General features: G+C 52.2%; 57 protein-coding genes and 1 pseudogene (1 of these 58 cut by a window edge). 38 read left to right on the plus strand and 20 right to left on the minus strand.

What is annotated here, in order from left to right; all coding sequences use genetic code 11:
* Positions 1 to 585: 585 nt before the first annotated feature.
* The 16 genes from ONV78_RS26185 (at position 586) to ONV78_RS26260 (ending at position 10,780) form a co-directional block, all read left to right on the plus strand.
* Complete coding sequence (locus ONV78_RS26185; protein ID WP_279507411.1) at positions 586 to 948, plus strand: hypothetical protein; 363 nt, start codon at positions 586 to 588, stop codon at positions 946 to 948.
* A gap of 425 nt (positions 949 to 1,373) precedes the next feature.
* Positions 1,374 to 2,108 carry an SMI1/KNR4 family protein gene (locus ONV78_RS26190; protein WP_279507413.1) on the plus strand — a complete coding sequence of 245 codons (735 nt, stop codon included), beginning with the start codon at positions 1,374 to 1,376 and terminating at the stop codon, positions 2,106 to 2,108.
* 416 nt (positions 2,109 to 2,524) lie between these two features.
* A complete protein-coding gene (locus tag ONV78_RS26195; protein ID WP_279507414.1) occupies positions 2,525 to 2,968 on the plus strand; it encodes a hypothetical protein in 444 nt (147 codons plus the stop codon).
* A gap of 327 nt (positions 2,969 to 3,295) precedes the next feature.
* Positions 3,296 to 3,877, plus strand: a complete 582-nt coding sequence (locus ONV78_RS26200) for a hypothetical protein (protein WP_279507416.1) — start codon at positions 3,296 to 3,298, stop codon at positions 3,875 to 3,877.
* Positions 3,878 to 4,089: 212 nt separating this feature from the next.
* Positions 4,090 to 4,356 (plus strand): hypothetical protein, encoded by a 267-nt coding sequence (locus tag ONV78_RS26205; RefSeq protein WP_279507418.1) that lies wholly within the window; start codon positions 4,090 to 4,092, stop codon positions 4,354 to 4,356.
* A gap of 111 nt (positions 4,357 to 4,467) precedes the next feature.
* Entirely contained in the window at positions 4,468 to 4,917 is a 450-nt protein-coding gene (locus tag ONV78_RS26210; RefSeq protein WP_279507421.1) for a hypothetical protein, read from the plus strand.
* 81 nt (positions 4,918 to 4,998) lie between these two features.
* Positions 4,999 to 5,289, plus strand: a complete 291-nt coding sequence (locus ONV78_RS26215; protein ID WP_279507422.1) for a hypothetical protein — start codon at positions 4,999 to 5,001, stop codon at positions 5,287 to 5,289.
* A gap of 142 nt (positions 5,290 to 5,431) precedes the next feature.
* Positions 5,432 to 5,728: a hypothetical protein gene (locus ONV78_RS26220; protein ID WP_279507423.1), complete on the plus strand. Its 297-nt coding sequence runs from the start codon at positions 5,432 to 5,434 to the stop codon at positions 5,726 to 5,728.
* Between the two features lie 83 nt (positions 5,729 to 5,811).
* Positions 5,812 to 6,165 (plus strand): hypothetical protein, encoded by a 354-nt coding sequence (locus tag ONV78_RS26225; protein ID WP_279507425.1) that lies wholly within the window; start codon positions 5,812 to 5,814, stop codon positions 6,163 to 6,165.
* 87 nt (positions 6,166 to 6,252) lie between these two features.
* Complete coding sequence (locus ONV78_RS26230) at positions 6,253 to 6,573, plus strand: barstar family protein (protein WP_279507427.1); 321 nt, start codon at positions 6,253 to 6,255, stop codon at positions 6,571 to 6,573.
* A 31-nt stretch (positions 6,574 to 6,604) separates the two neighbouring features.
* Positions 6,605 to 6,976, plus strand: a complete 372-nt coding sequence (locus ONV78_RS26235) for a hypothetical protein (RefSeq protein WP_279507428.1) — start codon at positions 6,605 to 6,607, stop codon at positions 6,974 to 6,976.
* A gap of 92 nt (positions 6,977 to 7,068) precedes the next feature.
* Complete coding sequence (locus tag ONV78_RS26240; protein ID WP_279507429.1) at positions 7,069 to 7,368, plus strand: hypothetical protein; 300 nt, start codon at positions 7,069 to 7,071, stop codon at positions 7,366 to 7,368.
* Between the two features lie 1,012 nt (positions 7,369 to 8,380).
* Positions 8,381 to 9,040, plus strand: a complete 660-nt coding sequence (locus ONV78_RS26245) for a hypothetical protein (RefSeq protein WP_279507431.1) — start codon at positions 8,381 to 8,383, stop codon at positions 9,038 to 9,040.
* A 372-nt stretch (positions 9,041 to 9,412) separates the two neighbouring features.
* Entirely contained in the window at positions 9,413 to 9,616 is a 204-nt protein-coding gene (locus ONV78_RS26250) for a transposase (RefSeq protein WP_279507432.1), read from the plus strand.
* Between the two features lie 667 nt (positions 9,617 to 10,283).
* Positions 10,284 to 10,526, plus strand: a complete 243-nt coding sequence (locus tag ONV78_RS26255; protein ID WP_216739405.1) for a hypothetical protein — start codon at positions 10,284 to 10,286, stop codon at positions 10,524 to 10,526.
* A gap of 65 nt (positions 10,527 to 10,591) precedes the next feature.
* Entirely contained in the window at positions 10,592 to 10,780 is a 189-nt protein-coding gene (locus ONV78_RS26260; protein WP_279507434.1) for a hypothetical protein, read from the plus strand.
* A 140-nt stretch (positions 10,781 to 10,920) separates the two neighbouring features.
* On the opposite strand, the gene ONV78_RS26265 is transcribed toward ONV78_RS26260, so the two are convergent.
* From ONV78_RS26265 to ONV78_RS26275, 3 genes are all read right to left on the minus strand, one after another.
* Positions 10,921 to 12,207, minus strand: a complete 1,287-nt coding sequence (locus tag ONV78_RS26265; RefSeq protein WP_279507435.1) for a HAMP domain-containing sensor histidine kinase — start codon at positions 12,205 to 12,207, stop codon at positions 10,921 to 10,923.
* Between the two features lie 180 nt (positions 12,208 to 12,387).
* Entirely contained in the window at positions 12,388 to 12,822 is a 435-nt protein-coding gene (locus ONV78_RS26270; protein ID WP_279507436.1) for a group III truncated hemoglobin, read from the minus strand.
* A gap of 27 nt (positions 12,823 to 12,849) precedes the next feature.
* Positions 12,850 to 14,046, minus strand: coding sequence for a multidrug effflux MFS transporter (locus ONV78_RS26275; RefSeq protein WP_279507437.1), 1,197 nt, complete (start codon positions 14,044 to 14,046; stop codon positions 12,850 to 12,852).
* 253 nt (positions 14,047 to 14,299) lie between these two features.
* On the opposite strand from ONV78_RS26275, the gene ONV78_RS26280 reads away from it, so the two are divergent.
* Together ONV78_RS26280 and ONV78_RS26285 are read left to right on the plus strand one after the other, a co-directional pair.
* The gene (locus ONV78_RS26280; RefSeq protein WP_279507439.1) at positions 14,300 to 14,770 is read left to right on the plus strand and encodes a hypothetical protein; all 471 of its coding nucleotides are present in this window, start codon (positions 14,300 to 14,302) and stop codon (positions 14,768 to 14,770) included.
* Positions 14,771 to 14,833: 63 nt separating this feature from the next.
* A complete protein-coding gene (locus ONV78_RS26285; RefSeq protein ID WP_216739411.1) occupies positions 14,834 to 15,475 on the plus strand; it encodes a glutaredoxin domain-containing protein in 642 nt (213 codons plus the stop codon).
* 48 nt (positions 15,476 to 15,523) lie between these two features.
* On the opposite strand, the gene ONV78_RS26290 is transcribed toward ONV78_RS26285, so the two are convergent.
* Entirely contained in the window at positions 15,524 to 16,081 is a 558-nt protein-coding gene (locus ONV78_RS26290; RefSeq protein ID WP_279507440.1) for an exonuclease, read from the minus strand.
* Between the two features lie 41 nt (positions 16,082 to 16,122).
* Positions 16,123 to 18,927 carry a hypothetical protein gene (locus ONV78_RS26295; protein WP_279507441.1) on the minus strand — a complete coding sequence of 935 codons (2,805 nt, stop codon included), beginning with the start codon at positions 18,925 to 18,927 and terminating at the stop codon, positions 16,123 to 16,125.
* 288 nt (positions 18,928 to 19,215) lie between these two features.
* Here ONV78_RS26295 and ONV78_RS26300 point away from each other — a divergent pair, with 288 nt between their 5' ends.
* The 4 genes and pseudogenes from ONV78_RS26300 to ONV78_RS26315 form a co-directional block, all read left to right on the plus strand.
* Positions 19,216 to 19,881 (plus strand): class I SAM-dependent methyltransferase, encoded by a 666-nt coding sequence (locus ONV78_RS26300; protein WP_216739414.1) that lies wholly within the window; start codon positions 19,216 to 19,218, stop codon positions 19,879 to 19,881.
* 46 nt (positions 19,882 to 19,927) lie between these two features.
* A complete protein-coding gene (locus tag ONV78_RS26305; RefSeq protein WP_279507442.1) occupies positions 19,928 to 21,136 on the plus strand; it encodes a hypothetical protein in 1,209 nt (402 codons plus the stop codon).
* A 124-nt stretch (positions 21,137 to 21,260) separates the two neighbouring features.
* Positions 21,261 to 21,641 (plus strand): hypothetical protein, encoded by a 381-nt coding sequence (locus ONV78_RS26310; RefSeq protein WP_279507444.1) that lies wholly within the window; start codon positions 21,261 to 21,263, stop codon positions 21,639 to 21,641.
* 12 nt (positions 21,642 to 21,653) lie between these two features.
* Positions 21,654 to 23,117, plus strand: a pseudogene (locus tag ONV78_RS26315) (di-heme-cytochrome C peroxidase); the annotation flags it as partial.
* Positions 23,118 to 23,193: 76 nt separating this feature from the next.
* Here the strand turns inward: ONV78_RS26315 and ONV78_RS26320 are convergent.
* Positions 23,194 to 23,451: a hypothetical protein gene (locus tag ONV78_RS26320; RefSeq protein WP_279507446.1), complete on the minus strand. Its 258-nt coding sequence runs from the start codon at positions 23,449 to 23,451 to the stop codon at positions 23,194 to 23,196.
* A 127-nt stretch (positions 23,452 to 23,578) separates the two neighbouring features.
* On the opposite strand from ONV78_RS26320, the gene ONV78_RS26325 reads away from it, so the two are divergent.
* The 6 genes from ONV78_RS26325 (at position 23,579) to ONV78_RS26350 (ending at position 29,022) form a co-directional block, all read left to right on the plus strand.
* Positions 23,579 to 24,346 carry a helix-turn-helix transcriptional regulator gene (locus tag ONV78_RS26325; RefSeq protein ID WP_279507448.1) on the plus strand — a complete coding sequence of 256 codons (768 nt, stop codon included), beginning with the start codon at positions 23,579 to 23,581 and terminating at the stop codon, positions 24,344 to 24,346.
* Between the two features lie 143 nt (positions 24,347 to 24,489).
* Positions 24,490 to 25,581 carry a YHYH protein gene (locus tag ONV78_RS26330; protein ID WP_279507449.1) on the plus strand — a complete coding sequence of 364 codons (1,092 nt, stop codon included), beginning with the start codon at positions 24,490 to 24,492 and terminating at the stop codon, positions 25,579 to 25,581.
* Between the two features lie 13 nt (positions 25,582 to 25,594).
* Positions 25,595 to 26,695, plus strand: coding sequence for a HupE/UreJ family protein (locus ONV78_RS26335; RefSeq protein ID WP_279507451.1), 1,101 nt, complete (start codon positions 25,595 to 25,597; stop codon positions 26,693 to 26,695).
* 137 nt (positions 26,696 to 26,832) lie between these two features.
* Positions 26,833 to 27,414: a hypothetical protein gene (locus tag ONV78_RS26340; RefSeq protein ID WP_279507452.1), complete on the plus strand. Its 582-nt coding sequence runs from the start codon at positions 26,833 to 26,835 to the stop codon at positions 27,412 to 27,414.
* A 163-nt stretch (positions 27,415 to 27,577) separates the two neighbouring features.
* On the plus strand, positions 27,578 to 28,192 hold the full coding sequence (locus ONV78_RS26345; RefSeq protein WP_279507455.1) for a LysE family translocator: 615 nt from the start codon (positions 27,578 to 27,580) through the stop codon (positions 28,190 to 28,192).
* Positions 28,193 to 28,230: 38 nt separating this feature from the next.
* Positions 28,231 to 29,022, plus strand: coding sequence for a suppressor of fused domain protein (locus ONV78_RS26350; RefSeq protein ID WP_279507457.1), 792 nt, complete (start codon positions 28,231 to 28,233; stop codon positions 29,020 to 29,022).
* 8 nt (positions 29,023 to 29,030) lie between these two features.
* Here the strand turns inward: ONV78_RS26350 and ONV78_RS26355 are convergent, their stop codons facing one another.
* Positions 29,031 to 29,534, minus strand: coding sequence for a GNAT family N-acetyltransferase (locus tag ONV78_RS26355; protein WP_279507460.1), 504 nt, complete (start codon positions 29,532 to 29,534; stop codon positions 29,031 to 29,033).
* A 279-nt stretch (positions 29,535 to 29,813) separates the two neighbouring features.
* On the opposite strand from ONV78_RS26355, the gene ONV78_RS26360 reads away from it, so the two are divergent.
* Entirely contained in the window at positions 29,814 to 31,544 is a 1,731-nt protein-coding gene (locus ONV78_RS26360; protein WP_279507462.1) for an ABC transporter substrate-binding protein, read from the plus strand.
* A 22-nt stretch (positions 31,545 to 31,566) separates the two neighbouring features.
* On the opposite strand, the gene ONV78_RS26365 is transcribed toward ONV78_RS26360, so the two are convergent.
* A complete protein-coding gene (locus tag ONV78_RS26365; RefSeq protein ID WP_216739424.1) occupies positions 31,567 to 31,995 on the minus strand; it encodes a hypothetical protein in 429 nt (142 codons plus the stop codon).
* 174 nt (positions 31,996 to 32,169) lie between these two features.
* On the opposite strand from ONV78_RS26365, the gene ONV78_RS26370 reads away from it, so the two are divergent.
* Positions 32,170 to 32,766: a hypothetical protein gene (locus ONV78_RS26370; RefSeq protein WP_216739425.1), complete on the plus strand. Its 597-nt coding sequence runs from the start codon at positions 32,170 to 32,172 to the stop codon at positions 32,764 to 32,766.
* Positions 32,767 to 32,789: 23 nt separating this feature from the next.
* On the opposite strand, the gene ONV78_RS26375 is transcribed toward ONV78_RS26370, so the two are convergent.
* The 3 genes from ONV78_RS26375 to ONV78_RS26385 form a co-directional block, all read right to left on the minus strand.
* The gene (locus ONV78_RS26375; RefSeq protein ID WP_279507464.1) at positions 32,790 to 33,116 is read right to left on the minus strand and encodes a sulfur transferase domain-containing protein; all 327 of its coding nucleotides are present in this window, start codon (positions 33,114 to 33,116) and stop codon (positions 32,790 to 32,792) included.
* A gap of 103 nt (positions 33,117 to 33,219) precedes the next feature.
* Positions 33,220 to 34,620, minus strand: a complete 1,401-nt coding sequence (locus tag ONV78_RS26380; RefSeq protein ID WP_279507465.1) for a DUF5666 domain-containing protein — start codon at positions 34,618 to 34,620, stop codon at positions 33,220 to 33,222.
* Positions 34,617 to 35,462 (minus strand): DUF6502 family protein, encoded by an 846-nt coding sequence (locus ONV78_RS26385; RefSeq protein ID WP_279507466.1) that lies wholly within the window; start codon positions 35,460 to 35,462, stop codon positions 34,617 to 34,619. The genes ONV78_RS26380 and ONV78_RS26385 overlap by 4 nt, the downstream gene beginning before the upstream one ends.
* Before the next feature lie 116 nt (positions 35,463 to 35,578).
* Here ONV78_RS26385 and ONV78_RS26390 point away from each other — a divergent pair, with 116 nt between their 5' ends.
* Complete coding sequence (locus ONV78_RS26390) at positions 35,579 to 37,117, plus strand: DUF4382 domain-containing protein (RefSeq protein ID WP_279507468.1); 1,539 nt, start codon at positions 35,579 to 35,581, stop codon at positions 37,115 to 37,117.
* Positions 37,118 to 37,211: 94 nt separating this feature from the next.
* Here the strand turns inward: ONV78_RS26390 and ONV78_RS26395 are convergent, their stop codons facing one another.
* The 4 genes from ONV78_RS26395 to ONV78_RS26410 form a co-directional block, all read right to left on the minus strand.
* The gene (locus ONV78_RS26395) at positions 37,212 to 37,961 is read right to left on the minus strand and encodes an MBL fold metallo-hydrolase (protein WP_279507469.1); all 750 of its coding nucleotides are present in this window, start codon (positions 37,959 to 37,961) and stop codon (positions 37,212 to 37,214) included.
* A 241-nt stretch (positions 37,962 to 38,202) separates the two neighbouring features.
* Positions 38,203 to 39,423 (minus strand): 1-acyl-sn-glycerol-3-phosphate acyltransferase, encoded by a 1,221-nt coding sequence (locus ONV78_RS26400; protein WP_216739431.1) that lies wholly within the window; start codon positions 39,421 to 39,423, stop codon positions 38,203 to 38,205.
* Between the two features lie 100 nt (positions 39,424 to 39,523).
* A complete protein-coding gene (locus ONV78_RS26405) occupies positions 39,524 to 41,134 on the minus strand; it encodes a glycerol-3-phosphate dehydrogenase/oxidase (protein ID WP_279507470.1) in 1,611 nt (536 codons plus the stop codon).
* Between the two features lie 89 nt (positions 41,135 to 41,223).
* Positions 41,224 to 42,126 carry a LysR family transcriptional regulator gene (locus tag ONV78_RS26410; RefSeq protein ID WP_279507471.1) on the minus strand — a complete coding sequence of 301 codons (903 nt, stop codon included), beginning with the start codon at positions 42,124 to 42,126 and terminating at the stop codon, positions 41,224 to 41,226.
* Positions 42,127 to 42,255: 129 nt separating this feature from the next.
* Between ONV78_RS26410 and ONV78_RS26415 the strand changes: the two genes are divergently transcribed.
* Together ONV78_RS26415 and ONV78_RS26420 are read left to right on the plus strand one after the other, a co-directional pair.
* Positions 42,256 to 43,248 carry an NADP-dependent oxidoreductase gene (locus tag ONV78_RS26415; protein ID WP_279507473.1) on the plus strand — a complete coding sequence of 331 codons (993 nt, stop codon included), beginning with the start codon at positions 42,256 to 42,258 and terminating at the stop codon, positions 43,246 to 43,248.
* A gap of 180 nt (positions 43,249 to 43,428) precedes the next feature.
* A complete protein-coding gene (locus tag ONV78_RS26420) occupies positions 43,429 to 44,670 on the plus strand; it encodes a VWA domain-containing protein (RefSeq protein ID WP_279507475.1) in 1,242 nt (413 codons plus the stop codon).
* A gap of 75 nt (positions 44,671 to 44,745) precedes the next feature.
* Here ONV78_RS26420 and ONV78_RS26425 read toward each other — a convergent pair whose 3' ends face one another.
* Complete coding sequence (locus ONV78_RS26425) at positions 44,746 to 45,915, minus strand: autotransporter outer membrane beta-barrel domain-containing protein (RefSeq protein ID WP_279507476.1); 1,170 nt, start codon at positions 45,913 to 45,915, stop codon at positions 44,746 to 44,748.
* Positions 45,916 to 46,508: 593 nt separating this feature from the next.
* Here ONV78_RS26425 and ONV78_RS26430 point away from each other — a divergent pair.
* Positions 46,509 to 47,708, plus strand: coding sequence for a glycosyltransferase (locus ONV78_RS26430; protein ID WP_279507478.1), 1,200 nt, complete (start codon positions 46,509 to 46,511; stop codon positions 47,706 to 47,708).
* Positions 47,705 to 48,454: a hypothetical protein gene (locus tag ONV78_RS26435; protein WP_279507480.1), complete on the plus strand. Its 750-nt coding sequence runs from the start codon at positions 47,705 to 47,707 to the stop codon at positions 48,452 to 48,454. The genes ONV78_RS26430 and ONV78_RS26435 overlap by 4 nt, the downstream gene beginning before the upstream one ends.
* Before the next feature lie 49 nt (positions 48,455 to 48,503).
* Here ONV78_RS26435 and ONV78_RS26440 read toward each other — a convergent pair whose 3' ends face one another.
* From ONV78_RS26440 to ONV78_RS26450, 3 genes are all read right to left on the minus strand, one after another.
* On the minus strand, positions 48,504 to 49,994 hold the full coding sequence (locus tag ONV78_RS26440) for a YdgA family protein (RefSeq protein ID WP_216739439.1): 1,491 nt from the start codon (positions 49,992 to 49,994) through the stop codon (positions 48,504 to 48,506).
* Between the two features lie 141 nt (positions 49,995 to 50,135).
* Positions 50,136 to 51,104, minus strand: coding sequence for a hypothetical protein (locus ONV78_RS26445; RefSeq protein WP_279507482.1), 969 nt, complete (start codon positions 51,102 to 51,104; stop codon positions 50,136 to 50,138).
* 43 nt (positions 51,105 to 51,147) lie between these two features.
* Complete coding sequence (locus ONV78_RS26450) at positions 51,148 to 51,978, minus strand: zinc-dependent peptidase (protein WP_279507484.1); 831 nt, start codon at positions 51,976 to 51,978, stop codon at positions 51,148 to 51,150.
* Between the two features lie 347 nt (positions 51,979 to 52,325).
* Here ONV78_RS26450 and ONV78_RS26455 point away from each other — a divergent pair, with 347 nt between their 5' ends.
* Positions 52,326 to 53,423, plus strand: coding sequence for an ADP-ribosylglycohydrolase family protein (locus ONV78_RS26455; protein ID WP_279507485.1), 1,098 nt, complete (start codon positions 52,326 to 52,328; stop codon positions 53,421 to 53,423).
* A 21-nt stretch (positions 53,424 to 53,444) separates the two neighbouring features.
* Here ONV78_RS26455 and ONV78_RS26460 read toward each other — a convergent pair whose 3' ends face one another.
* Entirely contained in the window at positions 53,445 to 54,410 is a 966-nt protein-coding gene (locus ONV78_RS26460; RefSeq protein WP_279507487.1) for a helix-turn-helix domain-containing protein, read from the minus strand.
* A gap of 208 nt (positions 54,411 to 54,618) precedes the next feature.
* Here ONV78_RS26460 and ONV78_RS26465 point away from each other — a divergent pair, with 208 nt between their 5' ends.
* Both ONV78_RS26465 and ONV78_RS26470 read left to right on the plus strand, forming a co-directional pair.
* Entirely contained in the window at positions 54,619 to 55,236 is a 618-nt protein-coding gene (locus ONV78_RS26465) for a DJ-1/PfpI family protein (RefSeq protein ID WP_279507488.1), read from the plus strand.
* 155 nt (positions 55,237 to 55,391) lie between these two features.
* Positions 55,392 to 56,485, plus strand: the 5' portion of a protein-coding gene (locus ONV78_RS26470; protein ID WP_279507490.1) for a PKD domain-containing protein. It continues 979 nt past the right edge of the window; only the first 1,094 of its 2,073 coding nucleotides appear in the window; its start codon is at positions 55,392 to 55,394; its stop codon lies beyond the right edge, outside the window.

A 56,485-nucleotide genomic window follows, 5' to 3' on the forward strand; every position in this document is an offset into this window, starting at 1 on the left:
GTGTTAAATTTAGATCCGAATTATTTGTAAATGAATTAGAAAAAAGAAAGAATAAATTTGAGAAAATTGGTTGCCCAATTGACGCGGATATTATTTATGCCAAACAATTACTCGGCGACCACACTTAACAAGGTACTACTGGCAGACAATTTCTCCGCTGCGCTACAAAATCGCAGCAGAGTACGACGTTAAGTGTCTTAGAAAATGAGCAACCGAACTTGGGCTTGCATTGAGTGCAAGCAAAAATACAGAAGAGATCAGAATTCAGAGAAAGCAGTCAAGTGCGCAATATGCGGCAATGTCTGCGAACAAGTTCATTGGAAAATTAGGGTTCCATCTCCAAAGAAAGATAGAGAATGGAAAAATTTTTGGTCTGTGTATCTAAAAGAAAAAGAACAACTTGATAAGTTCTACAATAATCAGCTAGTTGAAGAGGTGATATTAGATATACACAATATGCGGTTAGTACCAAGGCTCAAAAAATGACACTTAACAAGTTTAGGCATGCTCGCCTTTCGGCTGGACCTTCGCTGCTACGCAGCTCGGCCCATGCTAAAGGCGTTATGCATAATCGAGAGTTTATCTATGGATGCTAAGGCAATAATAGAGGGTATTGAATCTGGGGATATCCTTCCAAAAGACCTAATTTTAAATATTGATATCGATGCATACTTAGATAAACGTGATAGCGATGGAGCATTTGAAAGAAAACTATTGGCGGCCTTTGATGATGTTGCTGATATAGATAACGATCAGATAGATGGTTATCAAGAGTTGCACTTGAAGATATTCAATTTTATCGATTCTTTAGTGGGGGTGTCAGAGTTGTCTTGTTATGTTGCTGAAGACTTTGAAGTAATATTAAAAGGCATTTATAAAGGGCTTAGTAATGAGTTTCTTGAAGATATGTTAAAACAATACTTAAGTGGAAAGCTACCAAATGCATAACAAGTTGTTCAACGTGCCGCCTGGCGGCGCACGTTACCAAGGTGTTATGTAGCAAAAGCTATATGACCGATAAATACAAAAAATATATTAAGGGTATCGATTTCTCGCGAATGCCAGATGTGGCGAGACCAACCATGATTGCACTTGGTCAATCCCAATACGGTGAAGAGCCAGATCAAAATTGTCCACGTTGTGGGTCAAAAATCATTGTTGAGTCAAAAACCTTGAATAATGAAGCCAGGCCGTGTGCGTGGTTTATTTCATGTAACTGCGGGGCTTGTAATGGTTCTTTTCGTGGCTTGTGATCTAAAGTCACATAACAAGGTGGTGTTGTCGCCTGCGGCTGGGATCTCCATTCCGCTGGCGCTCCACTACGGCCCCAAACCACGGCGTTATACCTTTACAGCCGGCTAGCAAAATAATATATGAGAGAAGATATCTATCTAGTTGATGATCGCCTGAATTTGGTTGCAGAGGATGAAATAGATGCTGCGGAGGATCGGCTTGGAATAAATCTTCCTCAGGGATATAGGAATTTCCTGCTTCAATTTGGAAAAGGGACGCTGTGTGGACTTATTGATATACCCTCTCCTGATAAAATTACTCAGGTTTCGCTGAATTGTCTCTGGGCCAGAGGGCGAAATATTCTGGATGAAGCCGAAATAATTGCGTCTTTCGAGATTGCATCAACAATCGATGCTGATTCGATTATATATTGCCCGGATAGCGAGCGAGATATATATGTTTTACCTCGACACGATGACACCATATACTGGATAGATAAATGCTTTAGTGATCCCACTATCTGGTATTCAGATGTTGGGGTGGTTCGCGAGAAAGAGCCTTTCAAGTATTTCGAATCCTTGGTGGATCGCTCTTGTATAGAAGTCATATTTCAAGATGACCACTTTGCTTCTCAAAAAGTTGTATCTTCAATCAAAGCGACGTTTGAAGAAAGCGGTAGTGTATTGCATCATGCATACAAAGAATGTCAGTTGATATTTGTGAGAGAACTTTCTGCGATTATTGAGGTTGGTCAAGCTGGTAATTATATCCGTTTTGATTTTAACCCAATGAATGAAAATAGAATTTTATCACTGATTTCAAGTTTGGAATCTGAGGGTGTGTTCAGTGGCTATAAATTGATTTTTCACATGTAGTCAGCGGTATAACAAGTTGCAGCAAGGGCTCCAGTGCAAAGCGTTATGGGTGATTCAATGAGGAATATACCACTTCTATCACTGACTTTATTTTGCTGCTCTTCTTTTGCAGAAGTTGATTCCGTTATAGTTTTTGATGCTGAGTTCAATAAAATAAACGAGTTAACTAAGCAAAAATATATATAGGCCTTTCACACATTTGGCAAACCAAATCTGGGTCTGAAAAAAAGATAAAAATGAATTGGTCAAAGGGTTTCAAAATAGATATATCAGTGGCTTCATTTTTTTAGTTCGCGCTTAGTAAACTGCTTGTCGCAATGCTCCATAAGCCACTCTTAGGCGTATCAGTGATCTGATTTTCGGTATAGAGAACTGCTGCGATTTCCCTGAGGCTTAGCTCCGATTGTGATCCGGACATGAAAGGCTACTCCCTTTTGCGCTCCGACAGCGGGCCCAAGCCGGGACAAATCCTGGTCTATGGCGGCGTTATCAACCGCCGGGATTTGTCCAACGTTCCGCATGAAGTGCGCCTGTCATCGACGCCGCGGCAGCGTGGTAAAGCGGGCGTGTATGTTTCCGCCACGGTCATTAACCCGGAACACTTTGACATGACGGATGAGGCGTTTGCGGAGCTGGAAGACACGTATACCGCCGGCATTATGAACGCCTTGGGGGAAGGCCAGATCCTGGTTTGTGGCGAAGGCGGAGATATCGAGATCGGCGACTACATTGTCACCTCAAGCCGTCCTGGCGTTGGCATGCGCCAGGATGATGACGTGCTGCGCAGCTACGCCATCGCAGAGGCCCGCGAGGCGGTTAACTGGATAGAGGAGGGAAGCGACGAGAGTGATCTCGTGTAAGTATCTTTGTGGTTGAGGAGGGCGCTCCTCCCCACCTCTGCGCAGTTTGAGTAAATGCCGAGTTTGTGAAATTGGGGTTAGGCTCTCAGCTTCAATGGAAACTGGTTCTGGAAAGTGCTTTGATTCAATAAGTTGGGATCTGGCTTGTTGTGATAACGAGCCCCCCAAGAAAGTGTATATACGCACGCACGGTTTTTAGAAAATGAGATGGTTTTACTTTTCGGGGTCTTTACACTGGAATCAGTGAACTGGAGGGGGTATCTTCGAAGTCTTGAAATTGAAAAACGCACATGCGCGATATACAAATGTTAAGCCTCCAGGAGCGATATGAACGTACCGTCTATTTATAGGTGCATAACTGAAAACCCAGAAGTAGTAGACATTTTGGGCTGGCCATTCGATTTCGAAATCTGTGAGCCATTTTTGCTATCTAATAACTGGCCAATATTACTGTCAAAAGAACTTGTAGTTTTAGCAGAGGACGGTACTGGCGGTGCTTATACCATCCTTGAAAATATTGAACCCGAAAAATCGCCAGTGGTCTTTTTAAGCTCTGAAGGTCAAGCGGGAATGGTAGCAGCTAATTTAGCAGAATTTATTGCTGTCATGGTTGCATTGCCATACTGGCGTGATTTATTAAAATTTTCTGCCAGCGGAAAGCTTAGTGAAATGTACAAAGCTGTTCCATTTCTAAAAAGGGAAGAGCTAGAGGATGAGCCAGATATCTTTAGTAAAAAAGATGTCATTTACCAAGCTCTTATTTTACCGCATCTCGCCGATCCAGTTCAGACGCTTTTTGATTCGGTAATGTCAGGTATAAACATTGAAATAAACGCAACTGATGGTACTCCTTATGAAGGTTTATTCAATACTTTTAGTGTCAGTGATAATAAATCGTGGAAACGTTGATTTTGGCATGGCTTAACAAGTCAAAGCACTCGGACTTGGTAAAGCTGTCACCTTTTTTGTCCCAAAAAACACCAAGCCGGTGTTTGAGGCGTTAAATTTCTACAGGTATCGAGATGAAGTGTTATAAACACCAAGACATAGATGCAATCGGATTGTGCAAAAGCTGCCACAAGGGAGTATGTCCCGAGTGTTCGGTGCTAGTAGGCGGGGCTGTGGCGTGTGCAGAATCTTACCAAGAGGATGTTGCCGCCCTCAATTACATGGTTGAGCGTGGCAAGAAAGTTTATAAGAATCTGGGTAAGCAATGGGGTCCTTCCGTAATCATAAATGGTGTTGGTGGTGTATTCTTCCTGGTCTTTGGCCTATACAATTTTGGCCGAACTTCATCTTGGCTTCTAATCGGCCTTGGTGCAATTATGATTGTTGGCGGTATTATGAGTGCAGTTCAAGGAAAGCGCATAGGCGAGCAAAAAAAGTAACAAGTCAATGAGTATCACCCCTTCGGAGCTGGACCTACACTCCGCGGCTTCGTCGCTGTGTTCCGGCCTTTTATTGAGGTGTTATGTCAATAAGGTGGCTATTACATATATATGAATAAGAAAAATTTCCATTTAATTACAGAAGAGCGAACTCAAAGTTGTTTTTCTGCGCGAAGTTTTATATTGGAGCATCAAGAAAATCTATTTTTCTTAGTAGACTACTTCAGAGTACGTTTAAATACTGGAGCCAGCTTTTATGGAAATGCCGATACTGAGCCTGTTAAGAGCCAGTCGCATATCTATGGCTGTTCCAGTTGTGAGCGCTGGTTAAACAACGAAGTACCAAGAAAGTACACTGCAAGGCCATTCGCGATGGCACATTATTGTTGTAGCGGGATGTATGTGGCTGTAGAGGAAAATGAACAATGCATGAATAGTATCGTTAAATTTGATGAGTTTGCTACTTCTGATGGTGGCCAATGGCGTATTGGAAACTTGTTTATTTCATATTGCCCATGGTGCGGAATTAGATTGCCTTATAAGTCATTTAGGGATTGTTAATATTTTAAATGCGCAATTTGAAAATGAGAAGTTATCGATTGTATGTAATTTAGACTTAACAATAAGCTCAAAAGGACAAATGTGAATAGAGAGTCTTTCAGAAAATCTATAGTTGATGACCTTTTGTATTATAAAGATTACTGGGCTGAATATTCGGATACTGTTGATCCTCTGAGGGTTATAAACTGGATCTCCTCGGAGAATGAAGATGGCTACTATGAATATTTCCTGTGTGTAATTGACGAGGTTGCAGCAAGAAAAGGGCGAGAAATAGAGAAAGTGTTAACCAATGCAGGTGCTGAGTCTCTTTACCCTTTGGCAAAAATAAAAGTAAATTCGGCTTCCCAAAAAATGGAAGTTAAAGGTATATGAAAGCGACTGTATCAAAACCTAACAAGCGGCATCAGTCTGACAGCCAATACTACGCCATTTTTGCGTTACTCGCTGTCGCTCAAACATTAACACAAAACTGGCTCCGTACTATCTGCAGCTTTGCCGGGCCTTAAGTGTCTTTATGAATATTTCACACATATTAAGTGTTGAGGAATTGAGAGACGGTGGCTCGCTAATTGTAAGCTTTCAATCTGATGATTCATGTGTGTATTGGTTAATGTTTCCTAAGGCTGGCTATGAGGGAGAGAAGGTTGTTTTTGGCTCTCCAGCTTTAATAAACAGAACTACAAGTATTGAAATTAAATTAGATTGGAGTAGTGCAAATGCTTGGCTCCATAGATTGGAAACCTATATTGTCAACGGTGAACATCGAAATTTAATTGATAAAATGCAGGGTGTAATAGATGCCCACACTTAACAAGTCGCTCAAGTACACTCCGGCCTCCGCGGGACGGCTTACGCTACTCTTCAGCCACCCCTTGGTAAGGCGTTAGGACTAGCATGAGCACAGATATAAAAGTGTTGCTTGAGCACTTAATATCAGACGAATGGGTTTTGGTTGATGTTGACCCTATTTATTCTTCTGATAGAAACTCGAAAAGGCGAGAGGCTTTATACGAGCTTAAGCATGCTGAGTTGCCTAGCAATGTCAGCAAAGGGGCTAAGTATTGGTTTGAAGGTGATGACGCTCTAGATTTTGTTGCTGCCTTAAGTATCTTGGACGCTTGTGCTCTTTGGCATAGAACGGAGTTAAATTCGAATCAGCTTGAAATGAATTTACAGGGCCAACTGACAACATATTTTGGCTTATGGGAACCTGATTTTGAAAGATGGAGGGTGATTGTTGCAATTTAGTCAAACCAGTCCTAACAAAGCGCTGCTAGGGAAAAACCTACGCTGTGCTTCGGTTTTCCCCAGAGCACGGCGTTATAGCTATAGACCATGCAAATAAATGTAGAGTCAGTTACATCAGAAAAGGAGCTTCATGCAGTTCTGGCAAGGAGCTTGGGGTTTCCTGAGTTTTACGGGAAAAATTGGGATGCATTCTGGGATTCTATCACTGGGCTTGTGGCAATGCCGAATGAACTGGAATTTATCGGCTCGGCGCATCTCCGCACCGTGCTCCCCGAGGCGTACCAAAAACTTAGAAGTTGCCTAGCGGAGCTTAAACAGCAATTCCCAGAACGTGACATGGAACTAAAAGGCTATAACCATGCCAGGCTCAGTGACGGCTTTTCCATTGCGGCTTCGCCTACATTCTAAAGTCGCGCGTGCTGGCGGCGTTGTGTATTTCATGAAAATTGACGACTATCAAATAGCTCTGACTCAAGGAAAAACACTAAAAGGAAACATTTTAGTGGATGAACAATATTCTTTTGAGGTTTATGGTCCTTTTGGACAAGGATACAATATTCGTATACTAAATTTTCTGAAAAAGATAACTTTAAATTATCACTGGCGTAATGGCCCAGGAGCTACAGTTCGGACACCTGGTGGTACATATGAAATGTCCGATTCTAGTATATTTAAGGCTGGTAAAAAGATTTTACAGATAGATCAAAATGGAAACTTTGAACCTATAAGTGATTCATACGCAATGGCTTTATTCGTACTAAACCATTATTTTTGGAATAAAACCGGCCCGTTTAAGCGTATAAATACATAACAAGAAAATTAACGCTCGGACTAATAACACTTGGCTTGGCTTGGTTCGCTGCACCCAATAGTATAGCCAAGCATTATGCATTCGAGTGAGCCATGAATCCAGATGAAATAGTTGAAAATCTTAGGTGTTTGGGATGGCGTGAATATACTCGAACGATTCGCTTTGCAATCAAGGAAAATATAGATATTGCAGAGGAGAATTTGATATACGCGATTATTGAAATACCTGAACACTATAAGATCTCGTCATTGGCTCGTTACTCTAATGCTGTAAGGCCTATTAAAAGGTGTTCTTACGAGAGTATAAAGCAAGCAATTATTCAAGAGGAATGTGTGGAGTCTTACAAGGAACATTTACTTCAAGAGTTGGCGAATGCTAAGGCAGTTGAATAAAAAAATAGTAAATCAGCATATCAATAAATGGTCCATTCCAAATTTGCCGCAAATGGCGGCGTTAGGTGATCAATGAAGTTCAAATGCCGCGGATGTGGAGCAACGCTCACAAGAGAATTGAACAGCGATCCCGTCGAGCATTGTGAAGAGGACGGAAAGGATCTCATTCCTGAAGGTTTTACGTTTCAGGATAACGAATGGTCAAATGGACAGTGGGTTATTAATTCGAAAGACAATTTGTCTATGGTAATAATCGATAACCCCAAGAGGCTAAATGGGTGCTGTGATTTAGATGGCTGTGACGGTCCAAATTTGGTCTGTGCATCATGCAAAGCTGAGGTTGCCACAGCTAAATATGACTGTTGGATGCCTCGCCACATAACAATATTGAAGGAGGGCTCCGATGCAGTCACCTAACAAATCAATCAACTTCGCGCCTGCGGCGCCGGACGCTCGCCGGTTATTTTGGCGTTAGAAGTCACAAGTTGAATTCAGTATCGACCAGAGATATCATAGGGAAGGCCTATGCCTATGCCTATGCCTATGCCTATGCCTATGCCTATGCCTATGCCTATGCCTATGCCTAGCCTTGGTGCGGAAAGGTGATACTGAATCAAAATTCGGATTTCAGCTTTGCCCGCGCTGTAGTGGGCGCGGCACAATTGGTATTGAACTAATTGTAGGCTGTGCTCACACAACCTATCTTGAAACTTGTAACGAATGCGGCGGAGAAGCATTCGTACCAGTACCAGCCCTCTAACAACTGGTTCGAATCGTTCGCTTCGCTCATGGGGACGGGCCAAAGCCCCCCTTAATAAAACGTTAGGAAACCTCTGAAAAACGTTGGCGAGACCGCCAGTGCAAGGAAAAAGTCGGCGAAAAGCGCAGTTTATCGTGAATAAATGAGCATTTTGAGCCGACTTTTAACGCCGCAATGGCAATGCAGGTAGTTTTTCAGAGGTTCCTCAGCCAAAAGCTTTATCAACCAAAGTAGAGAAAGTGGAAGTTAGTAATGTTTAAGAAAGTATGTGGATTAGTATTTGTTTATTTAATATTTACGGGGTGTACTACTGTAAAGCATATTCCACTTTCCGAGAGTCAGTCTCAGGAATTAAAGGGAAAGACTGTAGTTACATCAAATTACAAGATGCCTGACTTTGCGGCAATTACTGCAGGAAAAGCTGTATTCGGAGTTGTGGGTGCAGCTGCAACGATTTCTGCTGGAAATGCGATTGTAGCGGAAAATGAAATTCCTGATCCTGCATTAGCGATAAAAGCAGGACTAATTGAAAAAATGAAAATATCTAGAGGGGTTGTTGTTCAAGAAGATTCTGGAGTTGAGTCATCTAGCGATTCTCTATCGGATTTAGTTGCTGAACATTCATCATCAGATTACATCTTAGATGTAAAAACATTTAATTGGATGTTTATCTATTATCCTACAGATTGGGCGCATTATAAGATCACGTATAGTGCGAGGATGCGATTAATTGATACTTACAATAAAAAAATTATTTCTGAAACAATGTGCAGTTCCGTTCAGGGTGACGATAATAATCCTCCCACTAAAGATGACCTACTGAATAATAAAGCTGAGTTGCTGAAGGATTATTTAAGTAAAGCCTCAGCTACATGTGTAGACCTTTTGTCATCACAAGTCTTAATGCTTTAGAAATTGCGAAATAGGCTAATATAATGATGCGGCGGATAGCTATAATTTGTCACCAATTTTGAAAAACAACGCAAAATATGTCGCCAACTTATAGCTACCGCTGATCATGGCGTTAAGTTTCGCCACTACACGTCGTTTTGAGTATTATGAAAGAAGATTTTCCACCTAAAGAGAGCTTGCTTTACAAAACGTCTTTTGAATCCGCTGAGCAGGAGCGTGAAGCAATGTGTAAGGAGCTAAATGCAGAAGCCTCATAAAGAGGTGTTCAATGACCAGAAAGCGACGCTCCTTTTCACCCGAGTTCAAGCAGGAAGCCGCGAGGCTTGTACTTGACCAAGGGTATACCTTTTCTCAGGCCAGCACCTCCTCGATGTGGGAGAGAATGCCCTTCAGCGCTGGGTGAAACAGCTGTCAGAAGAACGTGATGGCTCCACTCCCAAGGGCAAGGCCCTCACTCCAGAGCAGCGGCGAATTCAGGAACTTGAAGCCCGTTGCAAACGTTTGGAGCAGGAAAAGGGCATTTTAAAAAAGGCTGCTGCGCTCTTGATGTTGGACGAAATCAGTCGTACGCGCTAATAGACCACTTGAGTGAGCAAGGCCAGTGGAAATGATCTGTAAAGTGTTGGCGACAGTCACTCCAGTTATTGCGAACATCGTTAGCGCCGTGGTTATATCAACGTTGAACGTCTGCAGTTACGAGCCAGGGTGCAGCGAATATTCACTCAAAGTCGACGCTCTGCGGGGAGTCGGACAATTGCGCGTGCGCTCAATGATGAAGGCGTGATGATAGGGCGTTTTAAGGCCCGTAGCCTGATGCATGAATCAGGGTTCGTCTGTAAGCAGCCAGGATCTCTAATAATGAGGTAGCTCCTGTTGTAGCTGAAGAAAAACTTAAAACAATGTCCGGGATTGGTTGACCACTAATTGTTCTGCATTCGGTTAGTTTACCTTTTTGCTTTCCATTGGCGTCCATTCTTATTAAAAAGCCCCGCTTATGCGGGGTTTCTCATATCCCGAATTTGTAAACTTTGCACTCATACAGTCGGGTGATTACTTGCCCGCTTATCCGGGTGGCTATTGACCCGCTTTTTTCTTTTTCTGATAAATGGGGCTCGTGTCTATCAGAGGCGTATGCCGTGTTTCTGTGGCTTGTCCTGGCGTATCAGGAGAGATGATCTCTCCTGGGCTGGCGCGCAACTTGCTGCACTGGAAAGGGAAGAGTTGTTGCAAAGGAGTATTGCTTATGGAAATGGAGCATGAGGACGATGTCTTGATAGTGGGCCGGAAAATTCTGGAGTACCTGCAAAGTCACCCCTCTGCGGCGGACTCGTTGCAAGGTGTGGTGCGCTGGTGGCTGGCGGGGGAGGAGGCATGCTCTTGGGACAGTGTGCAACGGGCGCTTGAGGGATTGCTGCGTCAGGGCGTTATTGGGCGGCGCATTCTGAGTGACGGCGGCGTAATCTACTATTCCCTTGAAAAGTCTTGAGATGAACGCATGTAAGAAAGTAAGACGAGTCTTAGCTCATGGTGTAGTTAAAATAGGAGTAGCCAATGAAACCCGATGAATTCATGAAGAAGTATGGTTTTGTAGAAGAGGACGAAAAAGAGCACAGTTTGCAGGAAAACGCCAAAGAACGGGCCAGGCATATACATCGACCTAATGCCGGAACGCCCTTTGATTGGGAGGATTGGGAGCGTTATCGCAAAGAGCATGACGTAGAGGAGGGCGAGGCTGACTAGTTGATTACACTGTCAGCCCTCCAGTATCAACTGTGGCCAGGTTTAACTTGGTCATGGCTTGGTTCCCCGACATGTAGCTCATACTTTATGTCCTGAGCCATATCACCATCATCTCCAACAGGCGTGATGGGTAAATTAATTCAATTAGCCCGAGGCAGTTCCAAAAAGAAGCGGCACCCCCCCTTCGGCAGGTTCTGGAAGCCGATGCGTCCCTGATGTTGCTCCATGATGGCTTTGCAGATATAGAGGCCGAGTCCTGAGCCGCCGGTGCTGCGGTTGGCGGCGGTGTCGCCTTGAGCGAAGCGGGTGAACAGGCGCTTGGCGAGTTCCGGTGTGATGCCGGGCCCTTGGTCGATGACGTCGATGTATAACCGCTCTGGGGTATCTTTGAGCGCGACTTTGATCTCCCCACCATGAGGGGAGAATTTGAGGGCGTTGGAAAGAAGATTCTGCAGCACTTGCAATAAGCGATCATGGTCTGCGTTTATCAAGTCCGTATCCTGGCGTTGAAAATGTAGCGTCACATTCTGGAGTGAGGCGGCTGGAGAGATAGTGTCCACGGCCTCCTGAATAAGTTCAGCCGGGTTTAAAGGCGCTATGTCCAGGGTGAGCCGGCCCGACTCGATACGCTCAATGTCCAGCACCTCATTTACCAGCTTAACCAGTCGAATCGTGTTGTTGCAGGCCATCTGCAGCATATGGGCTTTTTGCTCCGGGTTGTGATCAAAGCGTCCGCTCTGCAACAGCCCCAATGACCCCTGAATTGCGGTTAAAGGCGTGCGTAATTCGTGGCTGACCACGGCGACCCATTCCCGGCGTATATGGTCAAGCCGGTCTTTTTCCATCTCGGCGCGACGCCGCGCTTCCTCATAGATGTATGCGATGATGGCGACAAAGCTCATCGATGCGACGCTGGCGGATAACCGACCTGCCAGCGAATCTTCCCAGCCTTTGCCCTGAATCAGCCCGGTGTTGTGGGCTCCAAGTATTGCGAGCAGGCCGATGGCTGCAAGCAGGACAATCCCCGGCGCACGATATTTATCGCCGACAAAGCTCGCGATCAGGGGTAGCGCGGGCAACCAGGTCAGCACGCGAGAGGTGAGGCCGCCATCGCTCCAGGCGGTGGCGAGAATGATGAAGAGCGTGGACAGCAAGAGCAGGTCCGCCGCCAAGCCAGGTCGTCCTGTCAGCCAGAGTGCAATCAAGCCGGATAACAACGATGGCGTGGCGAAGGCGACGACCAGCGTGGAGGCGGTCCAGCCGTCAGTGGCGTAGCGCACCAGCGCCATCGTGGCGGCGCTGATGAAGCCATAGAACAGCAGGCCGACGAGCACCCTCTGGCGGCTTAGTTGCGCCTCGGATAGAGACGCGCCGCCAGGAATAAGTCGGTCGAGCAGACTGACGTGCAGCTCTTTGAGTCTTCTCATCGGGCGTCGCGTTTTTGGCTGGGCTTTCCGGTGTTCCATCCATCGCCGGCAATACGATCGCTGAAGAGTAGGGCGGGTTGAAACCAGAGAAAGGCCAGCCCTTGTAGGCGCTGAAGTCAGTCTACTGTTTAGCTATCAGTTTAGACGAGAAATCAAGGCGGTTTAGACTAAAAATCAACGTTATAGAGCGGAGTAAAAGTTGGCGTCGTCGCCGGGAGTGGAGTTGCGAGCGGTCTCAAATGCTTTGGACATGGAGTCGGCGATGGCGGCCGCGCGGGTCTTCATCAATTCCGCTCTCGGCCCTGCGTGATGGCGATCTATTTCCTGTCGCCACAGGGTGAGCCAGCGTGCGAAATGTTCTGGACGCAAAGGGGATTTTGCGTCCAGCGCCGCATGGTCTTCGTAGACTCTGCCTTGGAAACCTGCGCGCACTCCAAACAACAGGGAGTTCCAGAAGGCGACAATGCGCGGCAGGTGGGCAGGAAGGTCGATGGCCGCAACCTCTGTGAAGAAGAAACCTACTTGCTCATCATTTAACAACAGGGCGTAAAAGCGCTCGATGATATCCTGAATATCATCGACGCTGGCGATGTCCTGAGCAGGTTGAACGGTCACAGGTAGACTCCCATGGGCTGCGCAGGCTTATGCGTTTGCAATCGCTTTACGCGCAGCGCCGGGAGCTCCCCAGGCGAATGCGGCGTTCAGCAATGCGCACATAAGCATGACGGCGACGATAGGAACCAGTGTGCCGTCGGAAAGCGCGGATGACAAGGCGCTGATGGCGCCGGAAATAGTGAACTGCAGCGCGCCCATCAACGCAGACGCCGTGCCGCTGTTGCTTTTAAAAAACTGGATGAAGCAGGCGGAGCCGTTTGGCATGGCGGCGCCAAGCGATCCCACAGAAAGCATGAGCGCGGGAGCGAACAGATACAGTGATGGATAAAAGAAAACGATGGCTATCAGCAGGATCACCCCGAAAGTCTGCAACCATACAGCCAGTCGTAACAGTTGAGCGGACTCCACCCAGGTCAGCAGCGCGCGGTTGGCCATGCTCATCAGGGCCATGACCGCGATATTGCCGGCGAAGAGCAGGGAAAATGCGAATTCGGATAAGCCGAACCATTCCTGATAAATAAAGGACGCGTGAGTCAGAAACGTCAGCATGACGCTGAAGCCCAGGGACTGAATGAAGATGAAGCGCAAGGCGGCGGTATTTTTCAGAATCTCCAGATAATCCGCGAGGACGTTGCGTTTAGGCGGCGGAGAGTGCGGTGGCGCATCAGCGAATAAAGAAAACCATAAGGTGACGATCACCACGCCGGTATACAGCGCCAGAAACAGGAATATCCAACGCCAGTCAGCAAAAGCGAGAATAGTGCTGCCCAGCGTCGGAGCAATGGCTGGCGCCGCGATCATGATCAATCCGATCAGAGAAAACAGTTTAGCGGTTTCCTGCCCTTCCGTGCGGTCGCGAATGATGGCGGGCACGCTCACCGCGCACCAGCCGCCGCCAAAGGCCTGGGTAAAGCGCCAGATAAGCAGGGAGGCTAAGCTCTCGCTTTGCGACAGCATGAGACAGGAGAACAGGAAGACGGCCAGGCCGGTGAGCATGATCCGGCTGCGGCCTAGACGGTCCGATAACGGGCCGCCGATTAACTGTCCAATGGCCAGTCCCAAAATATACACGCTGATGCTGAGAGAAACGTCGTGAATATCTGCGCCGATTGCTTTGGCGATATCGGGAAAGGCAGGTAGATAGGTATCAATGGCGAAAGGGCCAAGGGCGACCGCCATCGCCAGAATAAAAGCGATACGTGAGTGGCTGCTGGAAGATGTCATGAGAGTCGGCTGCGCTGCGGAGCTTTGTACGAAAAAACAACAAAGCTTGGTTATAACGAAGAAAGCAGGCTAGGATGCCTAATCCTGACCGCCCGGACAAGTGGTAAATTTCGAATTCCTTATGTAATTAATTCGAATTGAAAAATTAACGAATCTTCTCACCGCCATTCCGCATATTCCCTTCGGCTGATTTCATTAGTTTGGAATTGCAGTTAGATTGAACTTACCTGAAAACACAATAAAAATTGATTTTATGTTGCACGATAGATCATTTTTACTGAAAGCGAAAGACGCTCTTACTGAAGCGGATCTGCTCAATACGGAAAGCCCGTTTTACGCCAGCGTATTACTGCGTGAGGCGGGGCGCACCATGCTCATGCCGGACCGCATTGGCGCCGCCTGCTGGATTGGAAAAAGCTATTCATTGCGGGATATCCCATCTTCGCAATCGAGATATTACGCCAGATGGTTCAAGGACTTGCTGGATAGATTGCGTCAGGAACGGGTGTTTCTGGTGTATAACGATGAAGCGCCGCCACAGATGCCGATCTTCCAGCGCAGCGCCAGCGGAGAAGGCTTGCAGGCGGCGCCGGATTGCGCTGAACTGGCGGCTCGTTTGCTCAGCGAATTGCATACTGGTACGGCTCAGAATGCGCCAGGCGAACCTGTCTCTCACGCTAACCCAACACGGCGGAAAAAGCAGGCGGCCTTGATGTTTGAGTAATGTTTGCACACGCGAGCAAAAAATGGTCTTATTGCGCGCCTTTTTGTTGTCGTGGTGTTTTACATGAAAAAGTTGTTCGCGCTGGTGGTGGTCGCCGGTCTTATTTATCAGTTCAAGCCGGAGTGGATTCCATTCACTCAGCCCGAAGGCGCCTTTTACGTTGATGGTTCTCCCAGAACGTTGCTGTTTACTTTTAGCGATTGCGGGCAACCCTGCGCCAAAGTCAAAGACGAATTAAAACGCAGAGGCGCCGCCTATGAAGAAGTGGTGGTGGACGCCAGTGCGGAAAATCGCCAGCTGTGGGACGGTTTCTCACCCTATAACTCATTCCCATTATTGATTGCCGGCAATGAGCGGGTGTATGGCGACATGGGCATTGAGGTGGCGACTGCGCTGGCGTTGAACTACGGCGAGGATTCGCTCACATCAGAAGAACGTGAGCTGACATCCTCGCATTTCAATGCGGACGGCTCCCCAAGAGTTGTGATGTATGGCGCGGACTGGTGTCCTCATTGTAAAAAGCTGCGCGGCGAATTTCGGGATGACGGCATGGCGTTTTCTGAGATTGACGTGGAGAAAGCGTATAACAGAGACCAACTCATCCGCACGCTGGGCATCAACGGTTATCCCGTGACTTACGTGGGATATCGTCGTGTGGTGGGGAATGACATCAAAGCTATTAAGAAAGCACTCGCCAGTTATTAGTTCTCGTTAAATATCCAAGTATTCCAAAGGCCGCCATTGCGGCCTTTTTCACTTCAGGTTCTCCTGCAGAATATTACAGAACAGCGCGCCCTGTTCGATGGCGTCGTCCAGCGCCACATGGGTATGGGGCAGGGGATCAAACCAATGTTGGGGCATCTTACGTTTGGCGGTCTCCCTGAAGGGCGTTTTCAGCACCGCCATCGCGTAGCTTTTGATGTCCAGCGCAGAGTGAGAAAACGGACTCTCGCCGGTGAATTTCATCAGGTACCAGTAGACGAACATAAAGTCGTAGGAAGCGGGATAACCGACGAAAACCGGTTTGCCGGGCAATTGCTTGAGCCACTGCAGATACTGCTGCATCGCCTGTTGCGGCGGCTGCAGGTCCTGGCGACAGGCATCCCAGGCGGCCTGATTTTGCTCCCACCAGGCCTGCGTATCCGGGTGGGCGGACGCTTCAGGAAGAATTTCCAGGTTAGCGGAGAAGGTCCCGACCAATTCCTTTTCCGCCGTATAAGCCGCTGATGCGAAGCTCAGCATGGAGTGCGGTCCGGGAATCGGTCCGTCCGCTTCCACATCCGTACTGACATAAATTTCTGGTTTCGCCATGAGTCACCTGTGCTAATTAAGTAAGAAATGTGTCGAAAGACTTAATCATTGGCCGCTAAATAGGGCGCAATGCCAGTGAATACCGGGCGGTAGAACACCGCCTCCGCCTGCGACAATTCCGCCAAGGGGTACTTCTTGCCTTTCCGAAAGCGGGGGTTGTTAGAGTCCGTCACTTTGCCATGGCTCAGTAGCGCCTTGATCAATACCTCTATATATAGGCTGCGTATGGGAATTTCATCGTGGATGAAAACCTCCATGATTGCTTCCAGCAGATATCGCTGCGCTGCACGCAGTCCTTGATACTTTAATATGTCGTGTATGGATGGGATGCCGTCAGTGAGGATGTCGCCGCGAGAGACCTGGGTTCCCTCAAGAACTGGGGAATAGAGGTGGCTTGGTTCTAGTGTGTGTCGTTTTCCATGCATGTCAGTAATGTTTGGGCGACATAGACCCTGACCATAGGGTGAGTTAGGGAGAATCTTTTCGAAAGAAAGGCGTCCGCTTACAGGCGATATTATTTGTTTTTGGGAGCGAAAATATTCGGGGGGACGTCCAGTCAAGAAATACTGCAATTTATCAGGACCGTGATGAAGGTATCTGTCTAGGCTCTGTTTATCCCTTATTCCTATTATATCTCCTTTGTATATGGTCGCTTTGTCAGTTATAGAGACAGAGTCGTTAGGCAAGAGTGGAATCTTGGAGAGTGGTTCACCGGATTCGGAGTGAATAATTATCGCAGGAGACTGGGAGCGGTCCTCTTTTTGACGCTTGCCTATAATATTGAAAGATTTCAGCTCGGTAAGTTCGTCACAGACTACTTCGAATGTTGCTCCTTCAATGAACTGATGAAATACTGCCACGCCATCTTCGAGAGCGATAATTGGCTGGCTGTAAGGATGCGCTTTGAAAAGCGCGTCTCCTGGGGCGACGCGCTCCCCGTCATTTACTAGCAGTATATCGCCATATCCCACACTAACGCTGGACCACAGATTTCCTGCGTCATCCAGGATATTCATTGCGCCTTTATATGAGCAGGCCACAGGCTTGTTTTCCGCTTTATTGATAATCGTGTCAAGCTCTACAAATTGGACTCGCCCAGCGGTCTCCGCCCGAGTGGTAATATATGGTTCGTTGCGGTTTGTACGATACGTTCCACCAAATAAATAGATAACAGCAAACTTGATTGTTTTGGATAAATGCGCGAATGCAAGGTTTGTCAGCCCGGCGATATTTGTGTTGAGCGGCGACCAGCTTTGATGCGTTGGAGACTCTCCACAACAGACTTGGCAGACGCCTGCTTCTGATTGGCAAGTTAGCGGGGAGCGCACAACAATGCCGGGAACCTGATGGGCGAATATCTGGTCAAGATGACGTGATCTGATGACTTTATTGGCGCCCAGGATAACCTGACCAGTTGTTGGCGATATGACAGGTTGAGACGTTACTCTCCCTATAAAAGCCGCATTATTTGCAATCTCTAAATCAAACAGAGGGATGGGGAAGCCATCTTTGGCGTTGCAGTCTTCGATATGCGTGACTAGTGATGGGTTGATTTGAGTCAGGTTGTGAAACTGCTTTGCAGCATCGTGTTCTTTTCGCATATCCGCTGTCATTATCAGGCGATAGTTCCCTGCTTCAAGTAAAGTCTCAATTTGACTGAGTCCACTTGCTTTATTGCGTAGAAAGTTTATTTCGAGGTATGCGGATTGGTGAGTCATGACGCAACCGCCTATCACAGGGAGGTGGTTTGAGGTGCGTTCCTTTCCGAGTGCGCCTACTTCACTGTGCCACTGCGTTGGTGAAGTGAGGCTGAATCGTTTTAAATGAAGCGTATCCGCTTGCTTGGTTATCACGGAGAGCGTTCTGAACAGCATATCGACATGCTTGTTATAGCGCTCGCCTTGGGTGAATAGTCCTGCTTCATACTGGTCGTAGTTCTTCCGCAACTCAGAGTCGCTCTCCTTCCGAAGTTGCGGTAGATCCGGCAGTGTCTCCAGTTCTTTGAATGATGGAGAGATTGTGAGATGGGGGCGGTATGTATGCGCCAATGTGGTCAATATCTCCGCAAGCATGGGAAGGTCAAAGCTCGACTCCAGGGCCACACGGGTGAACAGCGTGTCGAGAAACAGTTTGTTGAAACAGCGGTTCAGTTCCTCTAATGAGAACCAGCGTGAGAGACTCCGGTTCGCCAAGATACGACCCACCGTTGAGAGCGTGCGGTTGCGACCGAGTCTCACTTGTTGCTGTAGTGACGCCAGACCTCGATCATATCGATGCACCGCTTCGTCAGGGTGTAATAGGTCCAGGGTTGGTTTGGCGTCATCTCTGCAGGTCAGCTCGTATAAGGTGATGATATCCGCATTGTTCAGCCTGTTGTGTCCAGAGAACTTGAATTCCGTGTCAGGATCATATTCAAACTGTTGAACTGCACTGACTGTATGCGCGCCGGTTTGCAGATAGACCCTGACTCTGGCGCCGTATTCGATATGTTTTTCGGGATAATCATGCGCCGATAACTGTACTGTCGGATCACCGGTGAGACAGGGGATAAGGCTCAAGGTTTGCGGAGGCGAACCCGGAAAATGTATCGCAACCCGATTCTGCGACATGAGCGTCGTTAGGGTCTCGGGCAGGGTCGATGAGGAGAGGGTACGGATATCGCCCTGTGCAAGGCGGGGCGTCAGAAGCGGCGCGAATACTTTGATAGCGACAGGCAGGGGCAGCCCCACATGTCCCTGGCGCATAAGCGGCGAATGAACGCTGACTGCGCCTGTTTCGTTTGGGTAATTCAATCCTTCGACTATCAGGGCCCGTAAGTCTGGCGCTAAATCTTTTATTGCATGCATATCAAATACCCGCTGTTGACAGATGGCCAATGAGCCGTATAATGGCGCTTATATACCTTCCATAAGTTACATATCTTCTTGTTTTCCATAACAAAAAACCGTCAACGTTAATACTCTTTCATCCTTCTTGCAAACACTTTCCTATATGATGGCGTCTCCGTCGATGGAGTGGCGTTTATCCTTTGCTGATGCGGGTTGGCGACAGCAATTTCAGGCTTGCGTTCTATACTAGTGGCAGGACTGAAACCAAGTTTGCGAACTTTTGCAATCTGCGTTGAGGACAAAGGGATGAACGGACAAGAAAGAGTGTTGTTGGACGCCAGGCCGGGGCAGGCGGTTTATAACCGCATTACCTTGCCCTTTTACGATTCCATGGTGCTTGGCTTTTCCAATCATTTCGCTTGGCGTTGTCCATCGGCGAATCTGCTCGAACTGTATAACCGGAACCTGTCGGCGTCTCATCTGGAGATGGGCGTGGGCACCGGCTACTTTCTCGATCATTGTACTCCTGCCGTTCGGCTCGAAAAGCTGACGTTATTGGATCTGAATCCAACTTGCCTGCGTTATACCGCCGGTCGCCTCTGGCGCTATCAGCCAAGGTCGTTGAGGCACAATGCGTTAGAGCCATTCCCTTTAGACTCACATCAGTTCGGCTCTGTGGGATTGAATTACTTACTGCACTGCATGCCCGGCTCGCCGGAGCAGAAGGGCGTTGTATTTGATCACGTGAAAGCCGTGTTGGCGGAGGTAGGCGTCTGCTTCGGTTCGACGATCATTAATAACGGTGGGGAATCCCGGTTGGGCGGACTGTTGAAGATGCTCTACAACCGCAAAGGAATTTTCAGCAACCTGAAGGATACCGCCGACGCCTGGATCGAGCAGTTGGAGGCTAGGTTCAGGCGGGTGCAAACGCAAGAGATCGGCGCTGTTCTGTTGTTTTCCGCTAGAGACTGATCTTGTTGCGGTCACTATTTGACTGACGACAAAGAGCTAAGCAAACATGGCAATTACTTCAAAAAGAACCGGTGTCATCGCGACTGTGGCCATTATCTGGCTGATCGCGACGTCCTATTTTGTATACCTCAGTCTCACCTCTGAAGCGGACTCCGACCGCAGACGAGATATGAGAGAGTTTCAGCATGGCGTGGACTTCGTACGTCGGGCTGACGGTAAATATGTGCTGGTCTGGTCCAGCTCAGGATCGCCTTTGGACCCCAAGGAGGCGGATGGCGATGAGTGGATTCATGACGTTTATTACTCCTTCATTGACCCAAAAGATCCCCAGCTTGATCCGGTCACGCTGATCTCCGCGCCCCTGGCGCAGGAGCCCGCCAGTTCCGCCATCAATGACGATGGCCATATCATGGTCACCATGGAGGACGCCTGGAATGTAGAGAATGTTCTGGCGCAGACTTTCGGACTGTATGACAGCGACATGAGTCCGATCAAAGCCTACCAGCAGGTCGTCTATGATGGCGGGCACTCCGGCCATGTGACGGCGGCCGGTAAGCGTTTCATCGTGTTCTATTCTGAAGAATGGGTGGATGGCGGCGGCGTCGACGACCTTGGCTCCGGCGACGACGTGCTGATGGCGGTCTACGACACCCATGGCGAATTGCTGCATGAACGTGATGTCGCCGTCGGCGACCGCACCCGGGACTGGTGGCCGCTGGCGGCGGGCTCCGATCGCAGGGCGTTGCTGGTGTGGCAACGCTTTGTGGACGATAAGCCCTACGCCCGTCTGATGTATCGCATGTATGACCCAGTGGGCGACAAATGGGTGAAAGGGGAGACCGAGCTGGTCAAAACCCAAGAATACTATACCTACGATGTGCAATACATTGGCGCGATTGATCGTTTTCTGGTGACAGGCGCCTACAGCAACGGCGGTGGATTCGCCTATTTGATCGCCCCCGACGGCTCCATCACCGCCAGAAACACCAGTCTGCCGCCTCTGGTGAGGGAAGCCCAGCCGGCCATTCGAACCGTTAACGGCAAACTGCTGGCGGTGTATCCAGCGGCGCCAGACAGGCTGATGGTGCTGTCTCTCACCAAGACGTCGATCTCTCTTGAGAAGCGGATACCGGTGGACTATCGCTGGTCCTACATCGGAACCGATGGCATTTTCCTTGATGACGGCACCGTGTATTTCGTGTCCCTGTCTGCGAACGGTCCCAAACAGCTGAAAGTCAGCGTCAACCTCGATTAAACTTCTCTCCCGGGCCGACGGACTGAGCACCGTCGGCCATCCCTGTCTATAGTAAAAGTGGCTGTGAATCATAAACGAACAAAGATTCTCTAAGGGAAGACGCCCAAGGGAAAGGATCAAGGCTATGGCTACAACACGCATGGACAAGGAGAACACGCAGGCGGAGCGGCAAACACGGCAGGAACAAAGATTGACGAAACGGCGCGCGGGAATGCTCGCTGTGGCGACTTTGTCGGGATTGACCGGCTCTTGCGCATTGAAACAACAAGGAAACTGGATACAGGAGGGAGAGACTGTGCCCGGCGGCAAGGGCAATGTGGTGGATCTGGATCAGGGTTGGACCGACGACACCCAGGCGGCGTTTTATTTCTCCTCACAAGGCTCGCGCATCATTCCCTACAAATGGTTTCTGGTGCTGGAGCGCAAGGACAGTCAGGCGCTGTTTCGCGCAGATGACCATATGGAGCGTATGCGCTATCTGCCGTCCACACAGGTGGGCACCTAGAACCCGGATGGACTCCCGGTCGGCTTCGTCAAGGACACCGGGGAAAACGGCGAGCAATGGATGGGCTTTAGCTGCGCCGCCTGTCATACGGGGCAAGTCAGCTACCGGGGGCAGGAGATTCGTATCGACGGCGGCCCGACCCTGGGCGACGTGCAGACTTTCAACGCCGCGCTGGTGGATGCGTTGAGCAGCACCTATCAGGACAACGCCAAGTTCGACCGTTTCGCCATCAATGTATTGGGCGAGCCGGATATGGAGGCGAAATTCAAGTTGCGCCAAGCGCTGTTTGCGCAAACGGAAGAGCTGGCCACCCGCAATCTGATCAATCACTCCGCGCCTCATCAGCCGGATTATGGCTATGGGCGAGTGGACGCTATTGGGCAGATCTTTAATCAGATCATGGTCTATTTCAACGATATGCCCAACAACGGACATCCCGCCAACGCCCCGGTGAGTTATCCGTTTCTGTGGGGAACCCAGCAGTCGAATGTGGTGCAGTGGACGGGCTTCGCGCCCAATGGTCCGTTTGATTTCGGCGCGCTGATTCGCAACGCGGGTGAGGTGCTTGGCGTGTATGGCCAACTCAATATCCCCGACGATAAATCGGTGTATCGTTACAAGTCCTCGTTTGATATCAAGGGGCTGGGTGATCTGGAGGCCTGGGTGGCGGATTTGCGTTCGCCGGCGTGGCCGACGGAGTACCTTCCCGCCGTCAATCCGGAGGTCGCCGCCCAGGGTAAGATGCACTACGACAAATACTGCCTGAGCTGCCATCAAGTGATTCCTCGCAGTCGTGAAGCGGCGGTCTATAACGCGGTGCTGACGCCCATCAACCAGGTGGGCACTGACCCGCTGGAATGGACCAACATGATGAAGTGCTACGAAGCCGGTAAGTATGAAGGCCGCAAGAGCATGGGCATTATCGGCGACCCCATTCCCGCCACGACGTCCGGGCTTGAGCCTTTGGTGAACGCCGCGGTGGGCGGTTTGCTGGAGCACACGGCTGACTCCATTGACGCGGCCTCCGTGGACTATTCAACCGAGCTGCATTCCGAGAAGGCGCGCCAGGAGAAACTCAAGGATGTGATGGCGCAGTTCAAAATCAAGCAATCGCCATCCGTCGCCTGCGGCGATAATCTCCCGATCAGTGAGGGGACATATAAGGCGCGGCCATTGAACGGCATATGGGCGACGGCTCCCTATCTGCATAACGGCTCTGTGCCGAATCTGTATGAGCTGCTGTTGCCGGCGTCGCAGCGCTCCAAGAAGTTTTATCTGGGCTCGCGGGAGCTGGACGTGGTTAAAGTTGGATACGTCTCCATGCCGCATATGACGCTGTCCGATGGCACGCTGATCAAGACGTTCGAATACGATACCAGCCTGAAGGGCAACGCCAACAGCGGGCATGAGTATGGCGCCAAAGACATGAAGGAGTCTGAGCGCATGGAGTTGCTGGAGTACTTGAAAACGTTGTGAGGCGATCTCCGCCGAGATAACCGGAGCGCCGTCGGGCGTTCCGGTCTGATCGAGACTTGATCCGACAGGGAGATGGTCAGCGCCCCGCTTGCTCCACCAACGCGCGGATTTCCGGGTCTCTGATTTCAAAGGTGTCGAAGACGCCTAGTTGCCGCAGGCCCGGAATCAGTCCCAGTAAATCATTTTTCGCCGCAGTCCGCTCGGCATCGGAAAGGCGCTCGTCCTTCATATCACGGGCGCTCAACATAAACGCGGCGATTGAACCCTTGCGCAGAGTGACGCCTTGGTGGGCGAACATATTTTCGTTTTCGGCAAGCACTTGTTCTGGTTTCATATCAGCAATCTCCTTTGGGGGTTAACGGCGCTGAGGTGTGAGCGCCGGATTGATTTCTATGTTATTTCCTCCTAAATTGACCGGCTAACGCCAATCAGAAAATAAATTGCTCAATCCGGCCAAATGTATGTCTCCCTTTCCTGCTAATGCCGGTTCGCCGGTTTTACCTCAAGATATTTTGGTGCGCCGCTTAAGATCGGAAGGGATGGAAGAAAGGGAAGGGCATTCTCATGAATATGGGCAATTGTTCTGCGTATTGCAGGGGCTGACGGTGGCGGATACGGATGCCGGGCGCTGGCTAATGCCCTCCAGTCGTCTGGGCTGGATACCCCCGGGCGTATGGCACGGCGCGCAATATTTCGGCGCCATAGCCGGCTGGAGCCTTTACCTGCATCCAGACATTTGCGCCCCCTTGCCTGACAAGCCTTGCGTCTATGAAGCGAACGCTTTGATGACGCCTATCATCGCGCGAATCGCTGAATGGCCCGGCGGCGAGCCTCTGGATGCTCCCCGTCGCCGCTTGTTGCATGTCCTGCTGGATGAAATCCAAGCGGCGCGACAACCCGCGCTGCATCTGCCTATGCCCAGTGACAAGCGCCTCCTGCGTCTGAGCCATAAGCTGCTCGGGGCCCCGGAAAACAACGATTCCTTGCTGGCGCTGGCCAGTGACATCGGCATGAGCGAACGCACGCTGACCCGCAAATTTCGCGAAGAAACCGGTCTGTCCCTGGGACAATGGCGACAACTGGCCAGACTGGCCCGCGCCCTCGAATTACTGGCCCAGGGCGTCCCCGTCACCCAAACCGCCCTGGACCTGGGATACGACAGCGTCAGCGCCTTTATTGCGCTGTTTCGGCGTTATATTGGCGAGACGCCGGGGCGGTATTTGAAATAGTCAGGCTCAATGACAATTTAGTCTCTGTATTAAGCATTTCCTCATTTCTTACACACTTCTTCCGTAGTTCCTGCGGATTCGCCTTTTAGTATGTTTTTCACGGATCAGGAAGAGCAACGTGAACAACAGAGGTAGGTGGCTGTATGAAAAACTATTTGAAAACAAAGAGCTTAAGTGAGTCGCATGGAGCGTTTGGTAAAGCGGGCGGGGCCGGTCTGGTTGCGCTTTGTTTGAGCGCGGGACTGGCGTTGTCCGGGTGTGGCGGGTCTGCGGCGGTGTCTGATGGCGCAGCGGAGGACTCTTCTGGAACGGTGGTTGACGATAGTTCATCCAGCGATTCTTCGAGCAGTTCTGGAGACGCCTTCAGCGTTGATATCACCAATGCCATATTCACTGAAATCAGCGGCGACTGCGCCGACTATGACAACTCGCTTGAAGCCTCTGTCACGGATATCCAGCGTGGGCTTGGTTTTGATGCGGCGGTGACTATCAGCAGCGACTCGGACAGTTGCACACTGGTCTCCAACTCGATTCCCAACCACGACTTTAACGACGCCACCGCGCATTTCGCCAACAACGTGGCGGAAGTCAGTCAGAGTTTCAATATTCCCAGAAATCCCTCCTCCGCGTCTTCCACCACCTCGCTCAGCCAACGTCTGGTGAATGGGGTGATGTTGAACGGAGTAATATTGGATCTGTTGTCCGCAGGTTGCTATAACCCCTCCAGCCCCATGGCGGATGCGGACGGCAACACCGCCATTGGCTGTCCAGACACGTCGGACTGGCTGTTAGATCCTCTGGGCACAGATAGCAAATTCGGCGCGGACGCCCATAACGCCCACACCCAGCCGGGCGGGCTGTACCATTATCATGGCAACCCCAACGCCATGTTTGACAGCAACCCCGGACCAAATGGATCGCCGGTGATTGGTTTCGCGGCGGATGGATTTCCCATCTACGGCAGCTATTTTCTGGACCCTGACACAGGAACGGTGCGCAAAGCCGTATCCGGCTACACCCTAAAGACCGGTTCCCGGGGGACCAAGAGCACGAGTAACCCGGGCGGCTCCTACGATGGAACCTATATTGACGATTGGGAGTTCACCAACACCGGCGACCTTGACGCCTGTAACGGCATGACGGTTGACGGTCAGTACGGCTACTACGTGACGGATGCTTATCCCTGGGTGCTGAATTGTTTCCGAGGCGCGCCTGACAGCTCGTTCTACAAATAAAGGGAGGTTGGCGATGAGCGCTTTCAGATTCGCATTCGCAGCGTTGTTTGCTCTTCTGACCGCCCCGGCGTGGGCGCACCAGGCTGGCGTCACCGATACCGCCGTGCAGATCGGCGCCAGCAAAGTGAAAGTTGTGTATACCGCGCCCGAGGCGGAGCTCGCCGCCGACTCCGTCATCGCTTCCAGGAGCGAAGCGATGACGGCCCTGGTTGGCGCAGGCTTTCAGTTGCGCAACGACGATCGCGCCTGTGCTCTGATAGACGCCCGCTCACAGAACCTTGAGCAAATCGCCTCGCGTCAATTCGCCATGCTTTACGACTGCGGTAGTGATATCGGCGTCTTAACGGTCGGCTATCTTCTGTTGCAAAACAATGCCGGGCACAAGAATTTCGTGCGGATAGTCCTGGCGGACCGCACCGCCACGGTGGTGTTTGACAGTGCGCGCAGAACTCAGGAGATTCCCGTCGCGCAGTCTTTGCGGGCTTGGAACAAAGCGCTGACGGACGATTTTATGGGGGACCTGGGCGGTTCCAGCGGCATGAGCCAGTATTCCGACTATTTTATGCTGGGGCTGGAGCACATCGTCTTCGGCTTTGATCATATCCTGTTTTTGCTGGGCCTGCTGTTACTGCCTTTGGGATGGAAACAGCTGGCTGCGTTGATTACCTCCTTTACCGTCGCCCATTCGATCACGTTGGCGGCCTCCGTGTTGAACTGGGTCAGTCCGCCGATGATGTGGGTGGAGGCGGGCATTGCATTAAGCATTGTCTACGTGGCCCTGGAGAATCTGTGGGAGCTGCGTGGTGAACCAACCGCGAAAACCCTGGCTACCCGTTGGAAGCGGCGTTTACTGGTGACGTTCTCTTTTGGATTGATTCACGGCTTCGGCTTTTCGTTCATCCTGCGGGAAATCGGGCTCGGCGACCAATTGGCCGGGGCGCTGATGTCGTTCAATCTGGGCGTGGAGGCGGGGCAGATTGCTATCGTAACGGCGGCGTACGCCCTGATCTATTACGCAATGAAAGATTGGAATCTGTTGCGTATGGCGCGGGTCGGCTCGTTGTTTGTGGCGGCGATGGGCGGTTATTGGCTGGTGGAGCGCTTAGCCGCCTAACGCGGAAAAACTCGGCGTTGATCCTGTTTTAGCAGACGGCTGATCGCGGAAAAAATATTTGCATTGGGCTGTATTGAGCGCCCTGAGAGGCGCGGATAAAATCGCCGGATTTCCAACTATCGTCGGTGAGACAGCATATGTGGCGTTCGGTTTCTTCAAGCGAGCAGGGACAACAGCAGGAACGGCGTCCAGCCTCTGGCGGCGTCAAGGAATCCAGCTTTTGGTTGAGTCAGATATTCATGTTGGCGGCGACAGTGCTGGGGGTATTTCTCGCCGCCCAGGAAGGTCTCAATCAAGCGATTGCATTTGATGACCTGACATCCCGTCAGAACAACTATTATTTACGCAGTTCTCTGGCCAGCGAGTTGCAGAGCAATATCGCCCAGGCCAGGGAGTATGCGGAATTTGTGCAACGGTCCAGCGACAACACGATCAAACAGTATCCGCTGCAATTGGATCTGTTTGTGTGGGAAAGCATGCGCTATTCCCCCGCCACCCTGGAGACGCCGTCTGAGTTTATCTCGGAGATTCAACGCTTCTATCGCGAGGCCAATGATATTCGTCAGAAGATCGAGCGTAGGGTTTACGGGTCTGAGTTCGGTGGACAGGAGCTGCTGAAAGTGACGGAGCGCATGGAGAAAGACGTCATGCCAAAATTGCGCGCCAACATCGAAGGCTTGAAAAAGTCATTGGCGGACAAGGGCGTAGTGTTGGATTGAAATCGTTGTGTGGGCGACGACGTCGCCCAAAATGTTCAATTATTCCACAGACTTGCTTGCATTCTAGCGGGATGGGCTTGATCAGATTTTCTACGAGTGTTAGAACTTGATCCTGCCCACTAACGGAAAGACTTATCGCCACGCCATAAGCAAGGGATAAACTATGGTTAGCCTCGAATATCTGATGACTTCCCTGATTGTTGTGTTACTCCCCGGAACCGGTGTGTTGTACACCGTATCCGCCGGTCTGATGGGCGGTCGGCGCGCAGCCCTGTTCGCCGCAGTGGGATGCACCGCGGGCATTATTCCGCATTTGCTGGCCTGCGCTTTGGGATTGGCGGCGATTCTACACGCCAGCAGTCTGGCCTTTCAGGTCGTCAAATATGTCGGCGTGGCTTATTTAATGTATCTCGCCTGGATGATGTGGAGGGAGTCCGGCGTTATTGCTTTTGACGCTTCGCCGGATGAGAAAAAAGCTACAAGCTTTGCGATCAAAGCCTGCCTGATCAATATCCTTAACCCCAAACTGTCCATCTTTTTTCTGGCGTTTCTACCCCAGTTCGTTCCCCATGACGCCGCCTCGCCAATCTCTCATATGTTGCTGTTAAGCGCTATTTTCATGGGGATGACGCTGGTGGTCTTCACGCTTTACGGCCTGTTCGCCAACGCTGTGCGCGACTACATCGCAGGCTCTCCCAAACTGATGCAATGGACCCAGAAAACCTTCGCCGGCGCTTTCGTCGCATTAGGCGTCAAGCTCGCGACAGTGGAGCGTTAAGAGCCTCAACTCACAGGAAGTCGTCAAAAGGAGTGAGCGTGAAAAGCTTATTTAACAAACTGGCCGGATTATTCTCCAACAGGGCGTCTGAGAGTGGCCAGGGCTCTGCGCCGATCACGCAGAATGAAACCCCGCAAGAGCAGTTCTGGCAAAAAGTCTACGATGAGCGGTCGGAATACTATGAGACCCATTTTGGCGCTCTGCCGTCGGAAATTCTAAAGATTGGCCATATGTTTGGCGTTTGGCCTGGCGGCGGGCTGTATATGATCCCCGCCAACAAGCTGGGGGAAGGCATGTGGGTGTACACCACCTTTGGCTTCACCAATCCCGATATGCCCTCAGGCGTTGCGGCGAATAATGTGGAAGTGGAGAAGGATGAACAAGGTCGCGTGATCAATAGTGCGGCGACGCTGACCCGAAAAGACGTAGCGGCGCAGACGGATGGCGTCCCCGGCTACGGATATGAGATGCTGATGATCGCCCGGGAAAAGGCGGAATGGCCGCTTTGGTTTCTGCAGTGGACCGCTAATGCGGAGATTCTCAACGATGCGGGCATACTGGAGCGGGTCAGCAAGCATGACGGCCTGACGGTGGAGGAGATTCAGGCTGGCGAATCCGAGTTCATCAATGTTTTGATCGCAAAAGCCCAGCCTCCGCTGCCGTCGTCAGGCAAGCTCTCCAATGGCAATATGGAAATCCTGATCGCCACCGTCATCACCGACGAGGAGATGCGCTGGTCCATGGAGCATGGTCGGCCAGCGCTGCTACAAAGATTGATGAAGGCCGGCGTGGGGCAGGTGAGCGATCGCCATCGGGCGAGTGTGGTGTGAGCGCCTTTTTACTCCGCATGTAATTCCGGCTGTTCAATCAGGCGCTCATAGAAAAGCGTGTTGGAATGGTGGGAAGCAAGATAGAATTTATTTCTCTCCAGCATCTTTATTGACGCGGCGTTGTCTCTGGCGACGCCGCAGCTTATTTTTGCGATGCCTGTGTTTTGCCTCGCCCAACCAATAATTCCTTCCATGAGTTCCGTGCCAAGTCCTCGCGACCAATATGCCTCGCCTAAAATGTAGCCCAGGCGCAATTCGGTGAGCCCCGAAGGGAGAGAGATCGGATAGAGAAATACGAACCCGACGACGTCGGTAGACATGATTTCCTTCACGACAAACACCGGCGACTCCGCTAACCGGTGGTCCAGCCATGCGATGGCGTCCTGCCGATTGACTATGGGGCGCCAGTCATCAGGAGCAAAGCGCGTTGCGTTCGGTGTGAGAATCCTCACTATGTCGCGATAAAGGTCATCGCCATCGCCCGTGGAGGTCACGCAGCGAAGGTTGTACACGTAAAGTCTTCGTGTTTTGAATCCACATCGGTACATCGCGGTATAGGGCTCTCTCGGCTGGCGTTAATGGGCGATTCAGGTGGATATCTATCCTAGAGAGCGGGAGCAGGACGCAGTAGAGCGGATATAGGCATTAAATCGGCGGATTTTGGGATTTGCTGCGTTGGCGGACATCACCGACCCCTCCTTTTCTGACTACACTAAGTCAGTAGACTGACCAACGCCGCCGCCAGTGCCAGTGATAATAATAGTGATAGTGGACGAAAGAGCGCTTCTGCGATGTTATCCAAACGACGCCAAAGACAAAGCTTATCGACCCCGTTTAAAGCGCTGTTATCTCTCTTTGCGCTGGTTTGCATGGTGTTTGCGTCCGAAGGCGTTCCGGCCAAAACAGCGCAGGAGTGGGTGGAGACGGAGTTCACCCCCTCAACTCTCAGTCGGGAACAGCAACTTCAGGAAATGCAGTGGTTTCATAAAGCCTCTGAGCCGTTTCGTGGCATGACGATTTATGTGGTGTCGGAGCCTATCGATACCCATTGGTATGAAGCCGATACGCTCGCCAAAGCCTTCGAAGACATTACCGGCATCCGCGTCGTGCATGAAATCACGGGCGAAGATGATGTGGTGCGTAAGCTGCTGGCGCAGATTGAGACGCAACACAACATTTACGATGGATTTATCAGCGATTCAGACCTGATTGGCGGACATTTTCGCAGCGGCGCCGTGGTGGCGTTGTCGGATTATATGCAGGGGGAAGGCAAAGACGTCACCTTACCGACCTTGGATATAGAGGACTTCTTTGGCCTGTCTTTCACCACTGGGCCTGATGGAAAAGTCTATCAGCTGCCTGACCAGCAATTCCCCAGCGTGTACTGGTATCGTCATGACTGGTTCAGTCGTAAGGACTTGCAGGACCGCTTTCGCAAACTCTATGGTTATGAGCTGGGCGTGCCGATGAACTGGTCCGCCTACGAGGACATTGCGGAATTTTTCACCGTGCATGTGCGGGAACTGGACGGCCATCGGGTTTGGGGCCACATGGATTACGGCAAAACCGATCCCTCCCTGGGGTGGCGTATCTCCGACGCCTGGCTGGCGATGGCGGGGATGGGCGACAAAGGACTGCCCAATGGCCTGCCGGTGGACGATTGGGGCATTCGAGTGGAGGGCTGTCGGCCGGTTGGCGCCAGTGTTCAGCGCGGCGGCGCTCTGGATAGCCCGGCGGCTATTTACGGCATCCGCAAATTTCTCGACTGGTTTCGACTGGCCCCGCCAGAGGCCCTCAATGTGACGGATAAAGTGATGGGCGAGTGGGTCGGCTCCGGCCTGATTGCCCAGCAAGCGTTCTGGTATACCGCCTATCTGGCGCAAATCACCCAGCCGGGGCTGCCAGTTGTCAACGCCGACGGCACGCCAAAATGGCGCATTGCGCCGTCGCCGTTGGGAGCATACTGGCGAGAGGGGATGAAGTCCGGTTATCAGGACGCCGGCTCCTGGACCTTTCTGAAAAATACGCCGGAGAAGCGCCGCAAAGCCGCCTGGCTGTATGCGCAGTTCACGGTATCCAGGACGGTGTCCCTGAAAAAGACAATAGTGGGGCTCACGCCGATTCGACTATCCGATATCAACTCCCGGGCGATGACGGATCGTGCGCCTTATCTGGGAGGATTGGTGGAGTTCTATCGCTCCAACGCCCGTTACTATTGGACCCCGACGGGGACCAACGTGCCCAATTATCCTAAACTTTCTCCCCTGTGGTGGAAGTATATGACTCAGGCGTTCAAAGGAACCCAGCCGGTAGAGGAGGTCATGCATGATCTGGCGCAGGCCATGGATGAAGAACTGGCGGCGATCGGCCGGGAAGAACCCGGTCCCTGCGCGCCCCGCCTTAACTCCCAATCCTCCAGAGAATTCTGGCTCAACCAGCCCGGCTCGCCAAAACCCGAGCTTAACGAGCGCCCGCCGGGGAAAACCTTGAGTTATGAAGAGGCGTTAAAGGCGTGGCATTGAGAACCTTCAGGTTAGAAATTATTCAGAATGGAAAGAAGGCGCTTAAAACCGGCCCCAAAGGCAGCGTCAGCAACAACAGGGCATAGATCAATAGCGCGGTGATAAACGCGGCGAAGTTCAGCAGCTTTTGTTTTAGAGGGGCTTTCTGCATCAGGCTTTCCTCGCGCAGAGGAAACACGCTCTTATCCAGGTTGAAGACAGCGTATAAGCCCAGGATGGAGATGGCGACTAATATCGACACCGATAGCCATTGCTGAAACAGGCCGACTATGACTGCGGTGGTGATGCAGGCTTCGAACAGCATGAGTCCGGCGGAGTGGAAAAAGCGATATCTAGCGAAGCCCTTATGGCAGTTATTGCAGTACAGTGGCGCGCCGATCACGCCGGAATGTTTATCCCATATTTCCAGACTGTTTTCTCCACAGCCAGGGCAGTCGGCATACTTAGGCATCTGGTTTGACTTCTTGGTTGGCGAAATGACTGAAGCGTCGCATCATTCAGGATTTGCCCTGGGAATGCAAAAATTCAGATGCGCGCTAATCATGGCAAGTCGTTCATCTTGAAGCCCTGTTCTTTACGCGGCTAGAATCCTTCCCCTGAATTCACTCATCAAAGGTCTATGGATATGCAGCAGTCCTCGCCCGCCGCGACCCACGACGGTCGTCGCACACAGGAAACACACGCCAAGAAAGAGGGAAACGGGATCAAGGAATCCAGTTTCTGGATCAGCCAGATATTCATGATCCTGGCGACGGTGCTCGGCGTCTATCTGGCGGCGCAGGAAGGGCTAAATCAGGCGATTATTTTTGACGACCTGACTTCCCAACAAAACAATTACTACTTGCGCAACTCGCTGGCCAGCGAGCTGCAGAGCAATATCATGCAAGCGGAGAAGTATGCTGAATTTGTGAAGTCTCCTCCCAGCCGCAGCGCGATCAAAATGTTTCCGCTGCAGCTCGATTTATTCGTTTGGGAAAGCATGCGTTACTCTCCCTCGGCGTTGGAGACGCCCAGTCAGTTTATCCTCGAAATCCAGCGCTATTACCGGGAGTTGGAAGACATTCGCGGCAAAATTGAGAGCAGCGCCTATGCGCCTCATTACGGCGCAGAGGAAATGAAAAAGCGTACGGAGCGGATGAAAAACGAGGTGCTGCCAAAGTTGCTCGCTAATGTGGATACGTTGAGACGTTATTTAAAAGAACACAATGCGCCCGTTGACTAATCCTTCGCGGCGCAACAATGGCGTTATTTGTGCCGGGTCTCTGACATCACCCAGAGAGAGATACCGTTGCTGACGCTTTTGCAAAAAGCCAGCACCGGCTTCTCGCAATGTTCCATGATATCGATAAAAGAGCTGATTTGAGTTTGCTCGTCCACATTTTTATGCGAAGGAACGCTGTGGTAAGACAGTCCGAGGGCGTCAGCCCCGCGGCGTAGAGATTCTGATTCCGCCTCCTGGTCGGGTTCGTTATTGACGATTGAGCGCACGCCCAGTTGGGCGGCGGCCTCCAGCTCGTCGCTTGACAGGCTGGAGGTGACGTAAAAATCAATTGCTAATCTGGTAATCGACACTGTTTACCGCCTTCTAATCGTAATAGACGCCAATCCCTGATGTAGGACTCTTTGTGAAGCCCTGCGCAAAGCAGTTGGTTTGGCCAGTGCTTGCGCGGGCTCCTTAGTTGTTGTTCTTCACCTTAATTCTCTGCGCCTTGACGGACTGCACGCCGGTCAAGTCGCCTACTATTTCCACAAACGCGCCCACCTTGAGTCCGTTCTGCGAACCGGAGGCGTCACTTATGTCCACGGAGATGCCAAGAATGGTCAGCACTTCGCCGGAGATGGCCGTTACAGGGCCTTCCACTGTTACCGCATCATCCGCGCGCAGGCGTTCAATGCGGGTGGCGGTCAAGGGCGTGGTTCCACTCGCCGCCCGGATGGACAGTCTGTCGCCGCTGCGAATGTCGTCCAGCCCGAAGTAAGGCTGGTGGGCTTCGCTGCGGTCATCGAAGGCGGTCAGTTCATTGACGCTGAATGCGACGCCAAAGATGACGACCTGTTTGTCTGTTTCGCTGACTGAATCCACGGCAGCTTCGACATGAATGTCATTGGTCTTCTTGAAGGTAATCGTTTGCGCCTGCAATACGCCGTCTGCGTCAATCGGCCCTTCTGCTTCAATACGTACGCCGTCAGCCAAATCCTGTTTCTGACCTTTTTTGAATTTGGCGCTGGCGGCGTTGACGGGCTGACCGCTCAGAGAGAAGCTTTGTTGCGACGCAAAGTCAGTGATGATGCCCTCATACTCCAGTCTGACGCCGCTTGCGGACATATCGCCGAGGGCTTTCAGTTTGACTTTCGCGGCGATGACGCCGGTATCTTCAAAGAAGCGCCCGTTGACTCTCACGTATTGGCCAACTTCAGGTTGTCCGCTGGTGAAGCCCTGCAGATCCGCCATGCTGTAATCCACGCTCAAATCGCCGATGACGAAAGTGCGGTCAGGCGTGTCCACGCTTTGGATAACGGCGTTCACCGCTACCTGTTCGCCATCGCTGTAGGCGTCCGCAACTTTCTCGATGCGAGTGGCCACAACGCCTGTTGCGTCGGTTAACCCGCTGATCGCCACCACTTGGCCGATAGCAAGATCGCTGAAATTGAGATTTTCAAATACTGCGCTATCAGGAATCAGCGCGGTTTGTCCCAGTACGGTGATCTCGGCGTTATAGTCATCAATGTAATTCACCTCGGTTATCGGGCCGAATAAGGTTTGCTCAAAACTGACGCGACGAGCGTCGCCAGTGGTTGCGTCAGCATCCAGCGCGCCCTCGATAAGCACCACCATGCCCACTTTTAGTGCGCTTTCGGAATAGCCGCTAATGCTGTCGATAACGATGTCCGCTGAATCGGTCTCATACTCCACGCCATTGACGAATACGCTGCCGAAGCCGCTGATTTCGCCGCGGGCGGCCACTGGCGCGCCAGTGCCTTCAATACCGCCGTCAGAGGATGCGCCGCCGGAGCAGGCTGAGAGCAGGCTGGTGGTCAATACCAGCGCCGTCAGGGCGTACAGGAATCTGCTCATGGCTGCTCCTCGCGGGTTAAGGACTGCTCGAAATAGTATACGCCTATTCCCGCGCGGAATTTTCCGCTGCCCTGGAGCTTGGCATTGACGCCTCTGTCGTACCCGGATAACCACCGGTTTATGCGCTGCAAAATTTCTTCCACCTCTTCTTTACTGCGTCCGCGAATCGCTTCCAGACATTCCATGGGGATATCGTTGTACGCCACGGTGCGCTGGACGCGGGCTTCAGTGCGATCCGCCTCCAGGTTGTGGTCTATGGTGCGAAGCAGATCCGCGACCGCCGTACTCATAATCCTTAGCTTCTCTTTTAAATCAGTTTGCGGCACGTAGCCGTCCACCTTTAGAGCAACCCGTTTGCCCGCTGCCTCTCCCTGATCGCTGACCTCCACGGAGTCCAGTCTGATCAGCTCGTCCAGGACCGCGCGAACCGGCACGTCGCCGCCATAGAGACGCACCAGCTCGCTGAAGCTGTTGTCTCCCTCATCCAGAGGAAGGGAGAGCGGCGCGCCATGTTCGTCCTGAAAGCGAATGTCTCTGATCCAGCCGTTGACGACCCTGGAACTTCTGTTGGCGCTTTGCGCCTCGCCAGTCTCAATGGGGTTGGGCAGTTTCTCCAGTCTGGCGATTTCTTTGCGGTTAATGCCGGTCAATACGGACACTCTGGAGAGGCTCTGCTTACGGTTAGGGAGAGGAAACTCCTCCGTAGCGGCATCTATATAGGCGCGCTTCGCGATCTCCGCGAACTCGTTGTACGACATGCCGCGCCGCAACAGCAGCGCAGCCAAGGGTCGCAATAATTTGTAAATGGCGGCGTACAGCGCCTGACTTAATGCCTGGTTCATGATTTGGGATATTATCGCCAAACTGTTTGTAAAAATGTGAACTGGTTCACAAAACGATTCTGATGTTTGGGCTTATTATCCCAAAAGAACACAACCAACCCATAGGAGTAGATGTCATGAATCGTTGGATTGCCATAGCGTTCACGTTGCTAATCGCCTCATGCGGCGGCGGAGGCGGCGGCTCCGGCAGTGACGACACTTCCGCTGCGGACGCCAAAGTGGGCTTGATCCTCACGGACGCGCCCAGCGGCGATTATACTAGAGCCATGATTACTTTCACGAAAGTTGAGCTGGTAGGCGATCAGGGCAAAGTGACCCTGTTCAGCGGCGAAGAGACTTTCGACTTATTGAGTCTTCCCGACTTTTACGAATTTCTGGACACCACTGACGTTCCCGCCGGCAAATACAGCTCTTTGCGCATCACTACGTCAGACGTAAATTTGTATGAAGACGATGGTGCGGGTGGTGAAACTGAAGTACCTTCCAAGTTGCCTTCCAAAGTCATCAAAGTGGTTAACCAGGGCGGATTCACCGTCACACCGGGTTCCGTACTGTTCATTGAAATCGATTTTGATATGAACAAAGCCCTCAAGTTCACAACCACGGGGCAGGGCAAAGTTATCATTCGCCCAGTCGTGTTCGCCAACATTCGCTCCGAGATCCCCAATAACAAATTCGTACGGGTTCACGGCGACATTGAAAGCGTGGGCGACAACGCCTTTAGTTTGTGCCGCACTCAGTTCATCACAGATACCAGCGCTACCCCGGCGACCAGTTCCGAGGACTGCATGCGCGTGCGGATGGATGAGGATACCGGCATCTTCGCCAGCAATGGGCTTCCCGCTGAGGCGTCGTCATTGGTTGAAGGCGATGAAGTGACGGTCATTGGCCGTCTGGTTCGGACCGTCGCCACGTCGCCCGACATTGACGATGCGAATTTGCCGGAAGAAGGCTACTGCATTGTCTGGTATCTGGATCGCAGCGTGGAAGAGCAGCCTGCCGCGCAGTTGTGCTCAACAATCACCGCCGTGCCTGAGGGAGCGGTTCTGGTTAACAGCCAAGGCGTCGTGGATGCTCATATCTTCGCTATCAATGCGTTGACCATCGAAGAAGGTCTGTTGACCGCATTCAGACGCTACTCCGGTGAAGCGGCGTCCACTGTAGATGTGGATACCAGTCGCTTTGACGTCGCTCTGGATGAAGGGCAGGGCATCGCCACAGATAGCCCCATCGCCGTGCAGTTGTTCCCGAAAACCCGCGTATTTAACGATGCGGGAACCGAGTTGACGCAGGCGGATATCCAAGTGGGCCTGAACGCTCTGATTGATGCGGTGCTGGTGCTGCCGAGCGGAGAGGATAATTACCTGCGCTCGCCTTTCCTGGTGCTGAGTGAGAATGACGAAGAGGCGGGCGTCAGTGGTGAGCTGCTGTCCGTGGACGGCGACAATCTCCGCCTGACAGTCAGCGGCGACGCTGGCGATCAATGTGTTGACGCCGCCGGCGCCAATATCTATCTGGTCGTCACCTCTGGCGATGAGACCACTAAGATGTCCGCCGCGTTCAGTGATCTGGCGGCGGGAGACACGTTGGATATCTTTGGAGAGGAAGATATTGCAGACGGTTGCTTCAATGCAGAGACAATCTTTATCTATTAAAGATAAACAATTGATCACGGGGCGCTGACGATACTGGCGCCCCCTATACAACCGCGCCGGCGAGCAGGCATTTTCTGTTCGCTGGCGCAGTCGTTTATAGCAGCTCCCAGTCCCCCCGCACCAGACGGAAACACTGTCCTTGTTCCGGTAGATAGACATCTTCGCGTTGATATATCAGGTCGCCCAAACGGTCCTTTTCCTGTTCCAGAACCTGATATAGGCATATCAGGCTACCGGCTTTGAAAGTGAGACCATGATAGGCCTCCCAACTGCCGTGAAAATCATGTCGGTCTTTTTTAATCGAACGGCATTCGAGAAATATCAAATCCGCCTCGCCAGCCAGACGTAAGGGCGCTTCCAACAGCACGCCTTCTCCGTTGAAGAACAGAGCTCCGTTAGGCCCGGACAGCAACAGGGCGCGATTGGGCGCGGCATGCTGAGTCATGGCGGTGGACAGATTCCAGGGACCAACGGCGAGTCCTTTATCGGACTGCTTCCAGCGCAGTAGAAAGCAGAGCCGTTGCTCAGGCCAGATGGCGTAATTCAGCAGATTTTGCAACAGGGGGCGATGACCGTGAGGCGTAATCAGCACCAAGGGCTTGGTGCGTCCCTTGGCGTGCATCCAATTTACCAGGGTAATAAGGCCGGCTGCGTGGTCCGGGCCGCAATGGCTCAGCAGAATGGCGTCGATATCCTCGATGGCGGTCTCTCGCCGCCACAAGGCCTGAGGTACGCCGGGGCCACAGCCGATCAGCATCTGAAAACGCTCTTCCGTGACGAGCAGGGATGAGTTTACCCGGGCGCGGTCGTAAGCTTCACCGCTCCCCAACACTTCAATGTGCATAGCTTTCCTCATAAATCCTGGGGCCTGGACGGACTGTCTATGTTCCGTACATTCCAACGAGCGATGACGGCGTCGATTATCCTGGGCTGCGCCGACGCGTCAATGCGGCCGCTCATTGTAACCAAATACAACGGCGTCAGGGCAACTCCCTTTACGTTGCAAATTGGATCAGGCGTTGTAAGTTAATTTATTGAATTTAAAAAGATACAGAACGGCGGCGCGAGGCCGCCGTGGGGGGAGATCAGGTTTGCGGCGCGGAATCTCCCGGAGCGCCGGCGAACTTGTTGATCAAAGGATTGGCGTACATTTCCAGAATGTAGCGTTGCAGCAGGTTAGGGTAGCCGCCGACCCGATCGGAGAACTCCGAGGCTTTTTGCCCCATTTCATCCCGATCCAGGTTGTCCCAGGCCTGTCTGGCCTGTCCCGCCAGCTCCTGCAGACGATGCAGCGACTCCTCCTGTAAATGAGCGAAAGACTCGCTCAGCGTTTTCAGCTGCTCAAACGCCAGAATATTGGAGGGGAACAGCTTGTAGTTGCGGGTAATCTGCCGATCGATCGCGGCGGCCACTTCTTCCGCATCCTCAAAATCCTGTTGCAACGGCTCGCCGAAGGCAATGTGCACACGACCTTTGGGGCAGGAGATGCCGCGGATGATGCTGGCGATGTCCTCGCCTTCGCCCTTCACATATTCGGACTGCTCCCGCGCCTGCAGTTCTTTCGCTTTGAGCAGATCGCAGGGATCGTATTCATAGGAAATGGACACCGGCACGATATTCATGCGTTTGATGGTGTCGCCGAAGGCCATGCCTTGCTTGCGGCCATAAATATTCAGCATCTTGATGATGGCCGGATCGGTTTTGTCCAGGCCATTCTTCGCTCTGCCTTCCCGCTGTGCGATCCAGATGGAGCGATTTTGCGCCAAGGTGTCGTCAATATAGGCGGAAAGCTGGGTTAACGCCTGCAGTTTGGCCTTGTGACCCTCTACCGAGCGCTTGACCGTAAAGCTCCGGTTGAGACGCATGATGTCGGACACCAGCGGGTTCGACAACAGGTTGTCGCCGATGGCGATTTCCACGAGTTCGCGACCGGATTGATACAGCGCGAAGTTGACCAACGCTGGGTCCATGGCGATGTCGCGATGATTGCTGATGAACAGAAAGGCGCGGTCCTTGGGAAGCTTGTCCAGCCCTTCATAGGTGAAGCCGGAGGTGGTTTTCCTGACGGTGTTGGTCATGAAACCCGCCACCATGTCCTGAACATCGTGTATGGTGTTGATTCTGCGCAGATTGTGCTGCAGATTGCGTCTTACCAGGAACGAGGTGAGACTGCGGCAGTATTTGGATAACCTGGGAAACTTATAATGTTCTATGGCCCTGACGAGTTGCTCGTCATGGCGCAGCCGCGAGATCACCTGAGGAACTTCATCATCCCTATAGGGACGAATATCATCAAATGTACTCATGAATTATATTTATGCTCATGCTTGTTGGACGCGCAAGTGTCTCATTAATGTTACAGCCGGTCCATTACAAAATGTACGTGAATTGCTGTGATAATGAGCGCTAAGCGCTTGTTTCTTTAAAATATTCCGCCCACTTTTCATCCGCTTCGTCACCGAACAGAATCCGGCAGGCCTCCAGCAAACCTTGGGCGTTTTTAATTTTATCACGCCGCACCACCAAAGATATTTTCGATCTTCGGCGTAGAAAGTCATCCAGTTTGGTCACCATTTCACGTCGCGCCGCCTGTTCTATCTCGCAACGCAGGTACTCTGCATTCTCGATCAGCAATTCCGCCTGTCTGGGATCTGCGCGAATAGTCTCCAGCAGGTCGAAGGCGTGCGCAGCGTAACGTCGCCACAGTCTAGTCGACAATTTTTCCGAAGACGACGGCGGCGTCAGGCTGTCGAGGCCCATGAGTCGGGCCTGGTGCATGAACTCCTCTTTCACCCGGTTGGGAGGCTCCCCGTACCAGATTTTATCGGGGTAGGGCGGATACATCCCAAGCGCGGCGGCGGCCTGACAGATCTCATCGCCCACATTCAGGCAGTCCGTGAGCTTACCGCCGAAGATACTGATGTGGCGGGTCTCGGCATCGACCTCAATCACGTGTTTGCGCGACAACTGCAGCCAGTCCGTCTTGGCGCTATTGTCGCCTTGCACCGCCAACGGCCGAACGCCGCATCGTTCGGCCACCACGTCGCTTTCCGTCAGCGGTTGCGGCAGGCGCAAACGCGCATTGATGTTGTCCAGCACGAACTTGCGGTCTTCCGGCGTCACGGTCGCATAGGGGGATTCCATGCGCGTATCCGTTGTGCCGATGCAGGTTTTCGGCCCCATGGGAATGACAAAAAACAGGCGGCCGTCGTCAGCGAAAAAAGTCAGCACCCGCTTGTTATTCGTTATGCGATCGACAATCAGATGGATGCCTTTGGAGAAGGCGTGCCGGCACTTGGTTGTTTGTCCGGTCAGCCGGTTGTGCTCATCCACGAAGGGGCCGCAGGCGTTGACCAACAACCCCGCACGGATCTGGAACTCTTCCCCGGAGATATTATCCCGGGCATCGATGGTCCAGATGCGGTCCGCCCAGCGTGCGCTGACGGATTCCACGTAATTGGCTGCGATGCAGCCGTAATCCATGGCGCGGCGGATGAAGTTAAAGACGAAACGGGCGTCGTTGTCATGCAGAAAGGCGTCGGAATATTCGAAGCCGCCTGTGCTTCCCTCCGTATTCACGATAGGCTCTTCACGACCGATCCGCTCTGGCGTCAGGTAATGGGGGAAGCGCGTGAAGCCATTGCCCATAAACCAATACAACACACCGCCCAGGTAGAGAAACCAGGGCGGATAGCGAAATCCTTTTTTGATCGTGGTGAAGAAGCGGATTTCCTGCACGGTAGAGGGATAGCTGCGCATCAGCTTGTTGCGCGACATACAGAGTTTGCGCACCAGGCCGAACTCGTAGGTTTCCATGTACTTGATGCCGCCCCAGGCCAGGTTGGAGGACTCCTGGCTGGTGAAGCCGGCGAAGTCGCCCCGATCTATGAGGGCTACTTTCAGTCCTCGCGCGGACATGGCGGCGGCGGAGACGGCGCCATTAACGCCGCCGCCGATCACCAGGGCGTCGAAACTGAAGCGGCGGAGCTTGCTGAGATTATTGTCTCTGAGCTGCATGAAAACCGGGTTCCTCTGAACAGGAAGTACGACGGTTGTGGTTGTCTTTTATCCAGTATTGCAGGCAAGAACGGATTTCGCGAATTCCGCTAGCCCTGCGCAAGTCTGGAAACCAGGAAGTCTACCGCGGCTTTGACTTTGGGAACGGCGTATTTGGGGCGTTGATAGAGCAGGTAGATGCCGAGTTGGGTGGCGCGACTGACATGCAGAGGGTAATCCAGCTCCAGGATGTGAAACCCGGCTGGAAGAGCGCCTGACCTCAACACCCAATTCGGCATCATCGCCAATCCTTTGCCTTCACTGGCCCACTGTCGCAGCAGACGAGGGGAACTGGTGATCAGGGCGGGCCGGATATCCACCTGTCGCCAGCGACCGTTGATGTTGGCCTGCCAGTAAAGCACTTGATCGGAAGTGCGGAAGAAGATCCCCCGGTGCTGGCTTAAATCTTCTATCCGTAGCGGCATTCCGTAACGTTGCAAATAGGCGTCGGAGGCGGCCAGTGAGAAGTTATTGTCGTCAATATACTTGGCCACCACCCGTTCATCTGGAATCTGTCCGGCGCGCACGGCGATGTCCACCGTATCCCGCATGATATCGACCACCTTATCCGTCAGGTCGATATCAATGATGATCTCGGGATAAAGCGCCTCAAACTCGGGCAGAATCGGCACGATCCGACTTTCACCGTAAGAGGGGCTGCAGCTGATGCGCAATACGCCCGAGGGCTTGCTGCGGTAGTTGACGATGAGTTCATCCGCATTATCGAGGCCGCGCAATATCTGGCTACAGTGCTGGAGATAGATCTCGCCGATTTCCGTCAGCCTCACGACCCGGGTAGTGCGGTGTAGCAGGCGTGCGCCCAGTTCTTCTTCCAATGCCTGAATCTGGCGGGTGACGCTGGATACGGGGATGTCAAAGTGTCGTGCGGTATCGCTGAAACTACCGGTTTTTCCCACGTGATCAAAAAAACGCAACGCTCTGAGTTTATCCATGTGTTCTATATTTTTGCTGAAATGACAAAAGTTATTTGAAATTTAGCATGTTTATCTTTCTCAAGGGCAAAAATAAACTGGTTTCAGAATTTCAAGATTGATAAACCTTCTACACATAAGGAGCGCGCCATGAGCTACAAAGCAGTCAAATTAGTGAAAAGACCTGAAACAGACATCACGCCGGCTTGTTTCGAGCTGGTGGAACTGGATGCTCCTGCGCTGGAGCCAGGGCAATTCCTGATCAAACAGACCCATATGTCGCTGGACCCGGCGATGCGTGGATGGATGAGCGCGGCGACCGACAGCTATATTCCTCCGGTCGGCCTGGGTGAAGTCATGCGCTCCAGTGGCGTCGGAGAAGTCGTGGAATCCAGGAATGACAAGTTTCCCGTTGGCGCCAAAGTGGCGGGTATGTTCGGATGGCGGGAATATCTGGTCAGCGGCGGCGAAGGCGTCTCCATCATGCCGCAGGAACTGCCGGCGGAAGCGATACTCTCTGTGCTGGCCTTGCCTGGCGTGACCGCCTACCACGGGTTGATGGAAGTGGCGAAGCCCAAGGCCGGTGAAACATTGCTGGTTTCGGGCGCAGCAGGTTCGGTGGGCTCTCTGGTGGGCCAAATCGCCAAGGCTGAAGGGCTGCGGGTAATTGGCGTCGCTGGCTCGGAGGAAAAGCGCCGCTGGCTGGTGGACGAGCTGGGCTTTGATGCAGCCATCAATTACAAGACGGAGGATCTGGCGGAGGCAGTGAAAGAAGCGGCGCCGAACGGGATCGACATTTATTTTGAAAATACTGGCGGCCCTATTCAGCATGTCGCCATGGCCAATATGAACGCGTTTGGACGTATCGTGGTGTGTGGAGTGATCGCCGACTATAACGCTGCGACCCCGGCGCCGGGGCCGAGCTGGACGCAGATCGTGAAGAAGCGCCTCAGTATCCAGGGTTTCACGATGCCGGATCATATGCATCGCTTCGGCGAGTTGTCGCAAAAAGTCGGCGCATATCTCCTGGCGGGAAAAATAAAATACCGCACTCATGAGTTGAATGGTCTGGAAAGCGCAATAGAAGGGATCAATCTGCTGTTTACCGGCGCCAATGAAGGCAAGCTGTTAGTGCGTCTGTAATCGCCATTCTCGTCGTTATATTTCTCCGTGCGCCGCCGCAGAGGTTGCGGCGCTGCGGAGAGATGTAAATTTTATGTAAACACTTCCCGCGCTTTTTTTACAAACTCATGTCTGATGTCTTTGTGTCTGCAACCGTATTCTGACTCCAACGCAAAAACATTGCATTGAAGGAGCCAGAACATGAACATCGCAACTCGTCCTACACAGACATCATCAACACATTCCGCTGGCGAGCCCGGCCATACTCCATTCCGCAAAGCGTTGCTGGCGACAGCGATGTTGGCGTGTTGCGGGTTTTCCGGGCTGGTATGGAGCGCTGGAACACAGGCGGAAAATGTCGAGCCCGTGACGCAAGCAGCGACTCAGCCATCTGTCATCGCCTCGCGCATACAGTTAGCTATTTTGCTGGATACGAGCAGCAGTATGGACGGCCTGATCAATCAGACTCGCAATCAGCTGTGGAAGATGGTGGACGAATTCTCCAAGGCCAAGAAAAACGGCGTCACGCCAATACTGGAAGTGGCGGTGTATGAATACGGCAATGATGGGCTTTCTTCCCAAAACGGCTACATTCGCCAAGTGACTGGACTTACCAGAGAGCTGGATCGGGTGTCCGAGGCGCTGTTTTCCTTGACGACCAATGGCGGCGATGAGTTCTGTGGCTACGCTATCAACTCCGCGGTAAAAGAGCTGCAATGGAGCCAATCGTCCAATGATATCCGCGCCATCTTTATCGCCGGTAACGAGCCTTTCACGCAAGGCCCGGTATCCTTCCGGGAGGCGATTGCTCTGGCCAAACAGAAAGATATAACCGTCAACACTATTTTCGCCGGAGCCTATAACGAAGGTGGAGAAAGTGGCTGGCGCCAGGGCGCGCAACTGGCTGGCGGCAATTACATGAGCATCGATCAGGACCAGCAGGTCGCGCAAATTGAAGCGCCTCAAGATAAAGAAATCGCCGCCTTGAACGCCAGGCTCAACGAGACCTATGTGCCCTATGGCGCGGGAGGCGCGGCGGCGTCCAAGCGTCAATACGAGCAGGATGCGAACAGTCAGAATGTCTCACTTGGTTTGCTGGCGCAAAGAGCCAAGTCCAAAGCTTCCGTTGCTTACGATAACTCAAGTTGGGATTTAGTGGACGCCTACGAAGCCGGGGACGTGGCGCTGGAGGAAGTAGAGGCGGAAGCATTGCCGGAGCCGATGGTTGGGATGAGCAAAAAGGAAAAAGTAGAGTATATAGAAACGAAGAAAACAGAGCGCAAGGCGTTGCAGGACAAAATTAAAGCCTTGAGCGACGAGAGAGAAGTTTATGTCGCGGAGGAGAATCGTAAGGCGGCCAAGTCGGACGCGAATACAGTCGATGAAGCGCTAATCTCCGCCATCCGTAAGCAAGGCGAACAAAAAGCTTTCGAATTCAAATAGGCCATCTTCAACAGCATCCTGCATACAAAAAAGGCGGCCTAAACAGGCCGCCTTTTGCGTTCAAGATGATAAGACTTACAGCTCGTAACGCAGACCTGTGTTGATCTGGTAGGCGCTGCTATTGTCATAGCTGACGTTTTGCTGGTAATCGATAAACGCTGAAACGCCATTCTTCATAACAGCGACTGCGCCCAGGTTGAAGATGTAGTACAGGCTGTCTTCGCCATCCGGGCTCAACTCAAACTTGGTCGCGTCAGAGTCGCCGATAAAATGGAACTTGACCGGGCCAAAGTTAGTGCTTGACTCGCTTACCGCGGAAGCCTGGAAGCTAGGCTGCAGCACGCCCCAGTTGTAGCTGACGGGATAGGTGGCTTCAAAGCCGGCGCTGGTTGTCATCTGGTCGAGGTTTTGCTCGCCGACATGTACGGACCAGCCTTCGCCGCCAGTTTCGTCAAAGCTGTCGATTTCCGTGTTTGAGTAGTTCAAACGCAGGAAAGGCTGTACGGACAGCGCGCCGCTGTTAAACATAACGCTTGCTTGCAGCGCGAGATTCAACTGCTTGCTGTCGGTTTCGCCTTTAGCTGTGGCGGAGAACTCAGAACCGGATTCGGTATAGTTAATGCGACGCTTGGTGTTGTAGTCGCCAGCGCCATAGCCTACCTGCATATCCAGACCGAAATTGCCGATGTAGTAAGAACCATAACCCGTCAGGTTGTAGGCGTCCGCATCCACACCGCCGCCGCTTTCAGAGAAAGACAGGTCGTTCTGTCCCCATCCCAGCGCAGCGCCGACTAACAGGTTTTGGCTGACGCGGTAATCGGAGCCCAGGGTAAAGCCGTCGTTATCATATTCGTATGCAGATTCACGATCGGTCCTGTCATGCTCCACTGACTCGCGGTGCAAGCTCAGGAACACGCCGAAAGGAGAAGTCTGAGCGTCGCCAGCGGCTCCGCCAGTCATGACCTGCTCACCCCAGGTGCGGCCGTTCACGGTCACTTGAATATTTTCGTTATCCTGACGCAAAGAAGACATGCGCTTGAAGATACGATTAGTGTGCGCTTGCGAGGTCTCAGACGCGACGCGTAACAGGGAAAGGGTTTCTTCTGGCGCCAGTTGGTTGATGATGGCGTCTACTTTACTGGAATCTTCTTCCGCCAAGGTATATAGCGCCGAACAGCGTTGTGCGAGTTTGCCTTCTTCTCCCTCTGATTCGACAGAGGCCGTGCTACAGATTGCATCAAGCACGCTTGAAACGCGTCGGTCGTTTTCACCTTCGGTATGCTCAGTTAAACTCGATGGCCCAATAACTTTTATAGTAACTAAAGCTGTGCTTTCGATTCTTTCTAGTGGATGTGTCGCGGGCTCATCGACACATCTTGAGAGCATGGTCTCATCCTCGTCTTCTACAACTGTAGGTGGATCGCAATCATCGCCAGAACCGCCGTAGTCTCCATCATCCATAGTGTAGTGAAACGTGTCTGTACCCACAAAACCAGGATCTGGAGTGTATCTGAGCGTAGACCCCTCATCTCTAGTAATCGTGCCATGTGCTGAACGATTATCAAAGGAGACTAATCTAAGGGGGGCGTCGAGATCAGTTGTATCGTTTGCTAAAACATGAATGACTACGCTTTCATTCATGTTAGTCGTAGCAGAGTCGTCGTTAGCCACAGGCGTAGCATTCGCCAAGGGCGCCATCGCAGCGCCCGCAAGAAAATACAGGGGCAATTTGTTCCGTTGCATGTTTAACCTTAGCTGAATAATGTAGTTAGAATTTTGGGTCGCACATTGTACGTAAAATGGGCGCATAATTGAAACTGGGGGAACCACTATAAAACATGAGCAAGTTGGTATTTTGCTGGGAATTAGGCGGCGAACTAGGTCATTTGGCGACACTTTCTGAATTGGCGCGTGAATTTGTCAGTCATAATCACCAGGTGACTGTGATATTGAAAGACCTTTCCAAAGCGCCGCATTTTTTTGCGGATATTCCCGTGACGGTGCTGCAGGCTCCGGTGTGGCCGGCTAAAGGGAAAAAAGAGCAACCCAGTAGTTGCATCGCTGATATTCTATTGAAGAGAGGCTATGAATCCGTGGAGGGTCTAGCCACTTTGGTCAGCGCCTGGCAGACGTTATTTCGACTAATACAAGCTGACGCCCTTTTTTTTGATTTTGCTCCAACCGCCATGTTGGCGTCGCGTTCGTTATCCCTGCCCAAATTTACGATAGGCGCCGGATTCAGTGAACTTTCTCCTGGTCAGCCAAACCCCAATATTCGGCCTGAAACCGCCGACTACAGTCAGGTATACGAGGCTGAATCAAACGTGGTGGCCAATATGAATCCCCTGGTGCAGGCGATGGGGTTGTCGCCATTATCATATTTGTCGGACCTGTTTCAGGTAGACTCTGCGTTTATCGCCAGTTATCCAGAGCTCGATTTTCAGGCGGCGCATCGGCAGCATGCTGTGTATTGCGGTCCGGTTGCGGGAGATTTTCCGGGAGAAGTCGCGGTGTGGCCGCATAACGCCGGGAAGAAAGTGATCGCTTATCTGAAGCCTTTTTTTCAGCATCTGGAAAACGTATTGGACGGCATAAAACGTCTTGGTGAAACCGCTCTGGTTGTCTGTCCGGGGATCTCTGAGGATCTTATCTCGCGATATCAGGGTGACGCTTTGCGAATCTATTCGTATCCTGTCGCTTTGGATCAGGCGCTGAGCGAAGCGGACCTGTCGATATGCCATGGCGGCATGGGAATGCTGGCGAAAAGCGTTAAGGCAGGTGTTCCCATAGCTTGCCTGCCCACTCAGCAGGAACAATTCCTCAACAGTCGGACAGCCAGTGAAAGTGGTGTTGGTGAGATGGTTAACGGTGAAAATGTTGACGCATTGGTCGGCAGCCTGCAGAGATTGCTGACTTCGGACGCTCTTCAGTCCCGGGCTCGCGAGTGCTCAAACAAATACAAAAGTCAGCAGCGCGGCGCCGAGCTGATTCGCCAACGGGTCGAGGCGGTGTTGGCGCAAAGGGGGCGAAAGTCTTGAGAACAGTCGTTATTCAATCGTTTCGCACCCATGATGTTCCGCCCTGGGTGGAAAAATGTCGACGCAGCGTAGTTCAGTGGGCGCAGCTTCAAGGTTACGAGTATCTCTTTTACGACGATCGTTTCTTTGATTGTCTGCCTGATTGGTATCGAGCGCGCACCGGCGGCCAAATTCACCTGATGGCGGATCTGGCGCGCTTGGAGCGTGCGGCGGAGCTGCTGGCGGCGGATTATGAGCGTGTGATCTGGGTGGACATTGACGTATACATCGGAGCCCCTGAACGTTTGGCGGTTGCAGACTCGGAGAGTTTCGCATTTTGCCGTGAAGTGTGGATCAGCGAGAGCGAAGGCGCGCTGCATCGATATCATCGGGTGAATAATGCGATCGCCGTTTTTTGCCGCGATAACCCGTTTCTGGATTTTTACCGATACTCCTGCAAACAGATGGTGCGCCACGACGAAACGTTGCGTCACGTGACTATTGGCACCTCCTGGTTAACGCATTTGCATGAACGGGTGCGCTTTCCCTTGCTGAACCATGTGGCGTTACTCAGCCCCTGGGTTTTGCAGGACTTGAGTCGGGGGGAGGGTAAGTTTCTGGAGTTGTATCGTCAGGAATTCGCTGCGCCGGTTTATGCGGTGAATTTGTGCCTGACCTTTAGGAACAAGAATCTGACAGGACGAACGGTGACGGATGGAGATTTTGAGCGCGCCATTTTGCATTTTGCGCGTTTGGGGGCGGAATAGCGCCTCTAGGCGCTATTCCTTTTCAAAGGTATGCCAGGTATTTGCAGCATCAACCGCCGTTCGGGTTGAAAGGCTGGCCGTTAACGGTTAATCCGCCTTTGGCGAAGCCGACTTTGGCGCTGTACTGAGAAGAGGCTTCATCGTAGTTCAGCAGTCCCATTTGGACATACATTTGCGCCATGTTGGAGAACTGCATGAGCAGCATCTCTTTCATTTGCGCTTTGTCTTCGTCGGTCAGCTCCATTGTCTTGCTTTGCGCAGCGACCATGACATCCGCATAGCTGCTTACCAGGGCTTCATCGAGTTTGCCCTCGGCGTTTAACAGCACGTTCGCCATCAGGACTTGCGGCTGTTCTTTCAGAACGTCGGCGGATAGCTGGTCAACGCCATCCATACGCAGATCTGCGTTGGCGTTGAAGCTGTTTTCGCCCAGCTTAAGTTCCCATTTGTCGATCTTAATATCCGCTTTTTTCGCCAGGGTAATCAGGTCGCCCACAATAATGTCTTTCTGGTTTTCCAGTTCGGTCAGGAACTGGTCAGGATCGGTGGAAGCGGTGGCCTGGGTGTTGATTTGCTTGATGACGCCCACTAAGCGGTTAGTGGCTTCTGTTTCAAAGTTATTGAATGATAGATTCAGAGCCATGGAGCCCACATCCATTCCGTCATACAACATATCGTTCACATTGATGAACGCGGCGCTGCTAAGCAGATTTTCTGCGATGGTGTCTTTGCCTTTCAGCGTAATAGTGCTGACGCTGAAGTTCTGGCCATCTTCACTGCCGATTTTGATGTCGCTGATAACCTGCTCGGAAGAACCCGCCCACAGGTGTTCCAGAATTTGGTTCGCTTCCATTTTCAAGGTGTAAGAGCCAACTTTCACGTCGCCGACTTTCTCACCATTGTGAGCGGCTACATTGAGGCCCTGCCAATTAATGTTCGCCACCACGTGATCGCGAGCAGGACTGACGCCGATAACGCCCTGCATTGGCGTGACGTTAATCTTTATCGACTTTCCCTCTTCTTCTTTGTCCACGTTGATAGGCTTGGAAGAGAAAGTAATAGTGTTGGAGCCATCGATTTTGAAGGCGGACTCAATCGTGAAGGGGCCTTCTTCGCCAAACTGCTGGGTGTAGAAATCCGCCAATTCTTTTTCAGAAGTGAAGACTTCCGCCAAGCCGCAGTCCGCCTGATTTTGTAAAGGCATGACGCGGGTGGTTGCGGTCAGCAGTCCGCCTTTCAGCAAGGTCATGTAGTCGTGTTTGATTTCTGTCACCAAATCCAGACAAACAGGCTGGTCGCCGCCAGTACCCATCATGCTCTGGAATTCGGGGGAAAGTTGCAGACGGTTAATCGCCTTGGAACTCAGAAAACCTTTTTCGTATTTTTGAACGGTCAGTTCAACAGGCAGGCCATTAAAGGCCAGATATGAAGAAACGTCCTGTACGCCAGCGTCGAAATTCTGTTCGGCTTTATGTGCGATGACAAAGGGAGCCGCGGCCACTGCAACGGCGATGGGCGCCGCTAACCATATTTTTTTCATATCGAATTTACTTATGTGAAGGTGTGTGACTGAGTCATTCGGCATAGACTCAAGCTTACAAAAGGCGGAAATTCTAGCCTTTTTGGCGGGGATGTCTATATGGGGGACTATCTATATCCCCCAGACGGGTGTTATGCGGCGTCAGTCGAACCAGTTATGGGAGCCGCCGGAATTGTGGTATTTGGGAAAATCGGAAAAGGAACTGCGCAGGGTATCGATAGAATCCACCCGGATAAAATCCTCTTCCTGAAAGAACGACGTTTTGGTCACCGGCTCGCTGACAACCTTAACGACCCGGTAAGTGAATTCATTGATTTTGCTGACCACCTGCGCGGTTTTGACGATGGCTTTCCCGGTTAGCTTCAATGCTTTTTCCAGGCGCGGATCAAGACCGCTATCTCCGTCTTTTTCATCTTCCTTTTTGGACTTGTCGACTTGCTTGGGCGCTTTTTCCTGCATCCGCAACGTTACTTTGAACGGGAGACCGGTGACTTCATCCGGGATTCTCAACTCAGTGTATCGCAGCCAGTCTCTGGGAATGCCCAGGTGGTCACAATGAATCGTCGTGTATAGCTCTGGCGAGATGGAGTCCGGTTGTGTGATGTCCAACTGCTGGCATTGGTATTCGTCATAAGTCACTGGGTCCGGTTGCGCAACAATGAGGGTGTCCTTCTCTTTTTGTGCGCCATTGAAGTAGGTTCCGAAACCGAAGCGATCATAATCCATGACGCTCCATCGCCCCTGACTTTCCATGTATTCCAGATATTCTTTGATGCTGACCTGAGTAAAGTACTTTTCTGACCCGTTGCGACGAAACATCAATACGGCATCTTTCAAAGGGTAAATAGTGACGCCTGAATAATCATTTTTAGAATGAACCACCACTCTTTGAATGGCGTCATGGTCAACGGTGTAGACGATATCGTCCCGCGTGACGTACTTCAGGAAATCATCTTCCTGGATCGCGTAAATGTGTCCAGTGAATGCTGACTGGACCGCATTGGCCGCTGGTGTGGATTCCTCCGCTTGAATAGCGACGCTGACCATTGACAGCGCGGCGCTAAACAGCGAACCAAGGAAAAACGATGAGGAGCGGAGGTGTCTGGGCATAACGTGGGATCATTGTAAAGTGTGAGGGAAAAGCGCCTCGGAGTTATACCCAATCCCTGGGGTCCACACAATAGTAGTTGCGTAGCTCGCGAAACAGCTCAGGGTGTTTCTCCGCCATTTCCTTGGGCTTTTCGTAGAAAGTTTCCGTGGCGACGGCGAAAAACTCGGCGGGGTTGGTGGCGCCATAATAGTCCATAACCGACTTCTCTCCCTTGAAGGCGCTGTCACGCAATATATTGAATTCATCCGACAATACGCGCGCCCAACTTCGGTAACTGGTGGGCGTTCGCAGCAATGGCGCGCCGTTGGTGGAGCCGGACTCGCCGTCCAGTTGATGGGCGAACTCATGCAACACGACATTGTGGCCATCCGTAAAATCGCGGGCGCCGGCGATCACATCATCCCAGGACAAAATGACCTTGCCATTGTTCCAGGACTCTCCCAGCAGACCGTGAGAGGACACAGCTGCGGTTCCGTCGTCATTGATGACCTCGCGCTCGGCTCTGAATGCTTCTGGATACACCAGGATAAAGCGCAGGTCGTTATATTCATTGGTGGACCTGTTCAGCAGAAGCAAGCACGCTTCCCCGGCGATAGTGACCCGCATTTCGTCGGTTATTTCCAGACCCGCGCAGCCATAGAAGGTTTTCTGGTGCAGAAAGACGTTGATCAGTCCCTGCAGCTGGTGTTTAAGAGTCACGGGGAGTCGTTTGTAGACTGGCAGGTTGGCTTCCAGAATGACTTCCCAGGTTTCCGGAAATGGCGTGGCGCGAATTTTCCTGAGGCGTTGGTTGGGATACCACATGACCATCACCACGGCGCTGAGTGCGAGGATCAAAAACACAATAAAAGGAGCCATCTCTTTCCAACTCATATCAACACTGCCTTGTACCATTAATCAGACAGACAAATAGCTTCCTTCTATTATTTGTCTGCTGTCTGCAACGACAGGTCCCGCTCATGTCAGGCTCTGTCTCCCGCGGCTACCCGCCGCGCAGGCGCATCCATCCGCCTGATTATCAACATGCCAATATCATTGCCATGTTGATATCGGATTACACTGAAACCTAGTGTACCCCGATAGCGCGCCTGAGCGTAAATGTGAGGACTCGGCTAAACAACAGGTTACGTGATTGTTATCCGTAGTCGGCGAATGAGGGGGGGAAAGAAAGGTGAATGAGGGGGAAAGAAAATGGGTGGAAGAATTGGGAGCCAATAAGCATGAGTCAGGACAATGATCGTCAACGTGAGGCCCTGCAAGGGTCTCTGCTGGGGCTGATGGTCGGCGACGCAATCGGCCTGCCGTGTGAGGGGATTGGTCCGAAGCGTGTGGCGCGATTGTTTACGGGACCGTTGCGGCATCGCCTGTTCTTTGGAAAAGGCATGATTTCCGACGATAGCGAGCATGCGGCCATGACCGCCGCCGCGATGGCGCGATATGGCTCCGATGCGGATCAGTTCGCCAGGAATCTGGCGTGGCGTTTGCGTTGGTGGCTGGCGCGTCTTCCGGCTGGAGTTGGACTGGCCACCGGGCGTGCGATTATTAAGTTGTGGCTGGGATTTCCCGCCAGGCGCAGCGGGGTCTGGTCTGCAGGCAACGGGCCGGCCATGCGCGCACCGATCATAGGTGTGGCCTTGGGGGCTGAGCCAGAGACATTGCTGGCGTATTTGCGGGCGTCTACTGAGTTGACCCATCGTGACCCGAAAGCCCTGGTCGGCGCCATCGCCGCCGCCCGCGCGGCCTATTTGGCGGCCCAGGGGCAGGTCGAGATAGCCGCTTACAAGTCAGATTTGCAATGTTTATTTACGCAACTGGAGCCATCTACGGCGACCAAGGCGGCGGTCAGCGAATTCAATACGCTGCTGGATAGTTTGGGCTTGGCGTTGCAAAAAGGTCTGTCCCCCGCGCAGTTTGCGCAACAGCTTGGGCTGGAGCGGGGCGTGACAGGGTATATGTATCACACCATGCCGATAGTGCTGTACGTCTGGCTCCAGCATCAAACGGATTATGCCGCGGGGATTGCGCAGATCGTGGCGCTGGGCGGCGATACCGATACCACCGCCGCGATCCTGGGCGGCATTTTGGGCGCGGGAGCAGGGGAGAAAGGCATACCCGCCTCCTGGCTGCAGGGAATATGGGACTGGCCTTTCAATCCTGACTACTTCAGAGGGTTGGCGGAGTGTGTCGATCTCGCCATTCATGAGGGGAAGTCGATGAGGACGTCGCTTCTGCCTGGACCTATGCTGTTACTGCGTAATCTGGCGTTTCTGGTGATCGTCCTGTGGCATGGTTTCAGGCGTCTGGCTCCGCCATATTGAAGCCTTTGTCGGCCAGGATGTTTACTCTTTTCCTTCATAAGTGGAAGGCGGCGCGCCGAAACGGTTTTTCCAGGCTTTGCGGAAAGCGTGCGCAGATTGGAAGCCCACTGTCTCCGCGAGACGTTCGATATTGGCGTGACGCCCCTCCCGCATTAATTTCTGAGCGACTTCCAGTCTCAGTATCAATTGATACTGCTTGATGCTGACGCCTGTGGCGAGCCGGAAGCGACGCGTCAGCTGCCGGTATCCCAGGTTGATTTCCCGCTCCAGTTGCCCTGCGGTCCAGGGAAGTTCCGGCGCAGCGGAAATGCGGTCCTGCAAGCGATGCACCTTATGATCCAGATGATTGCGGTAGCGCCGGCGCTCGGAGATCTGCGCCTGTTCGCCGTCTCTGCGCGCGTAGATCACCAGCTCCCGGGCGATATGCTGCGCCAGATCGTCATCAAGTGTCTCCGCCATCCAGGCGAGAATCATATCCGTCCCTGTGGTGACGCCCGCTGACGTAATGATGGGGCCATCGCACACATACAGTCGGTTCTCCAGCACGGTCGCACTGGGTTCGGCCAGCCTCAAACTGTCCACATGGCCGTGATGAGTGGTGCAGTGGCGATCGCGCAGCAGCCCGGCTCGGGCCAAGTAGAAGGCGCCGGTGCACACCGAGGCGATAGCGGCCTGAGGATAGCGTTGCGCATAGTTCTGTAACCACATCAGGCCTTGCTGACTTTCCTTGTCGCTGATCATGTCATCCTTGTACTTGCTGCCGTTGACGATCAGCAGATTGAAGACGACGTCGTCAGCAGGCAATGAGGCCAGCCCGCTCAGGGTGACGCCCTGGTAACTGGCGACTGACGGGGCAGGAGAGAAGAAAACCAGCTCCACTTGCCCTGGCCGATGATCACTGAGAGTGCGCAGCGCCTGCGCCGGGCCGGATAAGTCAAGCAGATGGGTGTCGGGGAAAAGCAGAAAGCCTATTTTCAGTGGCGTCATAGCGGCGATTACTCGCAGTCAGCGGAGGCGGCGATGAATGCTACTGGATTCGCCGTCACCGCCTGTTGCACATCTTTCAGTAAAATGACCGAAAAGTTACTAATGATGTCCCTGTCGGCGATGTCTAATCGTATTGCATTATCTTAGTCTTAACGACGCAGGTTGTGAACATTAATAAGCTATACGTGCTAACGGAGAGGGGCGGATCATGAAAGAAAAAATCAAGGTGGCGGCAGTTCTATTTGAAGGTTTTGAACTTCTGGATTTTTACGGGCCGCTGGAAATGTTCGGTTTGGCTGATGAGTTTTTCGTTGTTTATCAAGTGGCTGAAAAGGTCGGACCTGTACGCAGTTCCGCTGGCGTATGCGGCTATGCGGAATATGACTGGGCGGACGTGCGAAGCTATGACCTGATTCTGGTTCCTGGTGGAGCGGGAACTCGCCAACAGGCGGCTAATCCGGCGTTGCTTGAGTGGTTGCGACGGCAGGCGCACAGCGCAAGGGTTCTGGCTTCGGTGTGCACCGGCGCAGGCGTCCTGGCGGCGGCGGGACTATTGGATGGCTATCGCGCCACCACAAACAAGCAGTCTTTCGCATGGCCGATGTCACAGGGTCCAGAGACGGAATGGGTAAAACAGGCGCGCTGGGTGGAGGATCACAATCGCTTCACTTCCGCGGGGATTTCCGCAGGCATGGATATGGCGTTGCGACTGATCGAAGTGCTGGTTGACGCGGAAACGGCGGAGCGGGTGGCGGATGAAGCGGAGTATGAATGGAATAGGAATCCTTCCCACGATCCGTTTGCCGGACGCTTCGGATTAATTTAATGATAGTTTGTAATGTTTGTTGATATGATCCAGCGTTCCGTCAGCTAAGTGATTGACGCAGTGGGACTCTCTGCGCTCACAAGTCACCATCGCGTCACATCGGAGTGAGACGATCAAGCACTGTCAGATACATTACACACAGAAGGATGTCAGTTTTGAAACCTGTTGTTGGAACTCTGCTGGTAGGAAGCGTTTCTCTAGGGATGGTTGGATGTTCAGGAGGTGGGGGATCAGGCGGCTCAGAGCCTGTCAAAGTGGACCCTCCCGCCAATAATATCGCCGCAGTCTATTTTCGCGATCAGGATGGCGCAGTCGGCGCCATCGGAGGCGGCGTCGAGGTTCAATTACTTAAAGCGGCGACGCAGGGAGAACGTGTGCGTCTGTATTGGATGGACTCCACCCAGGGAGCCCGATTGGGCGGCTTGGTGGCGGAGTCGGATTCAGCCGCTCCCACCCATGTCACTTTACCTAATGGAAGTCAGCCGCCGCCTCAGGAAGACGCCCAACTCTTCGCTTATACCGCTACGGCGGCGGGAGAATCTAAAGACGGCGCGCCCGTCAAATTTTTGGATTATCAGAGCAACGCCGAAGTCCAGGGACATGGCGGCTCAGCCTTGGCGAACTGGCGTTATGGCGTTGATCGACCCACGCTGAAAGTCACTAAGTCGGAGGACGGCCGCTGTACTTTCGATAATGGGCTGGTGCAAGTGATAGACATGGCGAATAGAGTGGACGCAGGGTATGCCGGCGATCATTCGAATACCGTCGATGAGCGAAACTTCCCTCCCTATGATTTCGATTGCAGCGCCTCAATGGAAAACAGCTTCCGCACCATATGGGTGGACGAGGCAGAAACTGAGGTCTGGACCTATTCCTCTCTGAATGACGCCCTGTTCTACGGAACGCTGACTCATGACATGTTCGCCAAATATCTGGGCGAGCCGCCTTTGGAAGACAAATTGCGCCTGCGCGTTCACTATGGCAGCTCGTGGCAAGCCAATGTCTATTGGGATGGCGCATACGCTAATTTCAGCGACGCCCTGGGAGCGGCCTACGGACTGGCGACCCTGGACATCGTCGCTCATGAAATTGGCCATGGCGTCCTGTCGCGCATCAGCCGTCTTAAGCTCGTTGCGGCGATGAGTAACGACGCCAGAACCGTGCATGAAGCATTCGGGGATATATCCGGCGTGATGGCGAAATACGAGCACACCGGCGAACTGAACTGGGAGCACTCTAAAGAGTCGAA

Origin of the sequence: Hahella sp. CR1 (assembly GCF_029813005.1) — a bacterium.
Classification (GTDB): Bacteria; Pseudomonadota; Gammaproteobacteria; order Pseudomonadales; family Oleiphilaceae; genus Hahella.

Excerpts from the sequence above, each read along its gene's own strand:
- ONV78_RS26185 (WP_279507411.1), top strand. The coding sequence starts at position 586 with ATGGATGCTAAGGCAATAATAGAGGGTATTGAATCTGGGGATATCCTT.
- ONV78_RS26190 (WP_279507413.1), top strand. The coding sequence starts at position 1,374 with ATGAGAGAAGATATCTATCTAGTTGATGATCGCCTGAATTTGGTTGCA.
- ONV78_RS26195 (WP_279507414.1), top strand. The coding sequence starts at position 2,525 with ATGAAAGGCTACTCCCTTTTGCGCTCCGACAGCGGGCCCAAGCCGGGA.
- ONV78_RS26200 (WP_279507416.1), top strand. The coding sequence starts at position 3,296 with ATGAACGTACCGTCTATTTATAGGTGCATAACTGAAAACCCAGAAGTA.
- ONV78_RS26210 (WP_279507421.1), top strand. The coding sequence starts at position 4,468 with ATGAATAAGAAAAATTTCCATTTAATTACAGAAGAGCGAACTCAAAGT.
- ONV78_RS26220 (WP_279507423.1), top strand. The coding sequence starts at position 5,432 with ATGAATATTTCACACATATTAAGTGTTGAGGAATTGAGAGACGGTGGC.
- ONV78_RS26225 (WP_279507425.1), top strand. The coding sequence starts at position 5,812 with ATGAGCACAGATATAAAAGTGTTGCTTGAGCACTTAATATCAGACGAA.
- ONV78_RS26230 (WP_279507427.1), top strand. The coding sequence starts at position 6,253 with ATGCAAATAAATGTAGAGTCAGTTACATCAGAAAAGGAGCTTCATGCA.
- ONV78_RS26235 (WP_279507428.1), top strand. The coding sequence starts at position 6,605 with ATGAAAATTGACGACTATCAAATAGCTCTGACTCAAGGAAAAACACTA.
- ONV78_RS26240 (WP_279507429.1), top strand. The coding sequence starts at position 7,069 with ATGAATCCAGATGAAATAGTTGAAAATCTTAGGTGTTTGGGATGGCGT.
- ONV78_RS26245 (WP_279507431.1), top strand. The coding sequence starts at position 8,381 with ATGTTTAAGAAAGTATGTGGATTAGTATTTGTTTATTTAATATTTACG.
- ONV78_RS26255 (WP_216739405.1), top strand. The coding sequence starts at position 10,284 with ATGGAAATGGAGCATGAGGACGATGTCTTGATAGTGGGCCGGAAAATT.
- ONV78_RS26260 (WP_279507434.1), top strand. The coding sequence starts at position 10,592 with ATGAAACCCGATGAATTCATGAAGAAGTATGGTTTTGTAGAAGAGGAC.
- ONV78_RS26265 (WP_279507435.1), bottom strand. The coding sequence starts at position 12,207 with ATGAGAAGACTCAAAGAGCTGCACGTCAGTCTGCTCGACCGACTTATT.
- ONV78_RS26275 (WP_279507437.1), bottom strand. The coding sequence starts at position 14,046 with ATGACATCTTCCAGCAGCCACTCACGTATCGCTTTTATTCTGGCGATG.
- ONV78_RS26280 (WP_279507439.1), top strand. The coding sequence starts at position 14,300 with ATGTTGCACGATAGATCATTTTTACTGAAAGCGAAAGACGCTCTTACT.
- ONV78_RS26285 (WP_216739411.1), top strand. The coding sequence starts at position 14,834 with ATGAAAAAGTTGTTCGCGCTGGTGGTGGTCGCCGGTCTTATTTATCAG.
- ONV78_RS26290 (WP_279507440.1), bottom strand. The coding sequence starts at position 16,081 with ATGGCGAAACCAGAAATTTATGTCAGTACGGATGTGGAAGCGGACGGA.
- ONV78_RS26295 (WP_279507441.1), bottom strand. The coding sequence starts at position 18,927 with ATGCATGCAATAAAAGATTTAGCGCCAGACTTACGGGCCCTGATAGTC.
- ONV78_RS26300 (WP_216739414.1), top strand. The coding sequence starts at position 19,216 with ATGAACGGACAAGAAAGAGTGTTGTTGGACGCCAGGCCGGGGCAGGCG.
- ONV78_RS26305 (WP_279507442.1), top strand. The coding sequence starts at position 19,928 with ATGGCAATTACTTCAAAAAGAACCGGTGTCATCGCGACTGTGGCCATT.
- ONV78_RS26310 (WP_279507444.1), top strand. The coding sequence starts at position 21,261 with ATGGCTACAACACGCATGGACAAGGAGAACACGCAGGCGGAGCGGCAA.
- ONV78_RS26320 (WP_279507446.1), bottom strand. The coding sequence starts at position 23,451 with ATGAAACCAGAACAAGTGCTTGCCGAAAACGAAAATATGTTCGCCCAC.
- ONV78_RS26325 (WP_279507448.1), top strand. The coding sequence starts at position 23,579 with ATGTCTCCCTTTCCTGCTAATGCCGGTTCGCCGGTTTTACCTCAAGAT.
- ONV78_RS26330 (WP_279507449.1), top strand. The coding sequence starts at position 24,490 with ATGAAAAACTATTTGAAAACAAAGAGCTTAAGTGAGTCGCATGGAGCG.
- ONV78_RS26335 (WP_279507451.1), top strand. The coding sequence starts at position 25,595 with ATGAGCGCTTTCAGATTCGCATTCGCAGCGTTGTTTGCTCTTCTGACC.
- ONV78_RS26340 (WP_279507452.1), top strand. The coding sequence starts at position 26,833 with ATGTGGCGTTCGGTTTCTTCAAGCGAGCAGGGACAACAGCAGGAACGG.
- ONV78_RS26345 (WP_279507455.1), top strand. The coding sequence starts at position 27,578 with ATGGTTAGCCTCGAATATCTGATGACTTCCCTGATTGTTGTGTTACTC.
- ONV78_RS26360 (WP_279507462.1), top strand. The coding sequence starts at position 29,814 with ATGTTATCCAAACGACGCCAAAGACAAAGCTTATCGACCCCGTTTAAA.
- ONV78_RS26365 (WP_216739424.1), bottom strand. The coding sequence starts at position 31,995 with ATGCCTAAGTATGCCGACTGCCCTGGCTGTGGAGAAAACAGTCTGGAA.
- ONV78_RS26370 (WP_216739425.1), top strand. The coding sequence starts at position 32,170 with ATGCAGCAGTCCTCGCCCGCCGCGACCCACGACGGTCGTCGCACACAG.
- ONV78_RS26380 (WP_279507465.1), bottom strand. The coding sequence starts at position 34,620 with ATGAGCAGATTCCTGTACGCCCTGACGGCGCTGGTATTGACCACCAGC.
- ONV78_RS26385 (WP_279507466.1), bottom strand. The coding sequence starts at position 35,462 with ATGAACCAGGCATTAAGTCAGGCGCTGTACGCCGCCATTTACAAATTA.
- ONV78_RS26390 (WP_279507468.1), top strand. The coding sequence starts at position 35,579 with ATGAATCGTTGGATTGCCATAGCGTTCACGTTGCTAATCGCCTCATGC.
- ONV78_RS26395 (WP_279507469.1), bottom strand. The coding sequence starts at position 37,961 with ATGCACATTGAAGTGTTGGGGAGCGGTGAAGCTTACGACCGCGCCCGG.
- ONV78_RS26400 (WP_216739431.1), bottom strand. The coding sequence starts at position 39,423 with ATGAGTACATTTGATGATATTCGTCCCTATAGGGATGATGAAGTTCCT.
- ONV78_RS26405 (WP_279507470.1), bottom strand. The coding sequence starts at position 41,134 with ATGCAGCTCAGAGACAATAATCTCAGCAAGCTCCGCCGCTTCAGTTTC.
- ONV78_RS26410 (WP_279507471.1), bottom strand. The coding sequence starts at position 42,126 with ATGGATAAACTCAGAGCGTTGCGTTTTTTTGATCACGTGGGAAAAACC.
- ONV78_RS26415 (WP_279507473.1), top strand. The coding sequence starts at position 42,256 with ATGAGCTACAAAGCAGTCAAATTAGTGAAAAGACCTGAAACAGACATC.
- ONV78_RS26420 (WP_279507475.1), top strand. The coding sequence starts at position 43,429 with ATGAACATCGCAACTCGTCCTACACAGACATCATCAACACATTCCGCT.
- ONV78_RS26430 (WP_279507478.1), top strand. The coding sequence starts at position 46,509 with ATGAGCAAGTTGGTATTTTGCTGGGAATTAGGCGGCGAACTAGGTCAT.
- ONV78_RS26440 (WP_216739439.1), bottom strand. The coding sequence starts at position 49,994 with ATGAAAAAAATATGGTTAGCGGCGCCCATCGCCGTTGCAGTGGCCGCG.
- ONV78_RS26445 (WP_279507482.1), bottom strand. The coding sequence starts at position 51,104 with ATGCCCAGACACCTCCGCTCCTCATCGTTTTTCCTTGGTTCGCTGTTT.
- ONV78_RS26450 (WP_279507484.1), bottom strand. The coding sequence starts at position 51,978 with ATGAGTTGGAAAGAGATGGCTCCTTTTATTGTGTTTTTGATCCTCGCA.
- ONV78_RS26455 (WP_279507485.1), top strand. The coding sequence starts at position 52,326 with ATGAGTCAGGACAATGATCGTCAACGTGAGGCCCTGCAAGGGTCTCTG.
- ONV78_RS26460 (WP_279507487.1), bottom strand. The coding sequence starts at position 54,410 with ATGACGCCACTGAAAATAGGCTTTCTGCTTTTCCCCGACACCCATCTG.
- ONV78_RS26465 (WP_279507488.1), top strand. The coding sequence starts at position 54,619 with ATGAAAGAAAAAATCAAGGTGGCGGCAGTTCTATTTGAAGGTTTTGAA.